General features: G+C 72.1%; 52 protein-coding genes and 1 tRNA gene (1 of these 53 cut by a window edge). 14 read left to right on the top strand and 39 right to left on the bottom strand.

Features of this window, described 5'->3' with window-relative positions; genetic code table 11:
• Positions 1-495: the 3' portion of an endonuclease NucS gene (gene nucS, locus AC3ANM_RS06415; RefSeq protein WP_488287311.1), read on the top strand. Its footprint begins 201 nt before the window's first position; only the last 495 of its 696 coding nucleotides appear in the window; the start codon falls outside the window, past its left edge; the stop codon is at positions 493-495.
• 47 nt (positions 496-542) lie between these two features.
• Here the strand turns inward: nucS and AC3ANM_RS06420 are convergent, their stop codons facing one another.
• The 3 genes from AC3ANM_RS06420 to AC3ANM_RS06430 all read right to left on the bottom strand — a co-directional run bounded on the left by AC3ANM_RS06420 (position 543) and on the right by AC3ANM_RS06430 (position 3,689).
• The gene (locus AC3ANM_RS06420) at positions 543-1,427 is read right to left on the bottom strand and encodes a carbohydrate ABC transporter permease (protein ID WP_488287312.1); all 885 of its coding nucleotides are present in this window, start codon (positions 1,425-1,427) and stop codon (positions 543-545) included.
• Positions 1,424-2,317, bottom strand: a complete 894-nt coding sequence (locus AC3ANM_RS06425) for a carbohydrate ABC transporter permease (protein WP_488287313.1) — start codon at positions 2,315-2,317, stop codon at positions 1,424-1,426. Before AC3ANM_RS06425 ends, AC3ANM_RS06420 begins: the two co-directional genes overlap by 4 nt.
• A 103-nt stretch (positions 2,318-2,420) precedes the next feature.
• Entirely contained in the window at positions 2,421-3,689 is a 1,269-nt protein-coding gene (locus tag AC3ANM_RS06430; RefSeq protein ID WP_488287314.1) for an extracellular solute-binding protein, read from the bottom strand.
• A 153-nt stretch (positions 3,690-3,842) separates the two neighbouring features.
• Between AC3ANM_RS06430 and AC3ANM_RS06435 the strand changes: the two genes are divergently transcribed.
• Complete coding sequence (locus AC3ANM_RS06435) at positions 3,843-5,054, top strand: N-acetylglucosamine-6-phosphate deacetylase (protein ID WP_488287315.1); 1,212 nt, start codon at positions 3,843-3,845, stop codon at positions 5,052-5,054.
• 3 nt (positions 5,055-5,057) lie between these two features.
• On the opposite strand, the gene AC3ANM_RS06440 is transcribed toward AC3ANM_RS06435, so the two are convergent.
• The gene (locus AC3ANM_RS06440) at positions 5,058-5,681 is read right to left on the bottom strand and encodes a histidine phosphatase family protein (RefSeq protein WP_488287316.1); all 624 of its coding nucleotides are present in this window, start codon (positions 5,679-5,681) and stop codon (positions 5,058-5,060) included.
• 55 nt (positions 5,682-5,736) lie between these two features.
• On the opposite strand from AC3ANM_RS06440, the gene AC3ANM_RS06445 reads away from it, so the two are divergent.
• A complete protein-coding gene (locus AC3ANM_RS06445; RefSeq protein WP_488287317.1) occupies positions 5,737-6,888 on the top strand; it encodes a MalY/PatB family protein in 1,152 nt (383 codons plus the stop codon).
• Complete coding sequence (locus AC3ANM_RS06450) at positions 6,885-7,697, top strand: pentapeptide repeat-containing protein (protein ID WP_488287318.1); 813 nt, start codon at positions 6,885-6,887, stop codon at positions 7,695-7,697. The genes AC3ANM_RS06445 and AC3ANM_RS06450 overlap by 4 nt, the downstream gene beginning before the upstream one ends.
• A gap of 15 nt (positions 7,698-7,712) precedes the next feature.
• On the opposite strand, the gene AC3ANM_RS06455 is transcribed toward AC3ANM_RS06450, so the two are convergent.
• The 3 genes from AC3ANM_RS06455 to murA form a co-directional block, all read right to left on the bottom strand.
• Positions 7,713-9,764, bottom strand: coding sequence for a protein meaA (locus AC3ANM_RS06455; protein WP_488287319.1), 2,052 nt, complete (start codon positions 9,762-9,764; stop codon positions 7,713-7,715).
• 41 nt (positions 9,765-9,805) lie between these two features.
• Positions 9,806-10,174 carry an STAS domain-containing protein gene (locus AC3ANM_RS06460; RefSeq protein ID WP_488287320.1) on the bottom strand — a complete coding sequence of 123 codons (369 nt, stop codon included), beginning with the start codon at positions 10,172-10,174 and terminating at the stop codon, positions 9,806-9,808.
• 174 nt (positions 10,175-10,348) lie between these two features.
• Positions 10,349-11,629 carry a UDP-N-acetylglucosamine 1-carboxyvinyltransferase gene (murA, locus tag AC3ANM_RS06465; RefSeq protein ID WP_488287920.1) on the bottom strand — a complete coding sequence of 427 codons (1,281 nt, stop codon included), beginning with the start codon at positions 11,627-11,629 and terminating at the stop codon, positions 10,349-10,351.
• 34 nt (positions 11,630-11,663) lie between these two features.
• On the opposite strand from murA, the gene AC3ANM_RS06470 reads away from it, so the two are divergent.
• Positions 11,664-12,287 (top strand): cob(I)yrinic acid a,c-diamide adenosyltransferase, encoded by a 624-nt coding sequence (locus AC3ANM_RS06470; protein WP_488287321.1) that lies wholly within the window; start codon positions 11,664-11,666, stop codon positions 12,285-12,287.
• Between the two features lie 83 nt (positions 12,288-12,370).
• Here the strand turns inward: AC3ANM_RS06470 and AC3ANM_RS06475 are convergent, their stop codons facing one another.
• From AC3ANM_RS06475 to AC3ANM_RS06620, 30 genes are all read right to left on the bottom strand, one after another.
• Positions 12,371-12,808: a DUF2550 domain-containing protein gene (locus AC3ANM_RS06475; protein ID WP_488287322.1), complete on the bottom strand. Its 438-nt coding sequence runs from the start codon at positions 12,806-12,808 to the stop codon at positions 12,371-12,373.
• 7 nt (positions 12,809-12,815) lie between these two features.
• The gene (locus AC3ANM_RS06480; protein WP_488287323.1) at positions 12,816-13,088 is read right to left on the bottom strand and encodes a F0F1 ATP synthase subunit epsilon; all 273 of its coding nucleotides are present in this window, start codon (positions 13,086-13,088) and stop codon (positions 12,816-12,818) included.
• 174 nt (positions 13,089-13,262) lie between these two features.
• On the bottom strand, positions 13,263-14,720 hold the full coding sequence (gene atpD, locus AC3ANM_RS06485; RefSeq protein WP_488287324.1) for a F0F1 ATP synthase subunit beta: 1,458 nt from the start codon (positions 14,718-14,720) through the stop codon (positions 13,263-13,265).
• Between the two features lie 14 nt (positions 14,721-14,734).
• Positions 14,735-15,634, bottom strand: coding sequence for a F0F1 ATP synthase subunit gamma (locus AC3ANM_RS06490; protein ID WP_488287325.1), 900 nt, complete (start codon positions 15,632-15,634; stop codon positions 14,735-14,737).
• Positions 15,635-15,740: 106 nt separating this feature from the next.
• Positions 15,741-17,381, bottom strand: a complete 1,641-nt coding sequence (gene atpA / locus AC3ANM_RS06495; RefSeq protein WP_488287326.1) for a F0F1 ATP synthase subunit alpha — start codon at positions 17,379-17,381, stop codon at positions 15,741-15,743.
• 93 nt (positions 17,382-17,474) lie between these two features.
• Positions 17,475-18,287: a F0F1 ATP synthase subunit delta gene (locus AC3ANM_RS06500; RefSeq protein WP_488287327.1), complete on the bottom strand. Its 813-nt coding sequence runs from the start codon at positions 18,285-18,287 to the stop codon at positions 17,475-17,477.
• Positions 18,287-18,895, bottom strand: coding sequence for a F0F1 ATP synthase subunit B (locus AC3ANM_RS06505; protein ID WP_488287328.1), 609 nt, complete (start codon positions 18,893-18,895; stop codon positions 18,287-18,289). The genes AC3ANM_RS06500 and AC3ANM_RS06505 overlap by 1 nt, the downstream gene beginning before the upstream one ends.
• Positions 18,896-18,947: 52 nt before the next feature.
• Positions 18,948-19,157 (bottom strand): ATP synthase F0 subunit C, encoded by a 210-nt coding sequence (atpE, locus tag AC3ANM_RS06510; RefSeq protein ID WP_331109336.1) that lies wholly within the window; start codon positions 19,155-19,157, stop codon positions 18,948-18,950.
• Between the two features lie 109 nt (positions 19,158-19,266).
• Entirely contained in the window at positions 19,267-20,073 is an 807-nt protein-coding gene (gene atpB / locus AC3ANM_RS06515) for a F0F1 ATP synthase subunit A (protein ID WP_488287329.1), read from the bottom strand.
• A 109-nt stretch (positions 20,074-20,182) separates the two neighbouring features.
• Entirely contained in the window at positions 20,183-20,434 is a 252-nt protein-coding gene (locus AC3ANM_RS06520; protein WP_488287330.1) for a hypothetical protein, read from the bottom strand.
• 23 nt (positions 20,435-20,457) lie between these two features.
• Positions 20,458-20,910, bottom strand: coding sequence for a hypothetical protein (locus AC3ANM_RS06525; RefSeq protein WP_488287331.1), 453 nt, complete (start codon positions 20,908-20,910; stop codon positions 20,458-20,460).
• A gap of 115 nt (positions 20,911-21,025) precedes the next feature.
• Positions 21,026-22,129: a glycosyltransferase family 4 protein gene (locus AC3ANM_RS06530; protein ID WP_488287332.1), complete on the bottom strand. Its 1,104-nt coding sequence runs from the start codon at positions 22,127-22,129 to the stop codon at positions 21,026-21,028.
• Between the two features lie 30 nt (positions 22,130-22,159).
• Positions 22,160-23,443, bottom strand: coding sequence for a serine hydroxymethyltransferase (locus AC3ANM_RS06535; protein ID WP_488287333.1), 1,284 nt, complete (start codon positions 23,441-23,443; stop codon positions 22,160-22,162).
• A 106-nt stretch (positions 23,444-23,549) separates the two neighbouring features.
• A complete protein-coding gene (locus AC3ANM_RS06540; protein WP_488287334.1) occupies positions 23,550-24,383 on the bottom strand; it encodes a DUF72 domain-containing protein in 834 nt (277 codons plus the stop codon).
• A 9-nt stretch (positions 24,384-24,392) separates the two neighbouring features.
• Positions 24,393-25,040, bottom strand: a complete 648-nt coding sequence (locus AC3ANM_RS06545; RefSeq protein ID WP_488287335.1) for an L-threonylcarbamoyladenylate synthase — start codon at positions 25,038-25,040, stop codon at positions 24,393-24,395.
• Positions 25,037-25,900, bottom strand: coding sequence for a peptide chain release factor N(5)-glutamine methyltransferase (gene prmC, locus AC3ANM_RS06550; protein ID WP_488287336.1), 864 nt, complete (start codon positions 25,898-25,900; stop codon positions 25,037-25,039). Before prmC ends, AC3ANM_RS06545 begins: the two co-directional genes overlap by 4 nt.
• A 10-nt stretch (positions 25,901-25,910) precedes the next feature.
• Entirely contained in the window at positions 25,911-26,999 is a 1,089-nt protein-coding gene (gene prfA / locus AC3ANM_RS06555) for a peptide chain release factor 1 (protein ID WP_488287337.1), read from the bottom strand.
• 93 nt (positions 27,000-27,092) lie between these two features.
• Entirely contained in the window at positions 27,093-27,308 is a 216-nt protein-coding gene (rpmE, locus tag AC3ANM_RS06560) for a 50S ribosomal protein L31 (RefSeq protein ID WP_488287921.1), read from the bottom strand.
• Positions 27,309-27,443: 135 nt separating this feature from the next.
• A complete protein-coding gene (locus AC3ANM_RS06565) occupies positions 27,444-29,543 on the bottom strand; it encodes an ATP-binding protein (protein ID WP_488287338.1) in 2,100 nt (699 codons plus the stop codon).
• Between the two features lie 10 nt (positions 29,544-29,553).
• Positions 29,554-31,062, bottom strand: coding sequence for a glycosyltransferase family 2 protein (locus tag AC3ANM_RS06570; RefSeq protein WP_488287339.1), 1,509 nt, complete (start codon positions 31,060-31,062; stop codon positions 29,554-29,556).
• Between the two features lie 2 nt (positions 31,063-31,064).
• On the bottom strand, positions 31,065-32,153 hold the full coding sequence (locus AC3ANM_RS06575; RefSeq protein ID WP_488287340.1) for a HEAT repeat domain-containing protein: 1,089 nt from the start codon (positions 32,151-32,153) through the stop codon (positions 31,065-31,067).
• Entirely contained in the window at positions 32,150-32,533 is a 384-nt protein-coding gene (locus AC3ANM_RS06580; protein WP_488287341.1) for a response regulator transcription factor, read from the bottom strand. The genes AC3ANM_RS06575 and AC3ANM_RS06580 overlap by 4 nt, the downstream gene beginning before the upstream one ends.
• A gap of 114 nt (positions 32,534-32,647) precedes the next feature.
• On the bottom strand, positions 32,648-34,747 hold the full coding sequence (gene rho, locus AC3ANM_RS06585; protein WP_488287342.1) for a transcription termination factor Rho: 2,100 nt from the start codon (positions 34,745-34,747) through the stop codon (positions 32,648-32,650).
• Between the two features lie 410 nt (positions 34,748-35,157).
• Positions 35,158-36,111, bottom strand: coding sequence for a homoserine kinase (gene thrB, locus AC3ANM_RS06590; RefSeq protein WP_488287343.1), 954 nt, complete (start codon positions 36,109-36,111; stop codon positions 35,158-35,160).
• A gap of 2 nt (positions 36,112-36,113) precedes the next feature.
• Entirely contained in the window at positions 36,114-37,208 is a 1,095-nt protein-coding gene (gene thrC, locus AC3ANM_RS06595) for a threonine synthase (RefSeq protein WP_488287344.1), read from the bottom strand.
• Positions 37,209-37,210: 2 nt separating this feature from the next.
• Positions 37,211-38,557, bottom strand: a complete 1,347-nt coding sequence (locus tag AC3ANM_RS06600; protein ID WP_488287345.1) for a homoserine dehydrogenase — start codon at positions 38,555-38,557, stop codon at positions 37,211-37,213.
• 120 nt (positions 38,558-38,677) lie between these two features.
• Positions 38,678-40,099 (bottom strand): diaminopimelate decarboxylase, encoded by a 1,422-nt coding sequence (gene lysA, locus AC3ANM_RS06605; RefSeq protein WP_488287346.1) that lies wholly within the window; start codon positions 40,097-40,099, stop codon positions 38,678-38,680.
• Positions 40,099-41,754: an arginine--tRNA ligase gene (gene argS / locus AC3ANM_RS06610; RefSeq protein WP_488287347.1), complete on the bottom strand. Its 1,656-nt coding sequence runs from the start codon at positions 41,752-41,754 to the stop codon at positions 40,099-40,101. The genes lysA and argS (AC3ANM_RS06610) overlap by 1 nt, the downstream gene beginning before the upstream one ends.
• A gap of 23 nt (positions 41,755-41,777) precedes the next feature.
• Complete coding sequence (argS, locus tag AC3ANM_RS06615; RefSeq protein WP_488287348.1) at positions 41,778-43,454, bottom strand: arginine--tRNA ligase; 1,677 nt, start codon at positions 43,452-43,454, stop codon at positions 41,778-41,780.
• A 55-nt stretch (positions 43,455-43,509) separates the two neighbouring features.
• Entirely contained in the window at positions 43,510-43,956 is a 447-nt protein-coding gene (locus AC3ANM_RS06620; protein WP_488287349.1) for a response regulator, read from the bottom strand.
• A 74-nt stretch (positions 43,957-44,030) separates the two neighbouring features.
• On the opposite strand from AC3ANM_RS06620, the gene AC3ANM_RS06625 reads away from it, so the two are divergent.
• Positions 44,031-44,102, top strand: a tRNA-Arg gene (locus AC3ANM_RS06625).
• 179 nt (positions 44,103-44,281) lie between these two features.
• Here the strand turns inward: AC3ANM_RS06625 and AC3ANM_RS06630 are convergent.
• Positions 44,282-45,319: a hemolysin family protein gene (locus tag AC3ANM_RS06630; protein WP_488287350.1), complete on the bottom strand. Its 1,038-nt coding sequence runs from the start codon at positions 45,317-45,319 to the stop codon at positions 44,282-44,284.
• The gene (locus AC3ANM_RS06635) at positions 45,316-46,704 is read right to left on the bottom strand and encodes a hemolysin family protein (protein WP_488287351.1); all 1,389 of its coding nucleotides are present in this window, start codon (positions 46,702-46,704) and stop codon (positions 45,316-45,318) included. The genes AC3ANM_RS06630 and AC3ANM_RS06635 overlap by 4 nt, the downstream gene beginning before the upstream one ends.
• 161 nt (positions 46,705-46,865) lie before the next feature.
• Between AC3ANM_RS06635 and AC3ANM_RS06640 the strand changes: the two genes are divergently transcribed.
• The 8 genes from AC3ANM_RS06640 to AC3ANM_RS06675 all read left to right on the top strand — a co-directional run bounded on the left by AC3ANM_RS06640 (position 46,866) and on the right by AC3ANM_RS06675 (position 56,942).
• Positions 46,866-47,867: an ABC transporter ATP-binding protein gene (locus AC3ANM_RS06640; RefSeq protein WP_488287352.1), complete on the top strand. Its 1,002-nt coding sequence runs from the start codon at positions 46,866-46,868 to the stop codon at positions 47,865-47,867.
• Positions 47,867-48,670 carry an ABC transporter permease gene (locus tag AC3ANM_RS06645; protein ID WP_488287353.1) on the top strand — a complete coding sequence of 268 codons (804 nt, stop codon included), beginning with the start codon at positions 47,867-47,869 and terminating at the stop codon, positions 48,668-48,670. The genes AC3ANM_RS06640 and AC3ANM_RS06645 overlap by 1 nt, the downstream gene beginning before the upstream one ends.
• A gap of 116 nt (positions 48,671-48,786) precedes the next feature.
• On the top strand, positions 48,787-52,638 hold the full coding sequence (locus tag AC3ANM_RS06650) for a multifunctional oxoglutarate decarboxylase/oxoglutarate dehydrogenase thiamine pyrophosphate-binding subunit/dihydrolipoyllysine-residue succinyltransferase subunit (RefSeq protein ID WP_488287354.1): 3,852 nt from the start codon (positions 48,787-48,789) through the stop codon (positions 52,636-52,638).
• 298 nt (positions 52,639-52,936) lie between these two features.
• Complete coding sequence (locus AC3ANM_RS06655) at positions 52,937-54,244, top strand: EAL domain-containing protein (protein WP_488287355.1); 1,308 nt, start codon at positions 52,937-52,939, stop codon at positions 54,242-54,244.
• A gap of 57 nt (positions 54,245-54,301) precedes the next feature.
• Entirely contained in the window at positions 54,302-54,478 is a 177-nt protein-coding gene (locus tag AC3ANM_RS06660; protein ID WP_185746166.1) for a DUF6104 family protein, read from the top strand.
• A gap of 4 nt (positions 54,479-54,482) precedes the next feature.
• A complete protein-coding gene (locus AC3ANM_RS06665; protein ID WP_488287356.1) occupies positions 54,483-55,166 on the top strand; it encodes a GDSL-type esterase/lipase family protein in 684 nt (227 codons plus the stop codon).
• Positions 55,167-55,416: 250 nt separating this feature from the next.
• Complete coding sequence (locus AC3ANM_RS06670; protein ID WP_488287357.1) at positions 55,417-56,334, top strand: DUF4097 family beta strand repeat-containing protein; 918 nt, start codon at positions 55,417-55,419, stop codon at positions 56,332-56,334.
• A complete protein-coding gene (locus tag AC3ANM_RS06675) occupies positions 56,331-56,942 on the top strand; it encodes a PadR family transcriptional regulator (RefSeq protein ID WP_488287358.1) in 612 nt (203 codons plus the stop codon). The genes AC3ANM_RS06670 and AC3ANM_RS06675 overlap by 4 nt, the downstream gene beginning before the upstream one ends.
• Positions 56,943-56,950: the final 8 nt, after the last annotated feature.

The raw sequence follows: 56,950 nt of genomic DNA on the forward strand, positions 1-56,950 counted from the left end.
GAGGGCGTCGAGGCCGTGTGGCTGGTGCAGCACGCCAAGTCCGAGGACCGGCTGCGGGTGCGCCTGCACGAGGTGCTGCACGACTCGGCGCACGAGCTCGGCGTCGACCCGGGCCTGGTCAAGGACGGCGTCGAGGCCCACCTGCAGAAGCTGCTGGCCGAGCACATCCACACCCTGGGCGAGGGCTTCACGCTGGTGCGCCGGGAGTACATGACGGCCATCGGCCCGGTGGACATCCTGTGCAAGGACGCGGCGGGCGCCAGCGTGGCGGTGGAGATCAAGCGGCGCGGCGACATCGACGGCGTGGAGCAGCTGACCCGCTACCTCGAGCTGATGAACCGCGACCCGCACCTGGGCCCGGTCACCGGCGTCTTCGCGGCGCAGGAGATCAAGCCGCAGGCACGCACGCTCGCGACCGACCGCGGCATCCGCTGCGTGACGCTGGACTACGACGCCCTCAAGGGCATCGACGACGTGGAGTCCCGCCTCTTCTGAGGTGTGCCCGTGCGGCCCGGCGCCACCCCACCGGGCACTGCACCGCGCTACTTCACCGACCCGGCGGTGAGGCCGCCGACGAGGTGCTTCTCGATCACCGCGAAGAGGACCACCACCGGCACGATCGCGATGACGGACGCGGCGAACAGCTGGTCCCAGTGCTGTTCGTATCCCGTGACGTAGGAGGTGATCCCGACGGTCAGCGGCTTGCGGTCCTCGTCGAGCATCAGCGTGAGGGCCACGACGTACTCGTTCCACGCGGCGATGAAGGTGAAGATCACCGCGGTCACCAGACCCGGCACGGTGAGCGGCAGCATGACCCGCCACAGCGTCCCGAACCGGCTGCAGCCGTCGAGGTTGGCCGCCTCCTCGACCTCCTTGGGGATGGACCCGAAGAAGCCGTGCAGGATCCACACCGCGAACGCCAGGTTGAACGCCGCGTTGGTGAGGATCAGCGCGCCGTAGGTGTTGACCATGTCGAGGTTGAACCACTCGCGGTAGATGCCGACGACGAGCGCCGTCGGGGAGAACATCTGGGTGACCAGCACCAGCAGCAGGAACGCCATGCGCCCGGGGAACCGGAACCGCGCCGTGTAGTAGGCGGCCGGCACGGACACGACGAGGACGATGGCCGTGGAGGCGCTGGCCACGACCAGTGAGGTCTTCAGCCAGCCGAGGAACCGGTCGTCGCCGAGCACCTGCGCGTAGGTCGACAGCTGCCAGACCCGCGGCAGGAAGGTCGGCGGCGTGCGCACGACGTCGGCGCTCGGCCGGAACGAGTTGAGCAGCATCACGACGTAGGGCGCGAGGAAGACCAGCATCACCCCGAGCCCGGCGATCGGCATCACCCACGTGCGGTGGCGCCTCCACCCGGTATGCCGTGTGCCTGCGCGCGCACGCGCGGCGCCCGGGGTCGTGGAGAGGGTGGTCATGCGGACTCCTCCCGCCACCGGGTGAACCTGAGGTAGACGACCACGACCACGAGGATCAGCAGGACGTTGAAGACGCCGGCGGCCGCGGACATGCCCACGTCCTTCTCCGCGCTCTTGAACGCGAGCTTGTACATGAACGTGATCGTCGTGTCGTGGGCGAAGCCGGGGTTGCGGTCGTTGAGCACGTAGATGATCGGGAACGAGTTGAAGACGTTGATGATGTTGAGCACGACGGCGACCAGGAGCGCGGGTCGCAGCAGGGGCAGGGTGATCCGCCACCACGTCTGCCACGGGCCGGCCCCGTCGACCTTCGCCGCCTCGTAGACCTCGGTCGGCGTGGCGTTGAGCCCGGCCACGAACACGTAGGAGGTGAACGGGACCGAGACGAAGACGCCCACCAGCACCATCGAGGACATGACCCAGGCGTCGCTGCCCAGGAAGTCGACCGGCCCCAGTCCGACGGCGCCCAGCAGCAGGTTGAGCGTGCCGTAGTAGTAGTCGTAGATCATCACGAAGGTCTTGGCCGTGATGACCAGTGAGGCCGCCCAGGGCACGATGACCGCCCACCGCACCACCGTCCGGCCCCAGAAGTCCTTGGTCAGGAACTGCGCCACCGCCAGGCTGATGACGACCGTGAGCGCCACCACCGCGACGACCCAGATGACCGTGTTCATCACGACGGTCATGAGCATGGGGTGCTGGAGCACCGCCGTGTAGTTGCGCGTGCCCGCGTCACCGAGGCGCAGGCCCGTGATCGAGAAGCGGCTCAGCGAGGCACGGACCAGCTCGACCGCGGGGAGCACGACCACCCCGCCGATGAGCAGCAACGCCGGTCCGAGCCAGAGCAGGGCCGAGCCCAGCGACGCGCGGTCGGTGCGGCGGCGCGTCATACCCCTTGCTCTTGGCCGCCCGCGGCGGCGCGCGCGCCTCGAGGAGGCGGCGGTGGCCGCGGGCGCTTCCGCGACCACCGTGCCGGCGTCCCCGTCGGGCACCTCAGCCGCCGTTCTCGGCCTGCTTCTGCAGGTCGTCGAGGACCTTCTGCGGGTCGCCGCCCGCGGAGACCGCGGCGCCGAGGTTCTGCTGCACCGCGAGCTTGACCTTGTCCCAGGTCGGGTCGTCGGTCGGCGTGAGGTGCGCGTTGGGCAGCGTGTCGAGGTAGACCTTGAGCTTGGCGTCGTCCTTGAAGAAGTCCAGCCCGCTCCTGGTCACCGGCAGGAAGCCCTCGGCCTTGATGAACTCGTTGACCTGGTCCTTCTGGTAGTAGAGGTCGTAAAAGGCCTTGACCGCCTCCTGGTTGCCCGGCTTCTTGAACGCCATGAGGTAGTCGGTGACGCCGAACGTCTGGGGCTCGGAGGCCTGGGTGGGCATCGGCGCCACGCCGTACTTCACCGTCCCGGCCTTGTCGAGCTGGGCGGCGAGCGGCGAGAAGCCGACCACCATGCCGACCTTCCCGGACGCGAAGAGGTTGAAGGCGTCAGCGCGGTTGGTCTTGCCCGGGTTGTTCTGGGTGACCTTCTCGGCGGTGAGCTTCTTCAGGAAGCTCAGGGCCTTGACGTTCTCGGGCGAGTTGACCGTCCACTTCCCGTCCTTCTTCCAGCTGCCGTTGTTGTTGAACAGCCACATGGAGAACTCGCCCTGGGACTCCTCCGGCCCGAGCGGGAGGGCGTAGCCGATGCTGCCGTCGCCGAGCGCGGAGATCTTCCTGGCGTCCGCCTCGAGCTCGGCCCACGTCTTGGGCGGGGCTGCGATGCCGGCCTTGCTGAAGATGGCCTTGTTGTAGAAGAACGCGCGGGCCGAGGACAGGTCGGGGAAGCCGTAGAGCTTGCCGTTGTAGCTGCCGCTCTTGACGAAGGCATCGAGGATGTCGCTCTTCGCCGCGGCCGGCAGCACCTCGTCGCCGTTGTAGAGCAGGCCGTCCTTGGCGTAGGACGCGTAGGCGTTGAGGTTGAGGATGTCCGGGGCGTTGTTGTTCTGGATCATCGTGCTGGACGTCTGGTCGATCGTGTCCCAGCTGACGACCTGGACGTCGAGGTTGATGCCCGTCTTCTGCTTGTACTTCTCGGCGAACTGCTTCCAGAAGGCGGCGGTGTGGTCCTTGGAGTACTCCGCCGCCACGAGCTTGATCGAGCTGACCTTCTTCGCCGCGCCGTTGTCTGCGCCGGCCGAGCTGGAGCCCGTCCCGCCGCTGCAGGCGGTCAGGGCGAGACCCGCGACGGACGCGACCACCGCCGTCAGGGTGAGGGAACGGTGGGCACGGACCATGGTGGGACTCCCCTGTCTGATGGCGCGGACCGATCCCGCCTGGAGGGGACGGTGGCCCGAGGTCCGCTCATGCTGGTGGATCTTTTCTGCACACGTCAACGGTTCTTGGTGACTTATTTACCCTCCGGGCCACCGGCAGGGCATCATGCTCGGGTGGCCCCCTCGCCGAGCTCCCCCCGCCTCCTGCTGACCGGTCGCGTCGTGACTCCCCACGCCGTGCTGCCCGACGCCGTGGTGGGGGTCGAGGGCGACCGGGTTGCCTTCGCGACCGCGGCCACGGACCTGCCGCCGGACTGGCGCGACGTCACCACCCCGGACGGGTGGACCGCCGGCGCGACGATCCTGCCGGGGCTGGTCGACGCCCACTGCCACGGCGGCGCCGGCGGCGAGGTCGGCCCGGACCCCACGGCCTCCAGCGCCGCCGCCGCCCACCACCTGCGCCACGGCACCACCTCGTTGGTCGGCAGCCTGGTCTCCGCCGACCCGGGCACCCTGCTGGCCGGCATGACGACCGCAGCAGCCGCGGTCGCCGCCGGCGAGCTCGCGGCCGTCCACCTCGAGGGACCGTTCCTGTCCCACGCCCGGCGCGGCGCCCAGCGCGCCGACGCGCTCACCGACGTCGCCCCCGCCCTGGTCGAGGCCCTCGCCGCGGCGGCGGACGCCGCGGGCGCGCCGGACGCTTGGGCGCAGATGACGTACGCCCCCGAGCGAGGCGGCGCGGACGCCCTGCCGTCCCTGCTGGCCCGTCACGGCGTGCTGGCCGCCGTCGGGCACACCGACGCCGACGACAGGACCACCGCGGACGGCCTGCGCCGCGCCCTCGCCGCAGCTCCCCGCGGCGGGGTCCCGCTGGTCACCCACGTCTTCAACGGCATGCCCCCGCTGCACCATCGGGCGCCGGGGCCGCTGGCGGCCTGCCTGTCCGCCGCAGCCCGCGGCGAGGCGGTCCTGGAGGTCGTCGGCGACGGCGTGCACCTGGCCGCGGGCACCGTGCGGATGCTCTTCGACCTCGTCGGGGCCGAGGGGCTGTGCCTGGTCACCGACGCCATGGCCGCGAGCGGTATGGCGGACGGCAGCTACCTGCTCGGCGGCCAGGACGTGCGGGTCGAGGCGGGGACGGCCCGGCTGGCCGAGGGCGGGGCCATCGCGGGCGGGGTCGCCACGCTGCTCGACGTCGTGCGCTGGTGCGTCCGGGACGTGGGCGTGCCGTTGCTGGAGGCGGTCACTGCGGCCTCGGCCACCCCGGCCGGCGTGCTCGGGCTCGATGGCGTCGGGCGGCTGGCGGCCGGCCACAGGGCCGACCTGCTCGTCGTCGACGACGACCTGGCGCTGCGCAGGGTCATGCGCCGGGGAGGGTGGGTCTGAGGCTCAGACGACCGAGGGGTCCGTGGTCCCCGGCCACGAACGGACGACCCAGCCGTCGGCATCGACGGCGACCTCGGCCGGCACGCAGTTGGGCAGGAACCGCCGGGCGGCCAGGTCCGGGCGCACGTTGAGCGCGAGCCTGGGGATCACCAGCGACATGACGCCACCGTGGCTGAAGACCAGCACCGTCTCGCCGCGGTGCTGGTCGGCGATCGTCTCCACCGCCTCGCGGTAGCGCGCCACGAGGGCGTGCCCGTCCTCCCCACCCGGGCAGCCCGCGTCCAGGTCCCCGGCGAGCCAGCGGTCGAAGACGGCCTGGGCTCGGGGGTCGTGGTAGCTGACCCCGGCGAGCTCGCCGACGGAGAACTCCTGCAGCCCGTCCAGGGTCCGCACCGGCACCCCGAGCAGCTCGGCGGCCAGGGCGGCCGACTCCACCGCGCGGTCCATGGTGCTCGACCAGACGGCCGCGACCCGCTCGCCCCGCAGGCTGTCCACGAGGTCGCGCACCTGCCGCTCGCCGGTGTCCGAGAGCCACCCGCCGTCGTCGGAGAGGTGGCCGGGCCGGGCGTACTCCGCGTCGCCGTGCCGGGACACCAGCAGGGTCGCGGCACACTGCAGGTCACTCACGCCCCGGACTGTATGCCGTCCGGCCGCCACTGCGCGCGGCTGGCAGGATCGGCCCATGAGCGTCGTCGACCTGACCGATGAGCAGCTGCGGGCCCGGGGCAGCATCAAGTGGACCTACGGGCCCGCCGACGTCCTGCCCGCGTGGGTGGCCGAGATGGACTTCGCCCTCGCCGGTCCGATCAGCGCCGCGCTGCACGACGCGGTGGAGCGCGGTGACGTGGGCTACCCCGCCATGGACGACGCGACCGGCGTGCCCGAGGCCCTGGCCGGCTTCGCAGCCGAGCGCTGGGGCTGGTCCGTGGACCCGGGCTCGGTCGTCCTCACCGGCGACGTGATGGCCGGGGTGCACCTGGCGCTGGAGACGCTGTGCGAGCCTGCGCCCGTGGTCGTGCCGACCCCGGCCTACATGCCCTTCCTCGACGTGGTGCCGCTGAGCGGGCGGCAGATCGTCACGCTGGCGCTGGACCCCGACGCGCCGGTGGCCACCCTCGACCTCGAGCGGATCGACGCCGCCTTCGCCGCCGGGGCGCGCACGATCCTGCTGTCCAACCCGCACAACCCCTGGGGGCGGGCCTTCACCCGCGCCGAGCTGGAGGGGCTGCGCGAGGTCGTGCTGCGGCACGGCGCGCGCGTCGTCAGCGACGAGATCCACGCCCCGCTCGTGCTGCCCGGCCACGAGCACGTCCCCTACGCCAGCCTCGACGGCACCGCGGAGCACACCACGACCCTGGTCTCGGCCAGCAAGGCGTGGAACGTCCCGGGGCTCAAGAGCGCCCAGCTCGTCGCCGGCAGCACCGCGGACCTGAAGGCCCTGCGCGCGCTGCCCCCCGTGGCCAACCACGGCGCGAGCCCCATGGGGCACGTCGCCGCGTGCGCGGCATACCGGGACGGCGGCCCCTGGCTGGACGCGCTGCTGGCGCGCCTGGAGGACAACCGGCGGCTCTTCGCCGAGCTGGTGGCCACGCACCTGCCGGCCGCGCAGGTGCGCCCGCTGGAGGCCACCTACCTCGCGTGGGTCGACGCCCGCGCCTACGGCCTCGCCGACCCGGCGGCCGTGGCCCGCGAGCGCGGGCGGGTGCTCGTGAACGAGGGGGTGACGTTCGGCCCCGGTGGTGAGGGGCACGTGCGGGTCAACCTCGCGACCTCGCCGCAGCGCGTGGCCGAGGTGGTGCGGCGGCTGGCCGTGGCCTGGGGCGAGCCCGCATGAGCCCGACCCGCGTCGAGCTCGGGCTGCGCGCCGACTGCGCGAGCTGCTTCAGCCTGTGCTGCGTGGCGCTGCCGTTCGCCGCGTCGGCGGACTTCGCCCTGGACAAGCCGGCCGGGCGCCCGTGCCCCAACCTGCAGACCGACTTCCGCTGCGGGATCCACGACCGGCTGCGCGAGAGCGGCTTCGCCGGGTGCACGGTCTACGACTGCTTCGGCGCCGGGCAGAAGGTGTCCCGGCAGACCTTCGGCGGCCGGGACTGGCGCCAGGACCCGCAGACGGCGCGGGAGATGTTCGCCGTCTTCCCCGTCGTGCGCCAGCTGCACGAGCTGCTGTGGTACCTCACCGAGGCACTGGAGCTGGTCGAGGCCGCGGCGGTGCACCCACGGCTCGAGCGGGTGCTCGCGGAGGTGGAGGAGATCTCTCGTCAGGACGCGGCGGCCCTGCAGTCGCTGGACGTCGGTCCGGTCCGCGAGCGCGCCAACCTCCTGTTGCTGGAGGCCAGCCAGGCCGCCCGCGCCGGGCTGCCGGGACGGCGACGCGACCACCGCGGCGCGGACCTCGTCGGCGCCCGGCTGCGCGGCGCCGACCTGCGTGGGGCGAGCCTGCGCGGGGCGCTGCTGCTGGGGGCGGACCTGCGCGAGGCGGACCTGCGGCGGGCCGACCTCATCGGGGCGGACCTGCGCGGCGCCGACCTGTCGGGCGCGGACCTGACCGGCGCGCTGTTCCTCACCCAGCCCCAGGTCCACGCCGCCCGCGGCGACGCGCGCACGCGCCTGCCCGACGGCCTGGAGCGCCCCGCCCACTGGTGAGCCGCCGGCGACGCCTCAGGCCGGGACCGGCTCCCCGAGTGCGGGCAGCCCGCGGGCGGCGCGGATGGTCGCCACGATCTCACCCATGATGTCGGTGAGCCCGAAGTCCTTGGGCGTGAACACCGCGGCCACGCCCAGCTCCCGCAACCTGGCGGCGTCGCTCTCCGGGATGATCCCGCCGACGATGACCGGCACGTCGTGGACCCCGGCGGCCTTCAGGCCCTCGAGGACCTGCGGCACGAGCTCCATGTGGGACCCGGACAGCACCGAGAGCCCGACGCAGTGGACGTCCTCGGCCACGGCGGCGGAGACGATCTGCTCCGGGGTGAGCCGGATGCCTTGGTAGACGACCTCGAAGCCGGCGTCCCGGGCCCGGACGGCGACCTGCTCGGCGCCGTTGCTGTGGCCGTCGAGGCCGGGCTTGCCCACGAGCAGCCGGAGCCGGCCGCCGAGCTCCTCGCCGGTCGCCTTCACCTGCTCGCGGACCCGGACGAGCGCCGAGTCGGTCGCCTCGCCCGAGGAGACCCCGACCGAGCCGGAGACCCCGGTGGGCGCGCGGTACTCCCCGAAGACCTCGCGCAGGGCACCGGCCCACTCCCCCGTGGTGACCCCCGCGCGGGCGGCCTCGAGCGAGGCAGCCATAAGGTTGGCGCCGGACCGGGCGTCGGCCTGCAGGCGCGCCAGCGCGGACTCGACGGCGGCCCGGCCGGTCTCGTCGGCGTCACGCTCGGCACGCCAGCGGGCGACCGCCTCGGCCGCCCGGGCCTCCACGGCGTGGTCCACGGTCTGGATCGCGGCGTCGAGGTCGGCGGTCAGCGGGTTGGGCTCGGTCGTCTCGAACTTGTTGACCCCCACCACGACGTCCTCGCCGGCCTCGATGCGCTGGCGGCGCCGGGAGTGCGAGGCGACCAGCGCGGACTTCATGTAGCCGGACTCCACGGCCGCCACCGCCCCGCCCATCTCCTGGACGCGGTCGATCTCGGCCTTGGCCCCGGCGACGAGCTCGGCCACCTTTGCCTCGACGACCTGGGAGCCGGTGAAGAGGTCGTCGTACTCCAGCAGGTCGGACTCGTAGGCGAGGACCTGCTGCATCCGCAGCGACCACTGCTGGTCCCACGGCCGCGGCAGGCCGAGGGCCTCGTTCCACGCCGGGAGCTGGATGGCCCGGGCGCGGGCGTCCTTGGACAGGGTGACGGCCAGCATCTCCAGGACGATGCGCTGGACGTTGTTCTCCGGCTGGGCCTCGGTCAGGCCGAGGGAGTTGACCTGCACGCCGTAACGGAACCGGCGGTGCTTGGGGTCCTGCACGCCGTAGCGCTCGAGGGTCAGCTCGTCCCACAGCTGGACGAACGCCCGCATCTTGCACATCTCCTCGACGAAGCGCACCCCGGCGTTGACGAAGAACGAGATCCGCGCGACGACCTCACCGAAGCGCTCCTCGGGCACCTGCCCGGAGTCGCGCACCGCGTCGAGCACGGCGATCGCGGTGCACATCGCGTAGGCGATCTCCTGCACGGGCGTCGCCCCGGCCTCCTGCAGGTGGTAGCTGCAGATGTTGGTCGGGTTCCACTTCGGGATCTCGGCCACCGTGTAGGCGACCATGTCGGTGATCAGCCGCAGCGACGGCGCCGGCGCGAAGACGTAGGTCCCGCGGGAGAGGTACTCCTTGATGATGTCGTTCTGGGTGGTCCCGGCGAGGCGTCGGACCACCTCGGCCGGGTCCTGCCCTGCCGCCTCGGCCTGCTCCTCCGCGGCCACCTGGTAGAGCGAGAGCAGCCACATCGCGGTGGCGTTGATCGTCATCGAGGTGTTCATCTCGGCCAGCGGGATGCCGTCGAACAGGGCCCGCATGTCGCCGATGTGCGAGATCGGGACGCCCACCTTGCCGACCTCCCCACGGGAGAGCACGTGGTCGGGGTCATAGCCGGTCTGCGTCGGCAGGTCGAAGGCCACCGACAGGCCGGTCTGCCCCTTGGCCAGGTTGCGGCGGTAGAGCTCGTTGCTCGCTGCGGCACTGGAGTGACCGGCATACGTGCGCATGACCCACGGACGGCTGCGTTCTCCCATGGGCCGAAAGTACCGGCGGGTAACCACCGGACGGGAGGACCTCAGGCGGTGAGAGGCACCACAGTGCGATCGGCGGGACCGTCGGCGCGGGCGATGACGCGGTGCAGCCGCGAGCTGCGCAGCAGCCGGTCCAGCCGCGGGGAGACGTCGACGAGGACGAGCCGCCGGCCCAGCCGCCTGGCCCGGTGGTGGGTCCCCACGATCAGCCCGAGGCCGGTGGCGTCGCCGACCTCGGCCTCGGCCAGGTGGACCAGCAGGTCACCCTCACCGTGCGCGAGGACCTCGTGCAGCAGGACCCGCAGGTCGGCGACGGAGTGCACGTCTAGCCGTCCGCCGAGCTCGACCTCCTGACCCGCCCGGGTCTCGCGCAGGAACACGTCCGGCACCGATGCAGCCTCGCGTGCAGTCATCGCCCGCCCCCTCGTCCGCGGTGTCGCGTCACCAGGGAAGACGCCCTGGGACGCGAGATGGTTGTCGGTCGGCCGGTCACGATCCGGTGACGATGGTCGCCGCCCGCTGCCCAGGACGGTAGCGGGCCGCCCTGACACCGCCCGGCCGACACCCTGGGAGCGTCCCCGGAGCGGTCAGAGGTATGCCGGGTCGTCCGGCTCGCGGGTGACGTCGGCTCCCAGCCGCTGCATCGCGTCGGCGAAGCCCGCGTAGCCGCGGTCGATGTGGTGCGCGCCGCTCACCGTGGTGACCCCGTCGGCCACCAGGCCGGCGATGACCAGGGCCGCCCCGGCGCGGATGTCGCTGGCCTCGACCGGGGCCCCGGAGAGCTGGTCGACCCCGTGGAGCATTACGTGGTGGCCGTCGATGCGCGCCTCGGCCCCGAGACGGGCCAGCTCCTGCACGGTGCGGAAGCGCGCTTCGAAGAGGTTCTCGGTGATCATGGCGCTGCCGTCGGCGACCGCGTTGTAGGCCAGGGCGAACGGCTGCAGGTCGGTCGGGAAGCCGGGGTAGGGCAGCGTCGCGACGTCGAAGGCACGGGGCCGGCCGTCGAGGGCGCTGACCCGGAACCCGCGGTCGGTCGCGCCCACCGACGCCCCGGCACTGGCGAGCAGGTCGAGGGCGATGGCGAGGTGGTCGGCCACTCCCCCGACGACCTCGACGTCGCCGCGGGTCGTGGCGGCGGCGAAGGCCCACGTGCCGGCCGCGATCCGGTCGGGCAGCACGGCGTGCTCGACCGGGTGCAGGACAGGGACCCCCTCGATCTCGATGACCGACGTGCCGGCACCGGAGATGCGCGCGCCCATGTCGGTGAGCATCGCGGCGATGTCGACGATCTCCGGCTCGCGGGCGGCGTTGGTCAGCACGGTGGTGCCACGGGCGAGGACCGCCGCCGTGAGCACGTTCTCCGTGGCCCCGACGCTGGGGAAGTCCAGCCGGATCTGCCCACCGCGCAGGCCGTTCGGCGCCTCGGCGATGAGGTAGCCGTGGGTCACGTGGACCTTGGCGCCGAGTGTCTCGAGGCCGGCGGCGTGCAGGTCCAACCCGCGAGAGCCGATCGCGTCGCCTCCGGGGATGGCCACGTCGGCCTCGCCGCATCGGGCGACGAGCGGGCCCAGGACCGAGATCGAGGCGCGCAGGGCGCGGACCAGGTCGTAGTCGGCACGGTGCCCGATGGTCTCGGGGACGTCGATCTCGACGACCCCCGCCTCGGCGTCGTAGTCGACGACGCACCCCAGGCGGCGCAACAGCTCGGCCATGATCGTGACGTCCAGGATCGCCGGCATGTTGGTCAACCGGGTCCGGCCGCTCGCGAGCAGCGCTGCGGCCATGAGCTTCAGGGCACTGTTCTTCGCGCCCACCACGGTGACCTCACCACGCAGGGACGACCCACCGACGACGCGGAACCTCTCCATCACGGCATGGAGCCTATCTGCGAGCATTCGGGACATGGTCAACCTCACGCGGATCTACACCCGGACCGGCGACACGGGCACGACGGCGCTCGGCGACTTCAGTCGCACCAGCAAGACCGACGTGCGCCTCGCCGCCTACGCCGACACCGACGAGGCCAACAGCGCCATCGGCGTGGCCCTGGCCTGCAGCGAGCTGCGCCCGGACGTGCGAGCGGTGCTGACCCGCATCCAGAACGACCTGTTCGACGTGGGTGCCGACCTGTGCACGCCGCTGGCGCAGTCCTACGCCCACCCGCCGCTGCGGGTCCAGCCCCGCTGGGTCGAGGAGCTCGAGGCCGACTGTGACACCTTCAACGACGAGCTGGAGAAGCTGCGCTCGTTCATCCTGCCCGGCGGCACGCCCGGTTCGGCCTACCTGCACGTGGCCCGCACCGTCGCGCGCCGGGCCGAGCGCGCCACATGGGCCGCCCTGGAGACCTACGGCGACCAGCCTGGCGACGACGAGCGTCCCGGCGGCATCAACCCGCTCGCGGCGACCTACCTGAACCGGCTCTCGGACCTGCTGTTCATCCTGGCCCGGGTCGCCAACCTCACCGCCGGCGGCGACGTCCTGTGGCAGCCCGGCGGTGGCCGCGAGGAGCCCCCGGCCAAGCGCTGACCGTCTACTCGCCGAGAGATCGACGGAGGCGACACCAAACCCGCGGTTTGGTGTCGCCTTCGTCGATCTCGGCGCCTGGTTGCTCAGGCGACGTTGACGTTGAAGCCGGGCGGCGAGGCCTCGAGCCAGGACCGCAGGGCGGTGTAGGGACCCGGGGACAGCGCCAGGTCGAACGTCTGGTTGTCGTAGTGGCAGGCCACCGCCACGGCGTCGGGCAGGACGTCGAGGTGGTCGCCCGGCTCCAGCCGGCGCGGTGCGCCGATCTCGAGCCGGGTGCGCTGCCAGTGCCGGGACGGCCGCAGGGACAGGCCGCCGAGGGTGAACCAGTCCAGCCCCGAAGCGCCGTAGCGCGCCAGCCCGACGCGCCAGCGCCCCGAGCCGGCGTCGCGCACGGCGCAGACGACGAGGGGCTCGCCCCGCGCGATGGTCCGCCTCCGGGCGAACACCGTGGCCGTCACCACCAGGACGACGGCCAGCAGGGCAGCAACCAGCACCTCACCGGGGAGAAGCCAGCCGCTCACGTCCTGCTCAGGCGGGGATGCCGGAGGCGTCGACCGCCTCGGCGACGATGGTGACGTGGTCGTGGTCGACCGACAGGAACCCGCCGTCCACGGTGGCGACGTGCTTCTCGCCGGTGGTGGACTCGATGCGGACCTCACCGGTCACGAGCACGCCCAGCAGCGGCGTGTGGCCGGGCAGGATGCCCAGCTCACCGTCGACGGTGCGTGCGCTGACCTGACGGGCCTCGCCCTCCCAGACCTTGCGGTCGGCGGCGACGAGCTCCACCTGCAACTGACTCACGGGATCCTCCGCTCACGATCGTGTCCGCGCAGTCTAGCCGGGCCGCGGAGCCCTCCCGACCCCGGCCTCCACCCGCGCCGAGGCCGTGCGCCGCGGCCTGGCTTCGGCCCCGGACACGCCGAAGGGCCGGCACCACGCGGGGTGCCGGCCCTTCGTCCTGAGCCTTCGCTGAAGTCAGAGGTTCTTCTGGATCTCCGCCCACTGGCGCTCGACGTCGTCGAGGCCACCGCACATGAAGAAGGCCTGCTCGGCGACGTGGTCGTAGTCACCGTCGGCGATCTTGGTGAAGGCCTCGATCGTGTCGACCAGCGGCACCGTCGAGCCCTCGATGCCGGTGAACTGCTTGGCAACGTAGGTGTTCTGCGACAGGAAGCGCTGGATGCGACGGGCGCGGTTGACGAGGATCTTGTCCTCTTCGGAGAGCTCGTCGATACCGAGGATCGCGATGATGTCCTGCAGCTCCTTGTTGCGCTGCAGGATCTGCTTCACGCGGACCGCGGTGGTGTAGTGCTCCTCGGAGATGTAACGACGGTCGAGGATCCGCGAGGTCGACGTCAGCGGGTCCACCGCGGGGTAGATACCGAGCGAGGCGATCTCGCGGCTGAGCTCGGTGGTCGCGTCGAGGTGGGCGAACGTCGTGGCCGGGGCCGGGTCGGTGTAGTCGTCCGCCGGCACGTAGATCGCCTGCATCGAGGTGATCGAGTGGCCACGCGTGGAGGTGATGCGCTCCTGGAGCACACCCATCTCGTCGGCGAGGGTGGGCTGGTAGCCCACGGCGGACGGCATACGACCGAGGAGGGTGGAGACCTCGGAACCGGCCTGGGTGAAGCGGAAGATGTTGTCGATGAAGAGGAGCACGTCCTGCTTCTGCACGTCGCGGAAGTACTCCGCCATCGTCAGGGCGGACAGGGCGACGCGCAGACGCGTGCCCGGCGGCTCGTCCATCTGGCCGAAGACCAGGGCGGTCTGGCCGAGGACGCCGGCCTCTTCCATCTCGACCATGAGGTCGTTGCCCTCACGGGTGCGCTCGCCGACACCGGCGAACACGGAGACACCACCGTGGTCGCGGGCGACCCGGGCGATCATCTCCTGGATGAGGACGGTCTTGCCGACACCGGCGCCACCGAACAGGCCGATCTTGCCACCCTGGACGTAGGGGGTCAGCAGGTCGATGACCTTGATGCCGGTCTCGAACATCTGGGTCTTGGACTCGAGCTGGTCGAAGGCCGGGGCGCTGCGGTGGATGCCCCAGCGCTCCTTGGCCTCGAAGGTCTCGCCCTCGGCGAGGTTCATGACCTCACCGGTGGTGTTGAAGACCTTGCCCAGGGTGACGTCACCGACGGGCACGGTGATCGGACCGCCGGTGTCCTGCACCGCCGAGCCCCGGACGAGACCGTCGGTGGGCTGCAGGGAGATGGCGCGGACCATGTTGTCGCCGATGTGCTGGGCGACCTCGAGGTTGATGTTCTTCGTCTCGCCCGAGAGCTCCACCGTGGTGGTGAGCAGGTTGTACTGCTCGGGCATGGCGTCAACGGGGAACTCCACGTCGACGACGGGGCCGATGATGCGGGAGATCCGGCCGACGCCGCCGGCCACGGTGCCCGCCGTGCCTTCGGTAACAGTCGCAGTCATTTCCTAGTTCCTTCTTACTTGGCGTCCGCGAGGGCGCTGGCGCCGCCCACGATCTCGCTGATCTCTTGGGTGATCTCGGCCTGGCGGGCCTGGTTGGCCAACCGGGTGTACTTGCGGATGAGCTCCTCCGCGTTGTCCGTCGCCGACTTCATCGCACGCTGGCGGGCCGCGAGCTCGGAGGCCGCGGACTGCAGCAGGCAGTTGAAGAGACGAGCGGTCACGTACTTCGGCAGCAGCGCGTCGAGCACCTGCTCGGCCGACGGCTCGAACTCGTAGAGCGGCAGCACGTCGTCCGGGGCCGGGGGCTCCTCGCCCTCGACGACCTCCAGGGGCAGCAGCCGGATGACCTCGGGCTCCTGCGTCACCATGTTGACGAAGCGGGTGAACACGACGTGGACCTCATCGAGGCCGCCCTCCTCGTGGCCGAGGATGAAGTCGGCGACGATCCGCTCGCCGATCTCCCGGGCCGCCTCGAAGGTCGGGCTGTCGGAGAAGCCGCTCCACTCGGCGGCGAACTCACGACGACGGAACTTGTAGAAGCCCGACGCCTTGCGACCGACGAGGTAGGGCACGACCTCCTTGCCCTCGTTGCGCAGCTTCTCGGCGAGCCGCTCGCTCTCCTTGAGCACGGAGGAGGAGTAGGCGCCGGCGAGACCGCGGTCGCTGGTGATGATCACGACGCCCGCACGGCGGACCGTCGGGTGCTCCGTGGTCAGCGGGTGGTCGACGTTGGAGTACGTCGCGACGGCCGAGACCGCCCGGGTGAGCGCCCGCGCATACGGGCTGGATTCCTTGACCCGCTGCTGGGCCTTCACGACGCGCGAGGCCGCGATGAGCTCCATGGCACGCGTGATCTTCTTGGTCGCCTGGACGGACCGGATGCGCTGGCGGTAGACCCGCATCTGCGCTCCCATAGCTTTCCGCCTCTCCTAAGTTTCGCTGCTGACGTTCCGGTATGGCGATCGCTCGCCGAGCGAGGGTGACCGCCGGGGGCGCGGTGCGCGCCCCCGGCGGACGACCTCAGTGCTTCTGCTTGACGATCTGCTCCTGCTCGACCTCGTCAGCGCCGATCTCGCCGGCCTCGGGCTCGTGGCCCAGCGGGACCTCGTCGGTGCCGCCGGCCTGGAACTGGTCCTTGAACGCCTTGACGGCGTCCTCGAGGCCCGAGCGGGTCTCGTCCGCGAACTTCTTGGACTCGCGGATGGCCGAGAGCAGGCCCGACTTCTCGCGACGCAGGTAGTCGAGGAACTCGCCCTCGAAGCGGGACACGTCGGTGACCGCGACGTCGTCGAGCTGGCCCGTGGTGCCGGCCCAGATCGAGACGACCTGCTCCTCGACCGGGAACGGCGCCGACTGGCGCTGCTTGAGCAGCTCCACCAGGCGCGCACCCTTGGCCAGCTGTGCACGCGAGGCCGGGTCCAGGTCGGAGGCGAACATCGCGAAGGCCTCCATCGCGCGGAACTGCGCGAGGTCGAGCTTCAGACGACCGGAGACCTCCTTCATCGCCTTGATCTGCGCGGAGCCACCGACCCGGGAGACGGAGACACCGACGTCGATCGCCGGGCGGACGTTGGAGTTGAACAGGTCGGCCTGGAGGTAGATCTGGCCGTCGGTGATGGAGATGACGTTGGTCGGGATGTAGGCCGAGACGTCACCCGCCTTGGTCTCGATGATCGGCAGGCCGGTCATCGAGCCCGCGCCCAGGTCGTCGGAGAGCTTGGCGCAACGCTCGAGCAGACGGCTGTGCAGGTAGAAGACGTCACCGGGGTAGGCCTCGCGGCCCGGCGGGCGGCGCAGCAGCAGCGACACGGCGCGGTAGGCCTCGGCCTGCTTGGACAGGTCGTCGAAGATGATCAGGACGTGCTTGCCCTGGTACATCCAGTGCTGGCCGATGGCGGAGCCGGTGTAGGGCGCGAGGTACTTGAAGCCCGCCGCGTCGGACGCCGGGGCGGCGACGATGGTGGTGTACTCCAGCGCGCCGGCCTCCTCGAGCGTGCCGCGGACGGCAGCGATCGTGGAGCCCTTCTGGCCGATGGCGACGTAGATGCAGCGAACCTGCTGGTTCGGGTCGCCGGTCTCCCAGTTCTGCTTCTGGTTGATGATCGTGTCGATCGCCACGGCGGTCTTGCCGGTCTGGCGGTCACCGATGATCAGCTGACGCTGGCCGCGACCGATCGGGGTCATGGCGTCGACGGCCTTGAGGCCGGTCTGCAGCGGCTCGTGGACCGACTTGCGCTGGACGACCGTCGGGGCCTGCAGCTCGAGGGCGCGACGGGTCTCGCTCGCGATCTCGCCGAGGCCGTCGATCGGCTGGCCGAGCGGGTTGACGACGCGGCCGAGGAAGGCGTCGCCGACGGGGACCGAGAGGACCTCGCCCGTGCGCTTGACCTCCTGGCCCTCCTCGATGCCGGAGAAGTCACCGAGGACGACGACACCGATCTCGTGGACGTCGAGGTTCAGGGCGATGCCGAGCGTGCCGTCCTCGAACTGCAGCAGCTCGTTGGTCATCGCCGAGGGCAGACCCTCGACGTGAGCGATACCGTCACCGGCGTCGGTGACGCGGCCGACCTCTTCGCGGGAGGCCGCGCCGGGCTCGTAGGACTGGACAAAGCTGTCCAGTGCGTCCCGGATCTCCTCCGGACGGATCGTGAGCTCCGCCATCAGTGTCTCTCTCCTCTGGTGCGGTCCTTCGTGGACCGGTGTTGACAAGCCTTGAAGTTGTGCGGTGGTGCGTGCGCTGCAGCGGTATGCCGGTCAGCCGGCGAGCAGCCTGCGCGCCTCTTCCAGACGGCGCAGCATGGTGCCGTCGACGACCTCGTCGCCGATCTGCACCCGGATGCCTCCGACGACCGCGGGGTCGACGACGACGTTGACCTGCACTGCGCGGCCGTAGATGCCGGACAGGGCCTCGGCCAGCCGACGACGCTGCGCGTCGTCGAGCGCGACGGCCGCGGTGGCCGTGGCGGTGAGCTGCTCGCGACGCTTGGCCGCGACCTTGAGGTAGAGCTCGATGGTGCGGTCGAAACGACGACCACGGGGGGCCAGGACCGCCTGACGGGCCAGGCGCACCGACTCGGCGGTGGCCTTGCCCTGGAGGAGCCGCCCGATGAGGTCGGCCTGCGCCGCCTTCTCGGCGTTGCGGTCGGTCACCGCGTCACGCAGCGCCGGCGTGCCGGCGACGACGCGACCGAAGCGGAACAGCTCGTCCTCGAGGGCGTCGAGGCGCCCGCCCGCCTCGGCGGTGGCGGTCACGGTCTCGACGGCCAGGAGCTCGAGCGCGTCGGTGAGGTCGCGCTCCTCGGACCAGCGGTGCGCCACCAGCTCGGAGAGCACCGAGAGGGCGGCGTCGCCGACCTTGCCGCCGAAGAGCCGGCCGACCAGCTCGCGCTTGGCCGAGGCCTCACGCGAGGGGTCGGCCAGCGCCCGGCGCAGCGAGGCACTGGAGTCGATCGCCCCGGTCATGCCGAACAGGTCCTCGGTCAGCGTCGCCCAGTCGGCGCCGCTGCCCAGCGCCGCCGTGAAGGCGTCGTGACCGGCGGCGAAGGCCGCGCGGGAGGAGCCACGCATCAGATGCCCTGCCCGTGCTCGCCGGAGCCGGCGGTGACGGCCTCGGGACGGATCGAGCCGGACTCGAGCTCGGCGAGGAACCGGTCGACGATGCCCTTCTGGCGGGTCTCGTCCTCCAGCGACTCGCCGACGATGCGGCTGGCCAGGTCGGTCGAGATGCGACCGACCTCGCTGCGCAGCGAGATGAACGCCTGCTGGCGCTCGGCCTCGATCTGCTTGTGCGCGGCCTCGGTGATGCGGGCGGCCTCGGTCTGGGCCTGGGTGCGCATCTCCGCGACGATCGCGGCGCCCTGCTCGCGCGCCTCCTCGCGGATGCGCGCAGCCTCGGCGCGGGCCTCGGCGAGCTGAGCCTTGTACTGCTCGAGCGCGGCCTGGGCCTCCTGCTGCGCCTCCTCAGCCTTGTGCATGCCGCCCTCGATGGCCGCAGTGCGGTCGGCGTAGGCCTTCTCGAGGTTGGGCACGACCTTCTTCTGCACGATGACGTACAGGATGGCGATCGCGATGAGACCGAAGATCAGCTCGCCCCAGTGGGGCAGAACCGGGAGCTTGTCGGCCTCACCCGCGGTCGCCAAAGCCGCAATGTGCGACGTGCTGGCGAGTAGCTGCACGGGGTTCTCCTAGTGCCTTGGTGCCAAAAGTGGTGCTACGGGTGGTGGTACGTCAGCCCTTGAAGACGAAGGCGAGAACCAGACCGAAGATGGCGAGCGCCTCAGCGAGGGCGAAGCCCAGGATGGCGATGGACTGCAGCATGCCGCGAGCCTCGGGCTGACGGGCGACGCCGTTGATGTAGGCGGCGAAGATCAGGCCGATGCCGACGCCGGGGCCGATGGCGGAGAGGCCGTAGCCCAGGATCGCGATGTTACCGGTCACGATGTCTTCCTCTTTCGTTCTTGGTGTCCCGCGCGGCACGTCACCGCCCGGAAGTCTGTGGTGTGGGTGTTCAGTTGTGGGTCGTGCAGCTGTGGTCGCAGCGCGAGCGTCAGTGCTCGTCCGCGAGGGCGCCGGCGATGTAGGTCGCGGCCAGCAGGGTGAAGATCAGCGCCTGCAGGAACTCGATCAGCGCCTCGAAGATGGTCATGACGAACGCCATGCCGAAGGAGCCGACGGAGACGATCTTCAGGCCGAAGGCGCCGTGGATCAGCATGTACTCGCCACCGGTGATGAACAGCAGCAGGAGCATGTGACCGGCGAACATGTTGCCGAAGAGTCGCAGCGCCAGCGTCAGCGGCCGGGTGATGAAGTAGGTCATCAGCTCGAGCGGCACGATGAGCGGCAGGATCCCCTTGGGCAGGCCGTCCGGGATCATCGACTTGAAGTAGCCGGCGAAGCCGTGCTTCTTGAAGCCGAGGTAGTGGTAGACCACGTAGACCACCAGGGTCAGCGCGATCGGGAAGCCGACGCGGCTCATGGTCGGGAACTGCACCGGCGGGATGACGCCGAACAGGTTGTTGACCAGGATCAGCACGAACATCGAGAACAGCAGCGGCACGAAGCGCAGGAAGTCCCTGCTGCCGATGATGTCGCGGGCGATGGTGTTGCGCACCAGGTTGTAGACGCTCTCCGTCAGCCACTGGCCCTTGCCCGGGACGATGGCGGCGCGCCTGGTGGTGGCCACGAGGACCCACCCGATGAGCGCGACGGACAGGAGGATGACGACGGCGGCGCGGGTGATGGCGAAGGGCCCGTCACCGATCAGCGGCTGGTAGAACTCCGCCGGTGTCGGCGACTGGAATCCACTGCCTTCGGCCGGCAGGCCGCTCAGCGTGGCCAGCACGTTCAGGCTCACAGGGTCTCCTCGAATTGCGACGAACCAATCAGGGGGGCGGAGGCGCCCCGGCGGACCGCTGCGACAGCACCGGCCATCACGCAGCGCGCGCTCGTGCGCGCCACGGAAGTCACTTCGACGTACCGTACCTGAACCACACGAGGTACAGCGACGTGGCCATTCCCACGAGCAGGCCCACCACGACGAGGAAGCCCGTGCCCAGCCAGTGGTCCAGAGCCAACCCGATCCCGCCGAAGAGGACGGGTCCGGAGATCAGGTAGGAGACGACGCCCCACGCCGCGGACTCCTCCAGCCGGGGGTGCCCAGCATCGGGGTCCGGCGGCCCGCTCGGACCGGGTGTGGTCGGGTGATCGTCGCTCACGGACAGCTCCTCGGTTCACCATGTCACTCCCCCGCTCCGGGCGCACCCGGGGAGGTGGGCGGCTCGTCATACACGCTCTTGCGCATGCGCACGAAGGCGAGCACCTGGCCGACCTGCCAGACGAGCGTCACGGCAAGGGCCGCGATGCCGAACGCCGTGCCGTCGACCCAGCTCGCGCCGGAGAGGCCGAAGATGACGACGCCGAGGAAGATGACCTGCCCCAGGTAAACGGCCAGGGCACCGGCGAGCAGCGAGAGCGGGTTGTCGTTGGTCACCCGCTTCATCACCAGGAGGCCGCCGGCGAAGAAGGCGATGGTGACCACGACGGCGAGCAGGGCGGCCAGCCCGCCGCGGGCGGAGCGGGCCACCCAGAGCGCGATGACGATGACCGGGGCCGCCACGAGGGTCGGCACGAGAGCGCCGCGCAGCATCGCGGCGAACGGGGCCGCGGGTGCTGGGGTGTGCTGCTCGGTCATGTCTGGGCCTGCCTGATCGTGGGCGTCTGGAGGGCGTCTCGCGACGGGCGTTGCGACCCTTCGGAAACCGGCGGACGAGCGTTCACAGGTTTCTTTGAGGTGCTTGTGAAAGGTATCACAAGCGCCCGTGCGGCCTCCATCGGGGTAGGCCCACGGTGAGGGCGACGGCCAGGCCGCAGGCCCCGAGGATCACCCCGATCGACACCCAGATGTCCACTCCGGGGAAGGCGAAGGACACCGCACCGAGGGAGACCACCGCCGCCCACAGGTAGAGCAGGAGCACCGCACGCCGGTGGCCGTGGCCGATCTTGAGCATGCGGTGGTGCAGGTGCCCGGCGTCCGCGTGCCAGGGCCGCATGCCGGCGCGGGTGCGCCGCACGACCGCCAGCAGGACGTCCAGCAGCGGCAGCGACAGGATCGCCAGCGGCAGCAGGATGGGCAGGAACGCCGCGGTGACCTGGTCCTTGCTCACCGACGACGGGTCGACGTTGCCGGTCATCGAGATGGTGGCCGCCGCGAGCAGCAGGCCGAGCAGCAGCGCCCCCGAGTCGCCCATGAACAGCCGCGCCGGGTGGAAGTTGTGCGGCAGGAACCCGGCGCAGCAGCCGACCAGGGCCGCCGTGACGAAGGTCGCCGAGGAGAACACGTTCGGCGGGTCGTAGCTGCGCGAGAGCAGGTAGGAGTAGGCGAAGAAGGACAGCGCGGCGATCGCCACGACCCCGGCGGCCAGGCCGTCGAGGCCGTCGATGAAGTTCACCGCGTTGATCGAGATGATGACGATGAGGATGGTCAGCGCGACCAGCACCGGCGTCGGCAGGATCGTCACGCCGAACAGCGGCAGCTGCAGCAGCTGCACGCCCTTGAACGCCATGATCCCCGCGGCCAGCATCTGCCCGGCCAGCTTGGTGACCCAGTCCAGCTCGCGCATGTCGTCCAGGGCGCCGACGGCGCAGACGATCACCGCACCGAGCAGCACCCCCATCGGCTCCCCGGTCGGGAACACCTGCGAGAGGTAGGGCAGCTGGGTCGCGACCAGCCACGCCGAGACGAACCCGATGAGGATGCCGACCCCGCCGAGGCGCGGGATCGGCACCGCGTGCACGTCACGCTCGCGGACGGGAGTGAAGGCCCCGGTCGCCACGGCGACCCACCGCACGAACGGGGTCGCGACGTACGTCATGGCTGCGGCCACGACGAGGACCAGGAGGTACTCCCTCACGCGATCGCCTCGGTTCGACGGATGGTGCTGCTACCCGCGAGGGTATGCCGGGAAGCGGCTCACGAGGTCGCCCACCTCCGCGCGGACGTCCTTGGCGACGGCGTGGTCGGGGTCGCCGTCGGTCTGGGTGACCGCGCGGTGGATGAGGTCGGCGATGACCTTCATCTCCTCGGTGCCCATGCCCTGGGTGGTGACCGACGGGGTGCCGACGCGGATGCCCGAGGCGGTGTTCGGCGGCTGCGGGTCGAACGGGATGGCGTTCTTGTTCAGGACGATGCCGGCCGCGTCGGAGCGCGCCTCTGCGTCCTTGCCCGTGACACCGACGCCCTGGAGGTCGTGCAGCGACAGGTGGGTGTCGGTGCCGCCGGTGATCGGGCGGATGCCCTTCTCCCCCAGCGACGTCGCCAGCTGCTGGGCGTTGGCGATGACCTGCTTGGCGTAGGTCTGGTACTCCGGGCGCAGGCACTCGCCGAAGTTGACCGCCTTGGCCGCGATGGCGTGCATCAGCGGGCCGCCCTGCATCATCGGGAACACGGCCTTGTCGAGCTTGGCGGCGTGCTCCTCCTTGCAGACCAGCGCGCCACCGCGCGGGCCGCGCAGGACCTTGTGGGTGGTGAAGGTGACCACGTCCGCGTAGGGCACCGGGCTGGGGATCGCCTTTCCGGCGACGAGGCCGATGAAGTGCGCGGCGTCGACCCAGAAGATCGCGCCGACCTCGTCGGCGACCTCGCGGAAGAACTGGAAGTCGATCAGGCGCGGGATCGCCGAGCCGCCGGCGACGATGACCTTGGGCTTGTGCTCGCGGGCGAGGTCACGCACCTGGTCGTAGTCGATGTCCTCGGTGTCCTTGTTGACGCCGTAGTGGACCGCGTTGAACCACTTGCCACTGAAGGAGACCTTCGTGCCGTGGGTCAGGTGACCGCCGTGCGGCAGGGACATCGCCAGGATGGTGTCGCCGGGCTGGCAGAACGCCCCGTAGACCGCCTGGTTGGCGCTGGCGCCCGAGTGCGGCTGGAGGTTGGCGTGGTCGGCGTCGAAGAGCCGCTTGGCCCGCTCGATGCCGATGCTCTCGGCCTTGTCGACCTCCGAGCAGCCGCCGTAGTAGCGCCGGCCCGGGTAGCCCTCGGCGTACTTGTTGGACAGCGTCGAGCCCAGGGCCGCGAGGACCGCGGGGCTGGTGAGGTTCTCGCTCGCGATCAGCTGCAGGCCGCTGCGGACCCGGTCGAGCTCGGAGAGGAGCACCCCCGCGATCTCGGGGTCCTGCTCCTGGAGGGCCCCGAAGTCGGGGCCGTAGAAGGTCTGGTCAGCGGTCATGCGGGCTCTCCGTCACGGCAAGAGGGGGTGAGGGCAGTCTGCTCGCGGCCACTCTATTGCGTCCGCTTGTGGACCGTTCGGCGGCGTCCGGGCGCGGGACGACCGGTCAGCGGGGCGGGGCGAGGAGGGCGATGAGGGCCTGGGCGTCGAAGGGCGCGCGGACCTTGGCGTCGTTGTCGAAGTAGACGAAGACGTCGGCCCCGCCGTCGGCCCACCCGCGCACCGTCGTGGCCCACCGCTGCAGCGCCTCCGGGGTGTAGCCGCTGGCGTAGAGCTCCTCGGCCCCGTGCAGCCGCACGTAGGCGAAGTCGGAGGTGACCTCCTCGATCATCGGCCACTTCCCCGCGGTGTCGGCGACGACCACGGCCACGTCGTGCTCGCGGAGAAGGGCGGTCAGCTCCGCGGTGGCGAAGCTCGCATGGCGCACCTCGAGGGCGTGGCGGACCCGGGTGGGGCCGAGGCCGGCGAGCGGCGCGGTGAGCACCTGGTCGTCCGCCAGCTTGTCGTCATGGCGGCGGGCCAGCGCCGCCACCTCGTCCTGCGTGCGTGGCAGCTGGGCGAAGAAGTCGGCGAGGCGCCCGGCGTCGAAGCCCAGCGTCGGCGGCAGCTGCCACAGCACCGGGCCGAGCTTGGGCCCGAGCGCCAGCACCCCGGAGGCGAAGAAGTTGGCCAGCGCTGTCTCGACGCCGGCGAGCTTCTTCAGGTGGGTGATGAAGCGCCCGCCCTTGACCGCGAAGACGAAGTCCTCGGGCGTCTGGTCCCGCCAGGCCGCGTAGCTGCCCGGGCGCTGCAGGGAGTAGAAGGAGCCGTTGACCTCGATGGAGGTCAGTCGGCCCGCGGCGAAGGCCAGCTCCTCGCGCTGCACCAGGCCCGGCGGGTAGAAGGTGCCGCGCCACGCCGGGTAGCGCCATCCCGAGATGCCGACCCGGATGCGCCCCATGGCGGCAGGCTAGGCGCGCAGCTCGGTCTCGCCCAGCACCTCGCGCAGCCGCTCGGCGCTGATCGCGCCCTCGCGCAGCACCGCCGGCTGGTCACCCGTGCAGTCGACGATGGTCGAGGGCGTGTTGCTGGTCGTCGGCCCGGCGTCGAGGTAGACGCTGACCGCCGCGCCGAGCTGGGCTGCCGCCTCGGTGACCGACGTCGCGGCCGGCTGGCCGGTGAGGTTGGCGCTGGTCACGGCCATGGGGCCGACCGCGTCGAGCAGCGCCAGCGCCACGTCGTCCTCGGGCATCCGCAGCGCCACGGTGCCGTTGGTGTCGCCCAGGTCCCACATGAGCGAGGACTGCGCGAGCAGCACGAGCGTCAGCGGGCCGGGCCAGAACTCCTGGATCAGGTCGCGGGCGTAGGCCGGGACCTGGGTCGCGAGGCCGTCGACGGTCCTGGGGTTGGGCACCAGCACCGGCGGGGGCATCTCGCGGCCCCGGCCCTTGGCGGCCAGGACGGCGGCGACCGCGTCCGGGGAGAACGCGTCGGCGCCGACGCCGTAGACGGTGTCGGTGGGCAGGACGACGACCTCGCCGCGGCGGACGGCCTCGGCGGCCTCGGCCACCCCGGTGGTCAGGCCCTCCTGCGTGGTGCAGTCGTAGACGGGGCTCATGGGGCGAGCCTAGGGGCGCGCACCGCGACGGTCGCGCGGGGTCGCCCGGTCAGGTCGACCTCGTCGCGCACCTCCTGCCAGGCACCGGTGGCGCGCAGCGCCGCCGGCAGGCTCTCGCCCTGCACGTCGGCGTGCTCCATGACCAGCACTCCCCCGTCGCGCAGCAGCTCGGCCGCGCGCGCGGCGACCGCCAGCGGGATGGCCAGCCCGTCGGCACTGCCGCCGTAGAGCGCCAGCTCGGGGTCGTGGTCGCGCACCTCCGGGTCCAGCGGCACGGCACCGACCGGGATGTATGGCGGGTTGCTCACCACCACGTCGACGCCCGCCTCGAGCTCGGGGAAGGCGGCGGTCGCATCACCCTGCCGCAGGTCGACGTCCAGGCCCAGGTCGTCGCGGTTGCGGGTGGCCCAGGCGACGGCGAGCTCGGACAGCTCGACCGCATGGACCTGCGCGCCCGGCACCTCGTCCTTCAGGCTCAGGGCGATCGCGCCGGAGCCGGTGCACAGGTCGACCACCACGGGCGCGACCTGGCCGGCACAGGCGCTGATCGCCAGACCGGCGACCATCTCGGTCTCCGGCCGGGGCACGAAGACCCCCGGGCCGACCGACAGCTCCAGCCGGCGGAAGCCCGCCCGGCCGGTCAGGTGCTGCAGGGGCACCCGGCGGGCCCGCTCCTCGACGAGGTCGTCCAGGCCCTCCGGCGCCGGGGCCCCGAGCACCATGAGCCGCTGCACCTCCGCCGGGGTGGACCGCAGGGCGTGGGCGGCGAGGGCGACCGCGTCGACGTCGGCGCTGCCCACCCCTGCCTCGGCCAGCCGGCGCGACGCGGCGCGGACCGCGGCCCGCAGGTCGGTGCTCACTGGTCGCTGCTCACGCCGTGGCCGTGCCCTCGGCGACGGCCGCCATCCGGGCCGCCTCGTCGGTGTCGACGGCCGACTGCACGACCAGGTCGAGCTCGCCGTCGAGGACGGTGTCGAGGTTGTAGGCCTTGTAGCCGGTGCGGTGGTCGGAGATGCGGTTCTCCGGGAAGTTGTAGGTGCGGATGCGCTCGGAACGGTCCACCGTGCGGATCTGCGACCGGCGAGCGGCCGAGGCGGCCTCGTCGGCGGCCTCCTGGGCGATCTGGTGCAGCCGCGCCCGCAGCACGCGCATCGCCGACTCCTTGTTCTGGAGCTGGGACTTCTCGTTCTGGCAGGAGACGACCACGCCGGTGGGCAGGTGGGTGATCCGCACCGCCGAGTCGGTCGTGTTGACGCTCTGGCCGCCGGGCCCGGAGGAGCGGTAGACGTCGATCTTGAGGTCGTTGGCGTCGATGGTGACCTCGACCTCGTCGGCCTCGGGCATCACCAGCACCCCGGCGGCCGAGGTGTGGATGCGGCCCTGCGACTCGGTCACCGGCACCCGCTGCACCCGGTGGACGCCGCCCTCGTACTTCAGCCGGGCCCACGGGGCGTCGCCCGGCTCAGGGGTCCCCTTGGCCTTCACCGCGATGCGGATGTCCTTGTAGCCGCCGAGGTCGGACTCGGTGGCGTCGATGACCTCGGTCCTCCAGCCGCGACGCTCGGCGTAGCGCAGGTACATCCGGACCAGGTCGCCGGCGAACAGCGCGGACTCCTCGCCGCCCTCGCCGGCCTTGACCTCGAGGATGACGTCGCGGTCGTCGTCGGGGTCCCGCGGAACCAGCAGGCGGCGCAGCTTGTCCTCCGCCGCGCGCAGCGACTCCTCCAGGACAGGGACCTCGGCCCGGAAGGACTCGTCCTCCTCGCCGAGCTCGCGCGCAGCGGCGAGGTCGTCCTGGGCCGCGTGCCACGCGTGGTAGGCCGCGACGGTCGGCGCCAGCGCGGCATACCGCTTGTTGAGCTTGCGGACCAGGTCCTGGTCGGCGTGGACCGAGGGGTCGGCGAGCTGGCGCTCGAGGTCAGCGTGCTCCTGAACGATCGACGCGGCGGACTCGAGCATCTCGGGGCTCTTCCTGACGGGCTGGGCGGGGGGAGGAAACAGCAACGCCGGCCCCCGGACCTCGATGAGGTCGGGGGCCGGCGTGCGGGAGAGCTACTTGGCGGCCTTCTTGCCGTAGCGGGCCTCGAAGCGGGCCACGCGACCACCGGTGTCGAGCAGCTTCTGCTTGCCGGTGTAGAAGGGGTGGCACTGCGAGCAGACGTCGGCGTGGATCTGGCCGCTGGTCGCGGTGCTGCGGGTCTGGAACGTCGCGCCGCAGGTGCAGGTCACCGTGGTCTCGACGTAGGTGGGGTGAAGGTCCTTCTTCAACGTGTGCTCCTCGAGTTCGGGGGCGCGCCGGGTCGCTGCCCTGGTGGGCAGGCGTGAACCGGCAGCCAACACATCAGTGTGCCAGATCAGGCACGTATGTCGAAAACGCGCCCGGGGGCGCTGGCATTCCTGCCCTCAGTGCGCACCCTGGCGCTCCGGCAGCGCCGACAGGGGCAGGTCGATGACCACCTCGGTGCCCTCCCCCTCGACCGAGTGCAGGCTCAGCGTGCCCTCGTGGCCCTCGACGATCGTCTTGACGATGGCCAGCCCGAGGCCGGTGCCGGGGATGGCCTTCTCGGTGGCGTTGCTGGCCCGGAAGAAGCGCACGAAGAGCCGCTCGAGGTCCTCGGCGGGGATGCCGATGCCGGTGTCGCGGCACCGGATGCGGACCAGGCTGGGCTCGGGCTCCTGCCGCTCCACCAGCTCGACGTCGAGGTCGACCCGGCCACCGGACGGGGTGAACTTCACGGCGTTGGAGACGACGTTGACCAGCGCGCGCTCGAGCTGGGAGCTGTCGGCCGCGACGACTGCGTGCTCGGGGACCTCGTCGAGCTCGAGGGCGACCCCGGAGGCGTCGGCCACCGGCAGGAGCGACTCGACCACGTGCCGGGTGAGCTCGGCGACCGGGACCGGGCGGACGACGGCGCGCAGCCCCGAGGACTCGATCCGGTTGAGGACCAGCAGGTCCTCGATGAGCCCCCGCAGCCGCACCGTGTTGCGTTCGATGATGCCGAGCATGGAGTCCTGCGGCTGGGTCAGCTCGCCCACGTCCCCCTCGCGCAGCAGCTCGAGGTAGCCGGCGATCGAGGTGAGCGGGGTGCGCAGCTCGTGGCTGACCGTGGCCATGAAGTCGGTCTTCTGGCGGTCGAGGCGCTCGAGCCGGTCGACGTGCTCGGCCTGGTGGGCGTCGTACTCCCCCGCGACGATGGATCGGGCGACGTAGGTGGCCGACTGCTGGACGGCGTTGACCTCCGGTGCCTTCCACGCGCGCGGGCCGTCGACCATGACGAGCATGATCACGCCCAGCACCCGCTCCCCGAGTCCGACGGGGGCCGTGACGGCCGCGCGGGCGGAGATCTCCCGGGCGAGGAGCCGGGCCCGCTCCCCCACCTGGTCGTCGGCGGAGCGGAGGTCCCGGACCGCATGGGCCGAGGCCGAGGCCCACAGCTCCTGGGCGAGGGCGACCTCGTGGCCGAGCAGCTCCGCGGACAGCTCCGGCAGGGGCGCCAGGCCCGGCCGGTGCCACTGCGAGCCGGCCCCCGCCTGGCCGGGGCCGTCGCCGTCGGCGTCGCCGTCGATGGCGTGGAACAGGACCCGGTCCACGGCCAGGCCCTCGCCGAGCGCCCGGCAGGTGGCCTCGATGGCCTCCTCGGCCTGCGGCGCGGCGCGCACCAGCCGGGCGATGCTCTGGGTGAGCTCGTTCATCAGCAGCGCCTCGGCCTGGGCGAGCGAGAGCGAGATGTTCTGGGTGATGAGGGCGTTGAAGTCGGCGGCCAGCTCCCTGACCTCCAGGGCACCCTCGTCCTCCCGCGCCCGCGCGTCGTGGTCGCCGGCCCGCTGGCGTCGCACGACCGTGCGCAGGTTGACGAGCGGGCGGGTGACGGCGCGCGAGATCCGGCCACCCAGCAGCAGGCCGCCGCCCAGGGTCAGCGCGGTGATCAGGGAGAGCAGGACGAGGTTCTGGGTGAGCTGGGCGCGCGCGCTGTGCCGCAGGGCCTCGGACTCGCTGGAGACCTGGTCACCGAGGAGGCTGTTGGGCATGCGGAACGCGTCGAAGAGGGCCTTGCCCCGTGCCAGGTCGAACGTGCCGCCCCCCTGGACCGCCCGCCTCGAGGCCTCGGCGTAGGACCACCACGCATCGAGCGCCTGCTGCTGCTGGTCCACCAGGGGCAGCAGCGCCTGCTCGTCCGAGCCGGTCATCCGGTCGGCCTCCAGCGAGGTCCGTACGGTGGTGAGCGCACTCGTTGCCTGCTCGTGCGCCCCCCAGTACGGCTCGAGGAACTGCAGGTCGCGGCTCGAGGCGTAGCCGCGCAGCCCGCTCTCGGCGTCGGTCATGGCTTGCAGCGCCTCGGCGTTGGCCGTGAGCGCGGGGCTGATCGCCCGGGTCAGCCGGTCCACGTAGCCGTCCTCGACGTTGAGGCCGACGAAGGCCACGGCCGCGATGACCAGCATCAGCGCGCACAACGCCCCGACCAGCAGCCGGAGCCGCTGCGCGACGGGGCGGCGGCTCCTCATCCCGCGCTCCTCATACGCTGCTCCGGTCCCGCTCGGTCGCGCCGGCGCCCGCAGGGGTGCCTGCCTGGGCCCCGGCTCCCGCGTCGCCGAAGCCGCTGCGGGTCATCGTGCCCCACTGGTGGGTGCCGCCCCGCAGGCCGGCCCACCACCCCTCGACCCGCCACCAGGCCGTCAGCTGGCGGTAGCCGACGTTCTCCGCGACCGAGGCGATGAGGGTGGTGCCGAGGTCACGCCAGCGTGGGTACTTGTGGAAGGAGAGCTCCTCGACCGCCATGGCAGCCAGTGTCACGACGATGGCGTAGCCGTAGGCGACCAGGACGAACAGCAGCGCGAACCGGACGTTGACCACGCCGAGGGCCAGGCCCAGCGGGACCAGGATGATCCCCGCCAGCTCCAGCGCCGGGGCGAGCAGCTCGAACAACCAGAACCACGGCAGCGCGACCAGTCCGATGCGGCCGTAGCGGGGGTTGAGCAGCATGCCGCGGTACTTCCACAGCACCTCCCACAGGCCCCGGTGCCAGCGCCGGCGTTGCGAGCGCAGGACGCGCAGCGTGGACGGCACCTCGGTCCAGGAGACCGGTTCGGAGACGAACTCCACGTGGTAGTCACGCTTCTGGCGGCGCATGTGTCGGTGGATCCGCATCACCAGCTCGAAGTCCTCGCCGATGCTCTCGGTGTCGAGCCCGCCGACCTCGACGAGCACGTCGCGACGGAAGAGCCCGAACGCGCCGCTGATGAGGATGAGGGCCCCCATCCGGGACCACCCGGTCCGGCCGAGGAGGAAGGCCCGGAGGTACTCCACGATCTGGATCCGCGGCAGCCACTGCCTCGGCGTGCGGATCTCGACGATGCGACCGGCGACCACCGTGCAGCCGTTGGCCGCGCGGATCACGCCACCGGTCGCCACCGTGCGGATCGGGTCGTCGGCGAAGGGCTTGGCGACGGTGAGCAGCGCGTCGGGGTCGAGGATCGAGTCGGCGTCGACCACCGCGACCAGGGGCTCGGAGGCGGCGTTGATGCCGACGTTGACCGCGTCGGTCTTCCCGGAGTTCTCCTTGCGGACCAGCACCATCCGGGTGCGCCCGTCGCGGGGCACCCACACGTCGATGATCCGCGCCTTGACCGGCACGTCCAGGGGCAGCTCGCGGTCGACCGCCACGAGGTCGAAGGCGTCACGCAGCCGCTCGAACGTGGCGTCCTTGCTGCCGTCGTCGATCACGACGATCTCGTGGCGGGGGTAGCGCAGGGCCATCATCGCCTGCACCGAGGGGACGATCCCCGCCTCCTCGTTGTGGGCGGGGACGATCAGGGAGACCCCGGGCGCGAGCAGGCTGGAGACCGTCTGCTCCCGGCCGGAGTGCTCGAGGCGTCGCAGGTGACGCACGAAGCCCCACGCGGCCAGGAGGATCAGGACCAGGTAGGAGGTGTTGATGACCAGGAAGTAGACCAGGACCGGCACCTCGAACGCGTGGAGCAGCCACGTCACCACGCCCCGGGTCGACTCCAGGAGGGCGTCCATGCTCAGGCCACCGCCCCGTGGCCGAGGCGCAGCCGCTCCAGGACGAGGGCCGCCCGTGCTGCCCGTGCCGCGTCGGGGTCGTCGTCCTCGGCCACCTGCCCCAGCAGGCGGGATCCGGGCGCGCCCAGCCGCACCAGGGCCTCCGCCGCGACCTCGGCGAGGCGGCGGTCGGGGTCGCCGAGCAGGGCTGCGAGGGCGTCGGCGCCGCGGGGGTGCCCGAGCTCGCCGAGGGAGGCCGCACAGGTGCGCCGCAGCGTCGCCGACCCCGTGGCCTCCGTGTGCCGCGCGAGCGCCGCCACGTCGTCGCCGCCGCCGAGCAGCCCGAGGGAGACGGCGGCCGTCGTGCGCACCTCGGGATCGGGGTCGTGGTCCAGCAGCTCACGCAGACGGGGGGCCGAGGAGGTCACCGTCGCCCGCCCACACACCAGGGCGGCAGCGTTGCGCACGGTGGCGTCGTCGCTGCCCAGCCCGTCGAGCAGCGCCTCCGCCGCGCCGGTGCCCATGGACAGCAGGGCCTCTGCCGCGAGGTAGGCCGGGACGCCGACGTGACCGCGCACGCTGTGTAGGGCCCGCAGGACGTCCGCGGCGGCGTCCGGGTCGCCGATCGCCCCCAGCGCCCGGACCGCCACCAGGCGCACCTCCGGGGACGGGTCGGCCAGCAGCCGGACGAGCTCGGGGACGTGCTCGCGGTCCCGGACCAGGCCGAGCAGGTATGCCGCCCGGGCGCGGGTGACCACCGAGCGGGAGGTCAGCTCGGACAGGGCACGGGCGACGTCGCCGTGCTCCCGGAGCACCAGCACGAGGTCGTCGGCAGGGGCGCCGCGGACCTTGGAGAGCATGGCGGCGACGGCAGGGCCGAGGCGCTCCCACGTGCGGCCCTCGACCGAGAGCAGGTGGGCCAGCGCGGCACCGTCGTCGTCCTCCCCGGAGCCCAGGATGAGCATCGACATCCGGTGCGGGGCCAGCAACGCCTCGGTGGCGCGTTCCCGACGGCTGCGCAGGAGTTTGGCGAGGACCACCAGCACAGCCAGGCCCACCGCCGTCAGGGCCACCACGATGGTGCTGACCAGGAGCAGGTGGGCGTCGATCACGCCTTGACCCGAGCCAGGACGACGTTGACCCGGTGCAGCAGCTCGCGGGGGCTGAACGGCTTGATGATGTAGTCGTCCGCGCCGGTCGCGAAGCCGGTGTCGACGTCGCTGTCGCGCGACTTGGCCGTCAGCAGGATGACGGCCGTCGGGGCCGTCACCGGGTCCTGCCGGACCTTGCGCAGCACGTCGATGCCCGACAGGCCGGGCATCATCACGTCGAGGACGGCGAGGTCCGGCGGGTTGTCCTGGATGGCGGCCAGGGCAGCGGCCCCGTCGGCCACGGCATGGACGTCGTAGCCGGCCTGGGTGAGCTTGAAGACGACGAGCTCCCTGATGTCCCGGTCGTCGTCGGCCACCAGAACACGCACGTCAGCCGACATGTCCACTCACCGCTCCCCTGCCTGTGCCCGACTGCCGCCACAAAAGTATCGGAGCCTGACCGGGAAATCTCCCGATCAGGCTCCGATTTGGGTGTTTCTGGGGACGCGGACGCGTCAGTGCTCGTCGTCGCCCTGGATCGAGGACGTCTTCTGCACCTGCATCAGGAACTCGACGTTGCTGCGCGTCTTCTTGAGCCGGTCGATGAGCAGCTCGATGCCCTGCTGGGAGTCCAGGGCGGACAGCACGCGACGCAGCTTCCACACGATCTTGAGCTCCTCGGCGGACATGAGGATCTCCTCACGCCGGGTGCCCGAGGGGTTCACGTCGACGGCCGGGAAGATGCGGCGGTCGGCCAGCTGGCGCGACAGGCGCAGCTCCATGTTCCCGGTGCCCTTGAACTCCTCGAAGATGACCTCGTCCATCTTGGAGCCGGTCTCGACGAGAGCCGTCGCCAGGATGGTGAGCGAGCCACCGTTCTCGATGTTGCGCGCGGCGCCGAAGAACCGCTTCGGCGGGTACAGCGCGCTGGAGTCGACACCACCGGAGAGGATCCGGCCGCTCGCCGGCGCGGCGAGGTTGTAGGCGCGGCCCAGGCGGGTGATCGAGTCCAGCAGCACCACGACGTCGTGGCCCATCTCGACCAGGCGCTTGGCGCGCTCGATCGCCAGCTCGGCGACCGTGGTGTGGTCCTCGGCGGGACGGTCGAAGGTGGAGGCGATGACCTCACCCTTGACCGTGCGCTGCATGTCGGTGACCTCCTCGGGGCGCTCGTCCACCAGGACGATCATGAGGTGCGCCTCGGGGTTGTTGGTCGTGATGGCGTTGGCGATCGCCTGCAGCACCATCGTCTTGCCGGCCTTGGGCGGGCTGACGATCAGGCCGCGCTGGCCCTTGCCGATCGGCGCCACGAGGTCGATGAGCCGCGTGGTCAGCACGCCCGGCTCGGTCTCCAGCCGCAGGCGCTCCTGCGGGTAGAGCGGGGTGAGCTTGCCGAACTCGACCCGCGCGCGGGACTGCTCGGGGGTCATCCCGTTGACGGTGTCCAGGCGCACCAGGGCGTTGAACTTCTGGCGCGAGTTGCCGGGCTGCTCGCCCTCGCGCAGGGCCTTCACGGCACCGGTGACGGCATCGCCCTTGCGCAGGCCGTTCTTCTTGACCATGCCCAGCGGGACGTAGACGTCGTTCGGGCCGGGCAGGTAGCCGCTGGTCCGGACGAACGCGTAGTTGTCGAGGACGTCGAGGATGCCGGCGACGGGCACGAGGACATCGTCCTCGGTCACGGTCTCGGGGCCGTCCTGGAAGTCGTTCTCGCGGCCGCCGCGACGCTTGCGGTCGCGGTAGCGCTGGCGTCCGCGGCGACGGCCGCCGCGCTCGTCGTCGTCGAAGTCGTTGCCGCCACGGCGGTTGTCCTCGCCGGCGCGGTCGTTGGTGCGCTCGGTGGTGCGGTTGTCGCCCCGGTTGTCGCGGTTGTCGTTGCCGCCGCGGTCAGTGCGGTCGCTGCGCTCGTTGGTGCGGTCGCTGCGCGTGTTGCCGGCGCGGTCGCCGCGCTCGGTGCGGCTGTCGTTGCCACCGCGGTTGTCGTTGCCACCGCGGTTGTCGTTCCCGCCGCGGTCGGAGGTGCGCTCGCCCCGGTCACCGCGGTTGTCGTTGCGGTCGCCGCGCTCGGTGCGGCTGTCGCTGCCGCGCTCGCCGCGGTTGTCGGAGGAGCGGTCGCTGCGCTCCTGGGCGCTGCGGTCGCGGTTGTCCCGGGTGTCGCCCCGGTCACCGCGGGTGTCGTTGCGGTCACCGCGGGTGTCGTTGCGGTCGGCACGGGACTCGGTGCCGCGGTCCTGGGACTCGTGGCGCTCCCCCTGCTCGGGGCGCTCGCCCCGGGACTGCTGGGCGCGGTCGGCGGCCGGGGCCGCATCCCCCTGCTGGGCGGCGGGCGCCTCGGCGCTGCCGGCCGGTCGGGCCGCGCGACGCGAGGTGCGGGCCGGGCCCTGGCCGTCGGCGGGCGCCTCCGTGGCGGCCGGGGCGGCGGAACCGCCGGACTGGCGGGCACGGATCGCGGTCACCAGGTCGCCCTTGCGCATCTTGGCGGTGCCGGTGATGCCCAGGCTCGTCGCGAGCCCCTGCAGCTCGGCCAGGCGCATGGTGCTCAGCCCGCCGGAGCGACGCGCGGTGGTCTCGGCGCCGCCCTCAGGCGTGGCGACGAGATCGGTGGTGTCTGTCACGAAGGATCCTTCCCCCTCGTATTCGGTCCGCCAGAGTGCGGAACCGGGGTTTGCGTCAGGTCAGAACCTGAACGATGGAGGGCCATGCGGGCTGGCGCGTGCGCACAGCCGGTCGCAACAGAGAGCGTTGCGCTCACATGGTGGTTGGTGCACGGAGGCGAGTGGCTCGACCAAGGGGGTGATCGGCGTTCGTCGCCGGGGTGCGTCCTCAGGGTAACACCACCGCCGCACGCAGGCGTGCGATGTCTGGAACGTGTCGCAGCCCCAGGTGTTCCCGCAGGTCAGCACCCCCAAGGGGTATGCCGGGTGCCCACCTCCGGCCCGGACCTCGCGACGGTGCCGCGCCGCCGCGGCATACAGACCAGTGGTGCTGCACGCCCGGCGGTGCCGGGCGGCTCGGCCCTGCGGGTTCAGCGCCGCAGGGCGGAGACGCTCACACCCGTCGCGGGGATGCCGGGCACCAGCGCCCGCCACCCGTCCGACGGCACCATCGCCGCGACCGCGTCCGCGGACGCCCGGGTGGCCAGGACCAGCACGCTCGGCCCGGCTCCGGAGATGACGGCGGCATGCCCCTGTGCCCGCAGCCGGTCGACGAGGTCCATGGACCCCGGCAGGGCGTCCCGGCGCTGCTCCTGGTGCAGCCACTCGCGGGTCGCGGGCAGCAGCAGCTCGGGGCGGCGGGTGACCGCCTCGACCAGCAGGGCGGCGCGTGCGGAGTTCAGCGCCGCGTCGGCATGCGGGACGTGGTCGGGCAGCACCGCCCGCGCGGTGCTGGTCGCGAGCTGCGCCTGCGGCACGAGCACCACCGGCACGACCTCGGCGCTGACCGGCAGCTGGACGGTGGAGGTGTGCCTCGGCCGGGACTCCTCGGCCCAGGACAGGGTCATCCCGCCGAAGACGCTGGCCGAGGCGTTGTCGGGGTGCCCCTCGATCGCGCTGGCCAGGTCGTTGGTGAACGCGCGGTCCAGGTCCCGGTCGAGGTCGTCCGCGCCGGCGGCGATGTCGTGCAGCCCCTGCGCCGCGGCGATGCCGGTGACGATGGCTGTCGCCGACGAGCCCAGGCCACGCCCGTGCGGGACCGCGTTGAGGCAGGTCATCGCCAGCCCTGCCGGGGGCTCGACGCCCAGCTCGGCCCAGGCCCGTGCCATGGAGCGGTAGACGAGGTGGTTCTCGTCGAGCGGGACGCCGGCGGCGCCCTCCCCCGAGACCTCCACGTGCAGGCCGGAGCCGTCGGTGACCGTGACCGTGCACTCGTCCCAGAGGCCCAGCGCCAGGCCGATCGAGTCGAAGCCGGGGCCGAGGTTGGCGCTGCTGGCCGGCACCCGGACGCGCACTGAGGAGCCGGGGACCAGCGGGGCGACCATGCTCAGCCCTCGAGGCCGAGCGCCCGGGCGGCGCTGAACGCGTCGGCCGGCACCCGGGTCGGGACGACCGCCTCGCCGTCGGCGTCCTTGAGCGCCCACGCGGGGTCCTTCAGCCCGTGACCGGTGACGGTGCAGACGATGCGGGCACCGCTGGGCACCAGCCCGTCCTGGGCCGCCGCCAGCAGCCCGGCCACGCTGGCCGCGGAGGCGGGCTCGACGAAGATGCCCTCCTTGGCGGACAGCAGCCGGTGGGCGTCGAGGATCTGGCCGTCGCTGACCGCGTCGATCCGCCCCCCGGACTGGTCCCGCGCCTCGAGCGCCTGCCGCCACGAGGCGGGGTTGCCGATCCGGATCGCGGTGGCGATCGTCTCGGGGTGGTCGATGGGGTGGCCGGCCACGATCGGCGCGGCGCCCTCGGCCTGGAAGCCCCACATCTGCGGCAGGTGCGTTGCCGGGCCGGGGTGGCCGCTGAGGGAGCCGTCGGCGACGTACTCGCGGTAGCCGCGCCAGTAGGCGGTGATGTTGCCGGCGTTGCCGACCGGCAGGCAGTGGATGTCGGGGGCGTCACCGAGGGCGTCGACCACCTCGAAGGAGGCCGTCTTCTGCCCCTCGATGCGCGCGGGGTTGACCGAGTTGACCAGCTCGACGGGGTAGGCCTCGGCGAGCTTGCGGGCCAGGGTCAGGCAGTCGTCGAAGTTGCCGTCGACCTGGAGCAGGGTCGCGCCGTGGGCGATCGCCTGGCTCAGCTTGCCCATGGCGATCTTGCCCTCGGGCACGAGCACGCCGCAGGCCATGCCGGCCTTGGTCGCGTAGGCCGCGGCGGAGGCGCTCGTGTTGCCGGTCGAGGCGCAGATGACGGCCCGCGCCCCGCCCCGGGCGGCGGCCGAGATCGCGGTGGTCATGCCGCGGTCCTTGAACGACCCCGTCGGGTTGAGCCCCTCGTACTTGACCCACACCTCGGCGTCGACCATCGCGGAGAGCACCTCGGCGCGGATGAGCGGCGTGCCGCCCTCCCCGAGGGTCACCACCGGCGCGCCCTCCAGCGAGGGCAACCGGTCGGCGTACTCGCGGATGACTCCGCGCCACTGGTGGGCCATGGTCACTCCCCCTCGACGCGCATGACGGAGGTCACCGCGCGGACGGTCGGCAGCTGGGCGAGGGCGTCGACGGTCGCCGACAGGGCGGCGTCGGGCGCAGCATGGGTGACGATGACCAGGCTGGCCCGGCCCTCCCCGGGGGCGTCCGGCGCGGGGGCGAGCAGCTGCTGGCGGACGGTCTCGATCGAGACCTCGTGCCCGGCGAACGCCGTGGCCACCTGGGCGAGGACACCCGGACGGTCGGCCACGTCGAGGCTGATGTGGTAGCGGGTGCGGGCCCGGCCCATCGGCAGGATCGGCAGGTCGGCGTAGGTGGACTCCCCCGGCCCGCGGCCACCGAGGACCCGGTGCCGGGCGACGGCGACGACGTCGCCGAGGACCGCCGACGCGGTCGGGTCGCCACCGGCACCGCGGCCGTAGAACATCAGCTCGCCGGCGGACTCGGCCTCGACGAAGACGGCGTTGAACGCCTCGCGCACGCCGGCCAGCGGGTGGGACCTGGGGATCATCGCCGGGTGGACCCGGACCGAGATGCCCCGCCCGCCCGGCGCCGCCGGGTCGTCGGAGAGCTCGCAGATGGCCAGCAGCTTGACGACACAGTCCATCTCGCGCGCGGCCTGCACGTCGGCGGCGGTGACCTCGGTGATGCCCTCGCGGTAGACGTCCTTGCCGCTGACCCGGGAGTGGAACGCCAGCGAGGCCAGGATCGCGGCCTTGGCCGCGGCGTCGAAGCCCTCGACGTCGGCGGTCGGGTCGGCCTCGGCGTAGCCGAGCTCCTGGGCCTGCTCGACGGCCTCGGTGAACCCGGCGCCGGTGGTGTCCATCTTGTCCAGGACGTAGTTGGTGGTGCCGTTGACGATGCCGAGCACCCGGTGCACGGCGTCGCCGGCCAGGGACTCGCGCAGCGGGCGCAGCAGCGGGATCGCCCCGGCGACGGCGGCCTCGTAGTAGAGGTCGACGTCGTGCTCCTGGGCCGCCTGGTAGAGCAGCGGCCCGTCCTCGGCGAGCAGCGCCTTGTTGGCCGTCACGACGCTGGCGCCGTGCTCGAACGCCCGCAGGATCAGGCTGCGCGCCGGCTCGATGCCGCCGATGACCTCCACGACGATGTCGGCGCGGGTGACGAGCTCCTCGGCGTCGGTGGTGAACAGCGAGGGGTCCAGCCCGGTCTCGCTGCGGTCCTTGCCCGCCCGGCGCACCGCGACGCCGACGACCTGCAGCGGACGGCCCACCCGGGCCTCCATGTCGCCGGCGTGCTCCGTGAGCAGGCGGGCGACCGCCGTGCCGACCACGCCGCACCCCAGCAGGGCCACGCGCAGGGGCTGGACGTCGGGACTGGCCTGACTGCTCACCACTTGCTCCTCACCGTCTCGGGTCTCCACGGCCGCTTGCCATCCTGCCGTGTCCACGTTGTGAACGCGCCGTGTTCCGCGATGCGGACGTGTGGGGTGTGGGGTGGGCGACCCCGCCTGCTACTCGACGTCGAGGGCGAGCAGGTCCTCCACGGTCTCGCGCCGGACGATCACCCGGGCCCGGCCGTCCCGCACCGCGACCACCGGCGGCCGGGGCACGTGGTTGTACTGGCTGGACAGGCTGCGGCAGTAGGCCCCGGTGCCCGGCACGGCGACGAGGTCGCCGGGCTGCACGTCGGAGGGCAGGAACTCGTCCTTGACGATGATGTCGCCGCTCTCGCAGTGCTTGCCGACGACGCGCGCCAGCGCCGGGAGGGCCTCGCTGCGCCGGTTCGCCAGCGTGCACGAGTAGTCCGCGTCATACAGGGCGGGGCGGATGTTGTCGCTCATCCCGCCGTCGACAGCGACGTAGGTGCGCCGCGCGTTGCCGTCGAGCAGCACCTCCTTGACCGTGCCGACCTCGTAGAGCGTGAAGGTGCTCGGCCCGGCGATGGCCCGCCCCGGCTCGACCGAGACGCGCGGCACGGTGACGCCGTCGGCGCGGCACTCGCGCGCGACGATCTCGGCCATCCCCTGGGCCAGCACCTCGGGGGCCAGCGGGTCGTGCTGGGTCGTGTAGGCGATGCCGAAGCCGCCGCCGAGGTCGAGCTCGGGCAGCTCCAGGCCGTGCTCGCGGGCGACCGCCAGGTGCAGGCCGAGGACCCGGCGCGCGGCGACCTCGAAGCCGTTGACGTCGAAGATCTGGCTGCCGATGTGGCTGTGCAGTCCCTTCAACGACAGGTATGACGGGTGGGCCAGCACGCGGCGCACCGCGTCGGCCGCCTGGCCGCCGGCCAGGCTGAACCCGAACTTCTGGTCCTCGTGGGAGGTCGCGATGTACTCGTGGGTGTGGGCCTCGACGCCGACGGTGACCCGGATGAGCACCGGGGCGACCACGCCGAGCCGCTCGGCGGCGGCCGCCACCCGCTCGATCTCCTCGACGGAGTCCAGCACGATGCGGCCGACGCCGTGGCGCAGCGCCGCCTCGATCTCGGCGACCGACTTGTTGTTGCCGTGCAGGCCGATCCGCTCCCCCGGCAGCCCGGCGCGGATGGCGACGGCCAGCTCGCCACCCGAGCAGACGTCGAGGTGAAGGCCCTCCTCCAGGACCCACCTGGCGACCTGGGTGCACAGGAACGCCTTGCCGGCGTAGTAGACGTCGGCGCCGCCGCACAGGTCCTGGAACGCACCGGCGAAGGCCTGCTTGAACTCCCTTGCGCGGGAACGGAAGTCGTCCTCGTCGATGACGTAGGCGGGGGTGCCGAACTCGGCGGCGAGGTCACGCACGTCGACCCCGCCGACCCGCAGCGCGCCGTCCTCGTCCCGCCGGACCGAGCGCGCCCACAGGTGGGTGACCAGGTCGTTGACGTCGGCGGGCGGGCGCAGCCACGACGGCCCGCGGTAGCCCTCGGCATGCAGCGCGCCGGCCTCGTGGGCGCGCATCAGATCTGCTCCGGGGCAGAGACGCCGAGCAGGCCCAGGCCGCTGGCCAGCACGGTGCGGGCGGCGTCGTTGAGCCACAGCCGGGTGCGGTGCAGGTCGGTGACCTCCTCGTCCGCGTGCGGGCGGATGCGGCACTCGTCGTACCACTTGTGCAGCCGCGCGGCGAGGTCCTCGAGGTAGCGGGCGACCCGGTGCGGCTCGCGCAGCTGGGCCGCCTGCGCGACCACGCGGGGGAAGTCGCCCAGGATCGCCAGCAAGGCGGCCTCGGTGTCGTGGGTCAGCAGGGCGGGCTCGAAGGCGTCCTCGCGGCGCACGCCGTCCTCGGCGGCCAGCCGCGCGACCCGGCAGGTGCGGGCGTGGGCGTACTGCACGTAGAACACGGGGTTCTCGTTGGTGTGCTTGGCCAGCAGGTCCAGGTCGATGTCGATCGTGGAGTCGGTGGAGGACCGGGTCAGCGAGTAGCGCGCGGCGTCCACGCCGACCGCCTCGACGAGGTCCTCGAGGACGACGACGGTGCCGGCGCGCTTGCTCATCCGCACCGGCTGGCCGTCGCGGACCAGGTTGACCATCTGGCCGATGAGGATCTCGAGGTTCTCGTGCGGGGTGTCGCCGAAGGCCGCGCACATGGCCATCATCCGCGAGACGTAGCCGTGGTGGTCGGCGCCGAGCATGATGAAGACCCGGTCGAAGCCGCGCTCGCGCTTGTCGAGGTAGTAGGCCAGGTCACCGGAGATGTAGGCCGGCTGGCCGTCGCTCTTGATGACGACGCGGTCCTTGTCGTCGCCGTGGTCCGTGGTGCGCAGCCAGCGCGCACCGTCCTTGTCGTACATCGCGCCGAGCTCGGTGAGCCGGGCGATGGCGCGCTCGACGGCGCCGGACTCGTGCAGCGTGTTCTCGTGGAAGTAGACGTCGAAGTCGACGCCGAACTCGTGCAGCGACTTCTTGATCTCGGCGAACATCAGGTCGACGCCGACGGCCCGGAAGCGTTCCTGCGCCTGCTCGTCCGGCAGGTCGAGGATGCCGGGCTCCCGGGACATCACGGCCTCGGCGATGTCGTTGATGTAGGCGCCGGCGTAGCCGTCCTCGGGCGCCGGGCGGCCCTGCGCCGCCGCGAGCAGGGACCTGGCGAACCGGTCGATCTGCGCGCCGTGGTCGTTGAAGTAGTACTCCCGGGTCACCTCGGCGCCGGAGGCCTCGAGGATGCGCGCCAGGGAGTCCCCGACGGCGGCCCAGCGGGTGCCCCCGAGGTGGATCGGGCCGGTCGGGTTGGCCGAGACGAACTCGACGTTGATCCGCTTGCCGGCCTCGGTCCCGTTGTGGCCGTAGGCCTCCCCCGCCTCGACGATGGTCCGCGCCAGCTCACCGGCCGAGGCCGCGTCCAGGGTGATGTTGAGGAACCCCGGCCCCGCGACATCCACCGCCTTGACGCCCGCGACCGCCGACAGACGGGAGGCCAGACGGGTCGCGACCTCACGCGGCGGCATACCGGCCCCCTTGGCCAGCTGCAACGCCACGTTCGTCGCCCAGTCACCGTGCTCCCGGCTGCGCGGACGCTCCACCCGCACCTCGTCAGGCACGACAACGGTCAGCTCGCCCGCCTCCACGGCGGCAGCGAGCGCGGAGCGGATGGCCAGCGCAAGTTCCTCGGGGGTCACCCCCCGAAGTCTAGGGCGCGGGGTCAGCCGGCCTCGGGGGCGTCCACGGCGGCGCGGTCGAGGCGCTGGGGGGCCGAGACACCGAGCAGGCCGAGGCCGTTGGCGAGCACCGTGCGGGTCGCCTCGTTGAGCCAGAGGCGGGTCCGGTGCAGGGCGGTGACCTCCTCGCCCGCGTGCGGGCGGACCCGGCACTCGTCGTACCACTTGTGGTAGCGGCCGGCGAGGTCCTCGAGGTAGCGCGCGACCCGGTGCGGCTCACGTAGCTGGGCGGCCTGCGCGACGACCCGGGGGAAGTCCCCGAGCACCGCGAGCAGCGCCGACTCGGTCTCGTGGGTCAGCAGCGCGGGGTCGAAGCCGTCCTCGCGGCGCACGCCGTCCTCGCCGGCGAGCCGGGTCACGTTGCAGGTGCGGGCGTGGGCGTACTGGACGTAGAAGACGGGGTTGTCGTTGGACTGGCGGCGCAGGTCCTCGCCGTTGAGCGAGAGCGGGGAGTCGGCCGGGTAGCGGGCCAGGGTGTAGCGGACCGCGTCGGCGCCGATCCAGTCGAGCAGCTCGCTGAGGTAGATGGCGTTGCCGCGGCGCTTGCCCATCCGCTCGCCGGCGATGTTGATCAGCTGGCCGATGAGGACCTCGATGTTGGCCTCGGGGTCGTCGCCGGCGCAGGCGGCGATCGCCTTGAGCCGGCCCACGTAGCCGTGGTGGTCCGCGCCGAGCAGGTAGATCTTCTCGGGGAAGCCGCGATCCTTCTTGGACAGGTAGTAGGCGGCGTCGGCGGCGAAGTAGGTCGGCTCCCCGTTGGCCCGGACCATGACCCGGTCACGGTCGTCGCCGAAGTCGGTGGTGCGCAGCCAGACCGCGCCGTCGGCGTCGTGCACGTGGCCCTGCTCGCGCAGCCGCTCCACGGCCTGCCCGACGGCGCCGGCGTCGTGCAGCGTCTTCTCCGAGAACCACACGTCGAAGTGGACGCCGAACTGCTCCAGCGTGGCCTTGATGTCGGCCAGCTGGGCCTCGTAGCCGCGCTGCCGGGCCACGTCGAGGGCCTCGGCCTCGGGCAGGTCGAGCAGGTCGGGGCGCTCGGCGAGCACCTGCGCCGCGAGCTCGCGCACGTAGTCCCCGGGATAGCCACCCTCGGGCACCTCGGTGCCGCGCGCCCGGGCCAGGATCGAGCCGGCGAACTTGTCCATCTGGGCGCCGGCGTCGTTGACGTAGTACTCGGCCGTGACCTGCGCGCCCGAGGCGGTGAGCAGCCTTCGCAGCGCATCGCCGAGCGCCGCCCAGCGGGTGTGCCCGATGTGCAGCGGGCCGGTCGGGTTGCCGGAGACGAACTCCAGGTTGATGACGTGGCCGGCCTCGGAGTCGTTGCGGCCGTAGGCCTCCCCCGCCTCCACGATGGTCCGCGCCAGCTCACCGGCCGAGGCCGCATCCAGGGTGATGTTGAGGAACCCCGGCCCCGCGACATCCACCGCCTTGACGCCCGCGACCGCCGACAGGCGGGAGGCCAGACGGGTCGCGACCTCACGCGGCGGCATACCGGCCCCCTTGGCCAGCTGCAGCGCCACGTTCGTCGCCCAGTCACCGTGCTCCCGGCTGCGCGGACGCTCCACCCGCACCTCGTCAGGCACGACAACGGTCAGCTCGCCCGCCTCCACGGCGGCAGCGAGCGCGGAGCGGATGGCCAGCGCGAGCTCTTCGGGGGTCACGCGGGCCAGCCTAAAGGGGCAGGTGAGCACCCCCCGACGCGGCCGGGCGCAGCCCTCAGACGCGGCCGCCGACGGCCAGGATGCCGATCAGGGCCAGCAGCTCGTCGGGCTCGAACGGCTTGGCGATGAAGCCGTCGACGCCGGCCTGCTCGGCCTGCGCGCGGTGGTGGGACTGCACCGAGGCGGTGACCATGATGATCGGGATGTCCATCAGGCGGGGGTCGGCCCGGATCATCGAGACGGTCCACCAGCCGTCGCGGCGGGGCATCAGGGCGTCGACGGTGATGACGTCGGGCAGCGGCTGGGAGGAGTCGGCGAGGATCTCCAGGGCCTCCTCGCCGTCGCGGGCCTCGATCACCTCGTAACCCTCGAGCTCGAGGTTGACCCGGATGAGCGTCCGGATCTGGTCGGTGTCGTCGACGACGAGGATCCGGCCGCTGCCTTCAGCGTCGTGAAAGCCGTACCTGTTGCCTCCGGTGCGCCCCGGCCCGCCCCATTCCATGAAACCCACCCTAGGCTGCTAACCTCATCCGGCGCGCTCGATCCGGCGGGAACCCCGTCCGGCCACAGCGTCCCGCCCCCGTAGCTCAGGGGATAGAGCACCGCCCTCCGGAGGCGGGAGCGCAGGTTCGAATCCTGCCGGGGGCACCCAGTGCCCGAAGGCCCCGCTGCCCCGCAGCGGGGCCTTCCGCGTGTCGGGCCACCGCCAGCCGGTATGCCGTGTGGTCGCCTCCGCGCGAACCGAGTGGTGGACGCGGATACCCCGCAACCCGAGCGGTTGTGCACGAGCCGGACGCGCAGACCGAGCGGTTCTGCCCGGCCCCTGGTCAGCGCTGGCTGGAGTCGCTGACCTCGCCCACCAGCTCCTCGAGCACGTCTTCGAGGAACACCACGCCTCCGACGACGCCGTCGGAGTCGACGACCCGCGCCAGGTGCGCACCGGTCTGCTGCATGGTGCCCAGCACGTCCTCGACCTCGTCGCCCGCGCTGACGGTGGCCAGCCGGCGGACGCGCTTCAGCGGCACCGGCTCGGCGTGCTGGACCTCGTCGGCGTAGAGCACGTCCTTCAGGTGCAGGTAGCCGGCGAGCTCGCCACCGGCGTCGGTGAACGGGTAGCGGGAGAAGCCGTGCTTGGCCACCTGCCGCTCGACGTCCTCCGGCGTCGCCCCGAGCGGCAGGGTGACGAGCCGCTCCACGGGCACCGCGACGTCGCCGGCCACCCGGTCGCTGAACTCGATGGCGCCCCGGACCATGCCGTGCCGCTCGCCCTCGATCAGGCCCTCGCGGTGGCTCTCGGCGACGATGTGCTGGACCTCCTCGGCGGTGAACGCGGAGGCGATCTCGTCCTTGGGCTCGACCCCGAGCAGGCGCACCGCGCCCTTGGCCACGCCCTCCATCACCCGGATCACCGGCCGCAGCCCGCGGGCGAAGTACAGCAGCGGCGGCGCCAGCACCAGCGCGGCCTTGTCCGGGCCGGCGATCGCGAGGTTCTTGGGCACCATCTCGCCGACGACGACGTGCAGGTAGGCCACGACCAGCAGCGCCAGCACCAGCGCGATCGGCTCGGCGAAGGACTCGGGCACGTGGACGGTGTGCAGCAGCGGGGCGATGAGCGTGTGCAGCGCGGACTCGGCCACGGCCCCCAGGCCCACCGAGCACAGGGTGATGCCGAGCTGGGCGGCGGCCAGCAGCGAGGCGACCTGCTCCAGGGCCTGCAGGCTCACCTGGGCGCGCCGGCTGCCCTGCTCGGCGAGCGGCTCGAGCTGCGAGCGCCGCGCCGCCATCACGGCGAACTCCGCCCCGACGAAGAAGGCGTTGCCGAGCAGCAGCAGCAACGAGAGCCAGAGGGCGATGGCCGGGCTCATGCGCGTTCCCCCACCTGCTGGTCGGTATGCCGGGTGGTCGCCTCGGGCAGCGGCTCCTCGCGGTGGCTGGCGGCGTGGTCCTCGTGCTCCTGGACCAGCGGGGTGAAGCGCAGCCGGTCCACCCGGCGGCCGTCCATCGCCTCGACCCTGACGGTCCAGCCGGGCACGCCCACCTCGTCCCCCGCCACGGGCACCCGCCCCAGCGCCGCCATGACGAAGCCGCCGACCGTCTCGTAGGCCGGCCCGTCCGGCACGTCGGCCCCGAGCCGGTCGCGCACCTCGTCGGGGCGCCACAGACCCGGCACGGTCCAGGAGCCGTCGGTCATCTCGCGGCCGGTGGTGCGGCTGCGGTCGTGCTCGTCGCTGACCTCGCCGACGATCTCCTCGATGACGTCCTCGAGGGTCACCAGCCCGGAGGTGCCGCCGTACTCGTCGACGACGACGGCCAGCTGCATGCCGGCGCCCCTCAGGAGCAGCAGCAGCGGGTCCAGCCGGATGGTCTCGGGCACCAGGGTCGGCTCGATCATCAGGGCGGAGACCGGGACGTCCTCGCGGCGGTCGTGCGGCACGGCGATGGCGCGCTTGACGTGCACGAGGCCGTCGACGTCGTCCCAGTCCTCCCCGATGACCGGGAAGCGGGAGTGGCCGGTGCGCCGGGCCAGCCGCAGCACGTCGGCCGCCGAGGCGGTGCGCTCGATCGCGGTGCAGCGCACCCGCGGGGTCATCACGTCGGCGGCGGTCTGCTCGCCGAAGTCCAGCGAGCGGGTCACCAGCCGGGCGGTGGTCTCGTCGAGGGTGCCCGCCTCGGCGGAGCGGCGCACCAGCGAGGCGAGCTCCTGCGGGGTGCGCGCCCCGGACAGCTCTTCCTGCGGGGTGATCCCGAAGGCACGGAGCACCAGGTTGGCCGACCCGTTGAGCAGCACGATCAGCGGCTTGGTGATGACGGAGAAGATCCGCACCGGGACGGCGACCACCTTGGCGGTGCCCAGCGGCGCCGAGATCCCGAGGAACTGCGGCACCAGCTCGCCGACGACCATGGAGAACACGGTGGCGAGGAAGAGTGCGAGCCCCGCGGAGACCGGCTCGGCGGCCGTCGCGGACAGGCCCATCGCCTGCAGCGGGCCCTGCAGCAGCCGGCCCACCGAGGGCTCGGCGAGGTAGCCGAGCACCAGTGTCGTCAGGGTGATGCCGATCTGGGCGGCCGACAGCTGCGTGGACAGCCCGCGCAGGGAGGACAGGACCGGACGGGCGCGATGGTCGCCCTCGTCAACAGCCCGCTGCACCGCGGGCTTGTCGAGCGCCACGAAGGAGAACTCGGCCGCCACGAAGACCGCCGTGCCGAGGGTCAGCGCCACGCCGGCGAGGACCAGCAGCCATTCCGTCATAGTCCGTCCATCCTAAGGAGGGCCGGGGCCGCCGCGAGCCACCGCGCTCGACGGGCACCGCGGGTTGTCCCTGAGCGCACCCTGAGATCGGCCGAAATGCCTGCCTCGGCGAAGGCCGCCCGTGGTGGGATGGGCGTCATGAACGAACCGGGGACGACCACATGACCGCCACACCTGCGCCGCCGACGCACGGCACGCGCATCGAGGTGCACGACCTGACCAAGCGCTTCGGCAGCTTCACCGCGGTCGACCGGCTGTCCTTCGGCGTCGAGCCGGGCCGGATCACCGGCTTCCTCGGCCCCAACGGCGCCGGCAAGACCACGACGCTGCGCATGCTGCTGGGCCTGGTGCGCCCCACGGCGGGCACCGCCACCATCGGCGGCCAGCGCTACCACGACCTCGCGGCACCGCAGCGCACCGTCGGCTCGGCCCTGGAGGCCACGAACTTCCACCCCGGCCGCACCGGCCGCGACCACCTGCGGGTGCTGGCCGACACTGCCGGCATCGACACCCGCCGGGTCGACGAGATGCTCGAGCTGGTCGGCATCCCCGCGGCGGCACGCAAGCGCGCCGGCGGCTACTCGATGGGCATGCGCCAGCGCCTCGGCCTCGCCGCCGCGCTCCTGGGCGACCCGCAGGTGCTCATCCTCGACGAGCCGGCCAACGGCCTCGACCCCGAGGGGATCCGCTGGCTGCGCCTGTTCCTGCGGCACCTCTCCGGCCAGGGCAAGACCGTGCTCATCTCCAGCCACATGCTCCAGGAGGTCGAGCAGACCGTCGACGACGTCGTCATCATCGCCAACGGCCGGCTGGTCCGGCAGGGCGCCATGGCCGACCTGCACGGCGAGAAGAAGGCGATCGTGCGCACGACCGACCCCGCCGCGCTCGCCCAGGCCCTGTCCCGCGCCGGGATCAACGCCGACCCGGTCGCCGACGGGCAGCTCGACGTCCACAGCGGCGACCTCGCCCGCATCGGCGACGTCGCCCTGGCCGCGGGCCTGGCCGTGCACGAGCTGCGCGAGCACCAGACCGACCTCGAGGCGCTGTTCTTCCAGCTCACCGAGGACCCGGCCAACCGCAACCGCAACCTCGACGGCTCGCCCGAGCCGGTCACCCCCACCGGCGGCAGCCAGGCCGCCCCGACCGAGAGCGCGGTGCGCTGATGAACGGCGCGGTCAAGGCCGAGTTCCGCAAGTACTTCACCACCCGGATGTGGTGGGGCATGGCCATCGGGGTGTTCCTCGCCGGCGCCCTGCTCGCCGTGCTGTTCGCCCTCGTCGTGGCCGGCTCCACCGGGCAGGGCGGCCCCGGCAGCGCCCCGGCCCCGGGCCTGGACAACACCAAGATGGTCAGCACCGTCTACACCGGTGGCCTGTCCACGGCATACCTGATGACGCTGGCGGTCGGCGTCATGGCGATCGGCTCGGAGTACCGGCACAAGACGATCACCAGCACGTTCCTGTCCGTCCCGCGGCGCGTGCGCGTCATGCTCGCCAAGGTCACGAGCCTGCTGGGCATCGGCGCCTTCTACGGCGTGGTCTTCCTCATCGGCTCGGTCGGCGTCGGCGCGACGATCATCTCGATCAAGGGCTACTCCCCCTTCCCCGAGGCCGGCACGATCACCCGGACCCTGGCGCTGAGCCTGCTCGTCCTCGGCCTGTGGGCGCTGATCGGCCTCGGCGCCGGCATCCTCATCCCCAACCAGGTCGCCGCGATCCTCATCGCCGTCGGCACCGCGTGGATCCTGGAGCCGCTCGTCGGCTTCGCGCTGACCTTCGTCAGCTGGGGCGCGGAGGTCGCGAAGTACCTGCCCAGCCAGGCCACCTCGGCCATGGTGCAGCAGGTCAACGGCAACGCCAACGCGCAGCCGCTGGCCTGGTGGGCCGGTGCCCTGGTCCTCATCGGGTATGCCGCGGTGCTGGCCGGGTTGGGCTCGTTCCTGACGGTGCGCCGGGACGTGACCTGACGGGTCCCACCGACGTGACCTAACTCGCCTCCCGCGATGGGGACGGCGACGGCGTGGCCTCCAGCGTGCGGGGATAGGCTGGGGGCCACCCGTAGTTTTTCGTCACCGTCGACGCGATGAAAGAGGCGATGTTCGCCGTGTCCGCCCAGCCACCGACCAACGACCCCATGGCAGCTTTCGGACCCAACGAGTGGCTCGTGGACGAGCTGTACCAGCAGTACCTCAAGGACAAGAACTCGGTCGACAAGGCGTGGTGGGAGTTCTTCGCCGACTACCAGCCGGGCTCCGAGACCAACGGCAACGGCCAGGCGGCGCCCGCCCCGGCCACCGCCCAGCAGGCCCCCGCACCGGCGGCGCAGCCCGCGCAGACCGCCCCCGCACAGACCGCCCCCGCGAAGCCGGCCCAGGCCGCCGCCGGGAGCACCGCCGGCACCACCGCTGCAAAGCCCGCCGAGGCCGCGACCACTGAGGCCAAGGCCGCCGACACCAAGGCCGCCGAGGCGGTCAAGCCCACCCCGCGTGACGCGCCGGCGGTCAAGCCGACCGGCCCGGTCAGCGACGACGAGACGCTGCCGCTGCGGGGCCCGGCCGCCCGGGTCGTGACCAACATGGAGAGCAGCCTCTCCGTGCCGACGGCGACCAGCGTGCGCGCCGTGCCGGCCAAGCTGCTCATCGACAACCGCGTCGTCATCAACAACCACCTGCAGCGCAGCCGCGGTGGCAAGGTCAGCTTCACCCACATCATCGGCTACGCCATCGTCAAGGCGCTGTCGGTCATGCCGGAGATGAACAACGGCTACACCGAGAAGGACGGCAAGCCGGCCCTCATCCGCCCGGCCCACGTCAACCTCGGCCTCGCGATCGACATCGCCAAGCCCGACGGCACCCGCCAGCTGCTCGTCCCGAGCATCAAGGCCGCCGAGGCCATGGACTTCGCGCACTTCTGGACGGCCTACGAGGACGTCGTGCGCAAGGCCCGCAACAACAAGCTCACGGTCGAGGACTTTCAGGGCACCACGATCAGCCTGACCAACCCGGGCACGATCGGCACCGTCCACTCGGTGCCCCGCCTGATGTCCGGCCAGGGCACGATCGTCGGCGTCGGCTCGCTGGACTACCCGGCCGAGTGGCAGGGCGCCAACCAGGAGACGATCAACCGCAACGCCGTCAGCAAGATCCTCACGCTGACCAGCACCTACGACCACCGGATCATCCAGGGCGCCCAGTCCGGGGACTTCCTGCGCATCGTCAACGCCCTCCTGCTCGGGGAGAACGGCTTCTACGACGAGATCTTCGAGTCGCTGCGCATCCCCTACGAGCCGGTCCGCTGGGTCCGGGACATCTCCGCCAGCCACGACGACGACGTCAACAAGACGGCCCGTGTGCAGGAGCTCATCCACGCCTACCGCGTGCGCGGCCACCTCATGGCCGACACCGACCCGCTGGAGTACCGCCAGCGCCGTCATCCCGACCTCGACGTCACCACCCACGGCCTGACCCTGTGGGACCTCGAGCGCGACTTCGCCACCGGCGGCTTCGGCGGCCAGCCGATGCTCAAGCTGCGCAAGATCCTGGGCATCCTGCGCGACTCCTACTGCCGCACCGTCGGCGTGGAGTACATGCACATCCAGGACCCCGAGCAGCGCAAGTGGATCCAGTCCAAGGTCGAGGTGCCCTACGCCAAGACCTCCGCGGACGAGCAGCTGCGGATCCTGCGCCGCCTCAACGCCGCCGAGGCGTTCGAGACGTTCCTGCAGACCAAGTTCGTCGGCCAGAAGCGGTTCAGCCTCGAGGGCGGCGAGTCCGTCATCGCGCTGCTCGACCGGATCCTGTGCCGCGCCTCCGGTGACGGCCTCGACGAGGTCTGCATCGGCATGCCGCACCGTGGCCGCCTCAACGTGCTGGCCAACATCGCCGGCAAGTCCTACGGCCAGATCTTCCGCGAGTTCGAGGGCACCCAGGACCCCAAGTCGGTCCAGGGCTCCGGCGACGTGAAGTACCACCTGGGCACCGAGGGCGAGTTCATCTCCGAGGACGGCGCCAAGACCAAGGTCTACCTGGCCGCCAACCCCTCCCACCTCGAGGCCGTCAACCCGGTCCTGGAGGGCATCGTCCGGGCCAAGCAGGACCGCCTCGACCTCGCCGGCGAGGACTTCACGGTGCTGCCGGTGCTGATGCACGGTGACGCCGCGTTCGCCGGCCAGGGCGTGGTCGCCGAGACGCTCAACCTGAGCCAGCTGCGCGGCTACCGCACCGGCGGCACGATCCACGTGGTCATCAACAACCAGGTCGGCTTCACCACCAGCCCGTCCTCCTCGCGCTCGTCCTTCTACTCCACGGACGTCGCGCGGATGATCCAGGCGCCGATCTTCCACGTCAACGGCGACGACCCCGAGGCCTGCGTGCGCGTGGCCGAGCTCGCCTACGAGTTCCGCCAGCAGTTCAACAAGGACGTCGTCATCGACATGGTGTGCTACCGCCGCCGTGGCCACAACGAGGGCGACGACCCGTCGATGACGCAGCCGCTGATGTACAACCTCATCGAGGCCAAGCGCTCGGTCCGCAAGCTCTACACCGAGTCGCTCATCGGCCGCGGCGACATCACGGTCGAGGACGCCGAGGCCGCGCTGCGCGACTACCAGCAGCAGCTCGAGCGGGTCTTCGTGGAGACCAAGGAAGCCACCAAGGCGGCCGCGACGGCCAACCACACCGAGGTCCCCGGCACCGACACCGAGGGCCACGGCGGCCTGGAGCGCCCCTCGGCGCAGGAGGCCGACGAGGCCGCGCCGGTGCGTCATGTCGAGACGGCGATCCCCTCGGAGGAGCTCGTCCACATCGGCGACGCCTTCGTCAACATGCCCGAGGGCTTCACGGTGCACCCCAAGCTGCACCAGCTGATGGAGAAGCGCGCCGAGATGGTCCGCAAGGGCGGCATCGACTGGGCGATGGGCGAGCTGCTCGCGTTCGGCTCGCTGCTCAAGGAGGGCGTGCCGGTCCGCCTCGCGGGCCAGGACTCCCGTCGCGGCACCTTCGTCCAGCGCCACGCGGTGCTGATCGACAAGGTGACCGCCGAGGAGTGGACCCCGCTGCTCTACCTCGGTGAGGGGCAGGCCCGCTTCTGGGTCTACGACTCGCTGCTCTCCGAGTACGCCGCGATGGGCTTCGAGTACGGCTACTCGGTCGAGCGCCCCGACGCGCTGGTCCTGTGGGAGGCGCAGTTCGGCGACTTCTTCAACGGCGCGCAGACCATCGTCGACGAGTTCATCTCCTCCTCGGAGCAGAAGTGGGGCCAGCGCTCCTCGGTCGTGCTGCTGCTGCCGCACGGCTACGAGGGCCAGGGCCCGGACCACTCCTCCGCCCGCATCGAGCGCTTCCTGCAGATGTGCGCCGAGGACAACATGACGGTGGCCTACCCCTCGACGCCGGCGTCCTACTTCCACCTGCTGCGCCGCCAGGCCTACGCCCGGCCGCGTCGCCCGCTCATCGTCTTCACCCCGAAGTCGATGCTGCGCCTGAAGGCCGCCGCCAGCGCGGTGGAGGACTTCACGCAGGGCACGTTCCAGCCGGTGCTGCCCGACCGCGGCGCGCCGGACCCGAGCGGCGTCACCCGCGTGCTGCTCGCCTCCGGCAAGGTCGTCTACGACCTCGAGGCCGAGCGCACCAAGCGCGGCGACCAGACCACCGCCATCGTGCGCGTGGAGCAGCTGGCCCCGCTGCCGGGGGCCGAGGTCGCCGAGGCGGTCAAGGCCTACCCGGGCGCCGAGCTCGTGTGGGTCCAGGACGAGCCGGCCAACCAGGGCGCGTGGCCGTTCATGGCCATGAACCTCCCGGCGGCCCTCGCCGAGCTGGGCGAGACCCGCGGCCTGCGTGTGGTCTCCCGCCCGGCCTCGGCCTCGCCGGCGACCGGCTCGCCGAAGAAGCACGCCGTGCAGCAGGCCGAGCTCGTGGCGCGGGCGTTCGACCGCTGACCGGCACCCCACCTGCCTGACCCCGAGGGCGGGGACCGCACCACGCGGTCCCCGCCCTCGCGCGTTCCCTGCCCGGTATGCGCGGTGACCCGCCTCCCGCACCCGGCCCGCCGCGCATACCCGGGGCCGGTATGTGCGGTGACGCACCTGCCGCAGCCGGCCGCCCCGGGTGCGCAGGGAAGATGCACGGCCGTCGATGCGCCGTCGGCGGACCGCTTGGCTAGGGTGGTCGGGCCGTGCCCGGCCACCATCGGAGGCGCGACGAGCTCCGTCCGCGCGTCCCGAAGGCAGGCTTGGCATGACCCAGCTCCACGAAGCACCCCGACCCGCCGCGAGCGAGGAGCCCGACGTCGCCGGCGTCGTGCGCAGCGGCGGCTACACCACCGAGGTCCAGCCGCTGGTGGAGTGCGAGTCCGGCCGGGTGGCCGGCTACGAGGCGGTGCACCGGGTCGAGGGCCGCTCGACCCTGGCCGACCCGGTCGCGTTCACCGAGGCGGTGGCCGACCATCCCGACGCCGGCGAGCTGGACGCGCTGCGCCGGCGCAGCGCGATGGAGGCGGTGGCGGCGCTGGGCTTCGGCCACGCCGACTACACCCGGGTCTTCCTCGACGCCGCCGCCGAGTCCTTCGACTCCCTGCCCGACGACGACTGGCTGCGCGAGCGACTGGTCCTCCAGCTGGACGCGTTGCGGGTGCTGACCCACCCGGCGACGTCACTGCGGGTCGCCGAACAGGCCCGGCGCCAGGGCTGGACGGTGGCGCTGCGGGCGGTCGGGGCCACCCCGGCGACCCTGGCCACGCTGCCGCTGCTCGACCCCGAGGTCGTGCGCCTGGACCACTCGGTGCTGGGCTCGCGCGACCTGCGGCACCAGGCCGACGTCTTCGCCGCCGTGCGGGCGCACACCGCCGCCACCGGCAGCGTCGTCCTGGCCGAGGGCGTCGCCACCGCCGCGGAGGAGTCGACCGTGCGGATGATGGGCGCGCACCTGGCCGGCGGGCCGTTCTACCGGCCCGAGGACGGCCGGGCCGCCACCGAGGGCGGGGTCGCCGCGATGCTCTCCGGTCACGCCCGGCAGATCCTCGAGACGCACGACAGCCCCTACACCCTCGTCACCCGCCGGCACTCCCCGCGCGTGGCGGACAAGCGCTTCCTGGTCGAGCTGAGCAAGACCCTGGAGGCGCAGGCGCTGGCCGCCGGCGGCTCGGCGATCGTGCTGTCCTCCTTCCAGGAGGCCCGCCACCTCACGCCCTCGACGCTGGGCCGCTACGAGCAGCTCGCCCACAGCGGCTCCCTCGTGGCGATGCTTGGCGCCGGCATCGACGCCCCGCCGGTGCCCGGCGTGCAGCACGCCCCGCTGGACCCGGCCGACCCGCTACGCCGGGAGTGGACCCTCGTGGTCATCACCCCGACGTGGGCGACGCTGCTGACCGCCCACGACTTCGGCGACGTCGGCCGCCCCGAGGCCGAGCGCCGGTTCAACTTCGTCCTCAGCCACGACCGTGACCTCGCGGTGGCCGCCTCCCGCAGCCTGCTCTCCCGGGTCCAGGAGGGCCACCGGGACCCGCTCCCCCGTCGCGTGGGTCGCCGGCGCCGCATGGTCTCCTGACCGCGCACCGGCATGCCGTCCCCGTCCGGGACCGTCGCGGGCGATAGCCTCCAAGACGTGTACTTCACGGACCGGGGCATCGAGGAGCTGGCGCAGCGACGGGGTGAGGAGGAGGTCAGCCTGGAGTGGCTGGCCGACCAGCTGAGGACCTTCGTGGACCTCAACCCCGAGTTCGAGACCCCCATCGAGCGCTTCGCCACCTGGCTGGCGCGTCTCGACGACGACGAGGACTGAGCACGTGAGCTTTGTGGACCACTACGCCGACGAGGACGCCGGCCACGACGTCCCGCCCGAGTTCGCCCCCTCCGCCGAGTTCCACGTGCCCGAGGGCCCGCGCGACGTCGGCCTGGTCTTCATCGGCGACTCCTACGTCTCCGGCTACGGCGACCCCAAGGGCCTGGGCTGGGTGTCCCGGGTCGTCGGGCGCACCGCCCACCCGGACGTGGACATCACGGCCTACAACCTGGGGGTGCGCGGTGACGCCTCCACCGACGTCCTGGCCCGCTGGGGCCGGGAGTGCCCGCCGCGCTGGCGCGACCGCACCGAGAAGCGGCTGGTCGTCGGGGTCGGCACCAACGACGCCCTCAACGGCATGACGACCGCTCGCCTGCGCCTGTCCCTCGCCAACATCCTCGACGACGCCGCGGCCTCCGGGATCGCCACGTTCGTCGTGGGACCGCCGCCCACCAACGACGGCGAGCTCAACACCCGGCTCGAGGTCGTGGTCGAGGCCCAGGCCGACGTCTGCTCCCGGCGGGGCGTGCCCTACGTCGACTGCTACCACCCGCTGGTCGGGCACGAGCAGTGGCAGGCCGACCTCGACGCCGGCGACGGCTCCCACCCGGGCCAGGCCGGCTACGGCCTCATCGCCTGGCTGGTGCTGCACGGCGGCTGGGCCCAGTGGCTCCAGATCGAGGACTGACCACTCCCCACCTGCGCACCCCACCACCCAGACCTCTTCGCCGAGCTGGACGTTGCTGCTCCTTCACGACGCGTGAAGGAGCAGCAACGTCCAGTTCGGCGTTTCCGGTGGCGGGGCGAGATCTCCGGACAGTCTCGGACCGCCCGGACGAGGCATCCCCCAAACCCTTGCACTCGCGATACATCGCGATATAACGTGAGTCACCTCAACGCGATATAGCGCGTCACTGGACCTCACGAGGGAGCGGGGCATGGCAGAGAACTGGGAGATCGACGGCCCGAAGGTGCTCGACATCGGCGCCGAGGGCGAGACCGTCCGCGCGCTCAAGGTGGGCCTCGTCGGCGGGCACGTCGACATCGTCACGCACGACGACTCCAGCACCGCACGGCTGGAGGTGCACGAGGTGGTCGGCAAGCCGCTCGAGGTGACCTGGACCGGCTCGGTGCTCAAGGTCAGCCACATCAAGGAAGAGGGCGACAACGTCTTCGACACCCTCAAGCGCCGGTTCGCCTCCCTGGGCAACCAGAAGCTCAGCGCGCGGATCAGCCTGTCGGTGCCGGCCGCCGCCGAGGTCACGGTCAACACGGTCAGCGCCGACGCCCTGGTCAACGGGGTGCGCGCAGACGTCAAGGCCAACACCGTCTCCGGCGGCCTGACGCTGGACGACATCATCGGCGAGGTCAAGGCCAACACGGTGAGCGGCGAGGTCGAGGGGCACGCCCTGACCGGCAGCTTCCACGGCAACACCGTCAGCGGTCCGCTCACGGTGCAGGCCAGCCGGCTCGGCCAGGTCAAGCTCAACACGGTCAGCGGTGACATCACCCTCGACCTGACCAGCGCGGCGTCGCAGATCAAGTCCAACTCGGTCTCCGGCGACGTCACCGTGCGGATCCCGGGCGGCAGCGGGTTCGACATCCAGGCCCACACCGCCTCCGGGCAGGTGCTCGTCGACGGGCGCTGGGTCAGCCTGCCGGGCACCTCCCGCCCCGGCGGCCAGGTTGCCGAGGGCGACCGGGCGCTGTCGATCAAGGCCAACGCCGTCTCCGGCAACATCGTGGTGCTGCGGGCCGGGACCCCGCAGGACACGACCCCCACGCCCCAGGATCGCGTGCCGCAGGACAGCCCCCAGGACCTGCCCCGCCACGGCGACGAGAGCGCCGCAGGATGAGCCCGGTCTTCGCCCACGGCCAGCTGCGGCTCTACCTGCTCGCCCTGCTCGAGGAGGGGCCGCGCCACGGCTACGAGATCATCCGCGCCCTCGAGGAGCGGTTCAACGGGCTCTACTCCCCCAGCGCCGGCACGGTCTACCCGCGGCTGGCCAAGCTGGAGGAGGAAGGGCTGGTCGAGCGCTCGGACGAGGGCCGCAAGGCCACCTACCGGATCACCGAGGCGGGGCGGGCCGAAGTGGCCAACCGCCAGCTGGACCTGGCCGACCTCCAGCAGGACCTCGACCACTCGGTCCGGGAGCTCGCCCAGGAGGTGCGGGCCCGCGTCCACGGGAGCGCGAGCGACCTGCGGGCCGAGCTCAAGGCGGCGGCCAAGGAGGCGCGGGCGACCGCGACCCCTGCGGGCACGGCCTACGACGCGCACTGGCCCCAGGGCCATGGTGCCGGCGGCCCGGCCTCACGCGACATCGAGGCTGCGATCAACGCCTTCCGCTACGACGTGCGCGACGCCGTGCGCCGCGTGCAGACCGACGCGCAGGCCCGGCAGGAGGTGCTCGACATCCTCCACGATGCGGCCACCCGGATCCGCGAGGTCCTGCGTCGGCCCTGAGGCCGGCC

The organism is Oryzihumus sp. JJN4-3R (assembly GCF_057747915.1).

Bases quoted from the DNA above. Each gene is read 5' to 3' on its own strand.
- atpD (WP_488287324.1), bottom strand. From the start codon at position 14,720: ATGACTGCGACTGTTACCGAAGGCACGGCGGGCACCGTGGCCGGCGGC.
- thrC (WP_488287344.1), bottom strand. From the start codon at position 37,208: ATGGCCCACCAGTGGCGCGGAGTCATCCGCGAGTACGCCGACCGGTTG.
- AC3ANM_RS06630 (WP_488287350.1), bottom strand. From the start codon at position 45,319: ATGAGCCCGGCCATCGCCCTCTGGCTCTCGTTGCTGCTGCTGCTCGGC.
- AC3ANM_RS06620 (WP_488287349.1), bottom strand. From the start codon at position 43,956: ATGGAATGGGGCGGGCCGGGGCGCACCGGAGGCAACAGGTACGGCTTT.
- AC3ANM_RS06420 (WP_488287312.1), bottom strand. From the start codon at position 1,427: ATGACCACCCTCTCCACGACCCCGGGCGCCGCGCGTGCGCGCGCAGGC.
- AC3ANM_RS06430 (WP_488287314.1), bottom strand. From the start codon at position 3,689: ATGGTCCGTGCCCACCGTTCCCTCACCCTGACGGCGGTGGTCGCGTCC.
- AC3ANM_RS06655 (WP_488287355.1), top strand. From the start codon at position 52,937: ATGACCCAGCTCCACGAAGCACCCCGACCCGCCGCGAGCGAGGAGCCC.
- AC3ANM_RS06650 (WP_488287354.1), top strand. From the start codon at position 48,787: ATGAAAGAGGCGATGTTCGCCGTGTCCGCCCAGCCACCGACCAACGAC.
- AC3ANM_RS06450 (WP_488287318.1), top strand. From the start codon at position 6,885: ATGAGCCCGACCCGCGTCGAGCTCGGGCTGCGCGCCGACTGCGCGAGC.
- AC3ANM_RS06525 (WP_488287331.1), bottom strand. From the start codon at position 20,910: ATGACCGAGCAGCACACCCCAGCACCCGCGGCCCCGTTCGCCGCGATG.
- AC3ANM_RS06460 (WP_488287320.1), bottom strand. From the start codon at position 10,174: ATGACTGCACGCGAGGCTGCATCGGTGCCGGACGTGTTCCTGCGCGAG.
- AC3ANM_RS06455 (WP_488287319.1), bottom strand. From the start codon at position 9,764: ATGGGAGAACGCAGCCGTCCGTGGGTCATGCGCACGTATGCCGGTCAC.
- AC3ANM_RS06470 (WP_488287321.1), top strand. From the start codon at position 11,664: ATGGTCAACCTCACGCGGATCTACACCCGGACCGGCGACACGGGCACG.
- AC3ANM_RS06545 (WP_488287335.1), bottom strand. From the start codon at position 25,040: ATGAGCCCCGTCTACGACTGCACCACGCAGGAGGGCCTGACCACCGGG.
- AC3ANM_RS06645 (WP_488287353.1), top strand. From the start codon at position 47,867: ATGAACGGCGCGGTCAAGGCCGAGTTCCGCAAGTACTTCACCACCCGG.
- AC3ANM_RS06565 (WP_488287338.1), bottom strand. From the start codon at position 29,543: ATGAGGAGCCGCCGCCCCGTCGCGCAGCGGCTCCGGCTGCTGGTCGGG.
- AC3ANM_RS06490 (WP_488287325.1), bottom strand. From the start codon at position 15,634: ATGGGAGCGCAGATGCGGGTCTACCGCCAGCGCATCCGGTCCGTCCAG.
- murA (WP_488287920.1), bottom strand. From the start codon at position 11,629: ATGGAGAGGTTCCGCGTCGTCGGTGGGTCGTCCCTGCGTGGTGAGGTC.
- AC3ANM_RS06640 (WP_488287352.1), top strand. From the start codon at position 46,866: ATGACCGCCACACCTGCGCCGCCGACGCACGGCACGCGCATCGAGGTG.
- AC3ANM_RS06500 (WP_488287327.1), bottom strand. From the start codon at position 18,287: ATGCGTGGCTCCTCCCGCGCGGCCTTCGCCGCCGGTCACGACGCCTTC.
- AC3ANM_RS06635 (WP_488287351.1), bottom strand. From the start codon at position 46,704: ATGACGGAATGGCTGCTGGTCCTCGCCGGCGTGGCGCTGACCCTCGGC.
- AC3ANM_RS06570 (WP_488287339.1), bottom strand. From the start codon at position 31,062: ATGGACGCCCTCCTGGAGTCGACCCGGGGCGTGGTGACGTGGCTGCTC.
- AC3ANM_RS06425 (WP_488287313.1), bottom strand. From the start codon at position 2,317: ATGACGCGCCGCCGCACCGACCGCGCGTCGCTGGGCTCGGCCCTGCTC.
- AC3ANM_RS06670 (WP_488287357.1), top strand. From the start codon at position 55,417: ATGGCAGAGAACTGGGAGATCGACGGCCCGAAGGTGCTCGACATCGGC.
- AC3ANM_RS06675 (WP_488287358.1), top strand. From the start codon at position 56,331: ATGAGCCCGGTCTTCGCCCACGGCCAGCTGCGGCTCTACCTGCTCGCC.
- AC3ANM_RS06540 (WP_488287334.1), bottom strand. From the start codon at position 24,383: ATGGGGCGCATCCGGGTCGGCATCTCGGGATGGCGCTACCCGGCGTGG.
- AC3ANM_RS06445 (WP_488287317.1), top strand. From the start codon at position 5,737: ATGAGCGTCGTCGACCTGACCGATGAGCAGCTGCGGGCCCGGGGCAGC.
- thrB (WP_488287343.1), bottom strand. From the start codon at position 36,111: ATGGTCGCCCCGCTGGTCCCCGGCTCCTCAGTGCGCGTCCGGGTGCCG.
- atpA (WP_488287326.1), bottom strand. From the start codon at position 17,381: ATGGCGGAGCTCACGATCCGTCCGGAGGAGATCCGGGACGCACTGGAC.
- lysA (WP_488287346.1), bottom strand. From the start codon at position 40,099: ATGCGCGCCCACGAGGCCGGCGCGCTGCATGCCGAGGGCTACCGCGGG.
- AC3ANM_RS06535 (WP_488287333.1), bottom strand. From the start codon at position 23,443: ATGACCGCTGACCAGACCTTCTACGGCCCCGACTTCGGGGCCCTCCAG.
- prfA (WP_488287337.1), bottom strand. From the start codon at position 26,999: ATGCTCGAGTCCGCCGCGTCGATCGTTCAGGAGCACGCTGACCTCGAG.
- AC3ANM_RS06580 (WP_488287341.1), bottom strand. From the start codon at position 32,533: ATGTCGGCTGACGTGCGTGTTCTGGTGGCCGACGACGACCGGGACATC.